Raw genomic sequence first — 54,911 nt, forward strand, 5'->3', positions numbered from 1 at the left:
GGCAGTTCGCGCAGACCAGTTCTTCGGTGACCACTCTGCGGTGGGTGGCCCACCAGGCTCGTCGACAGGCCTTGGAGCAGAACTTCGATCCTTGCCGGAGCTCGATTGGCTTGCAGCAGTGCAAGCACCACACTCCAACTGGGTCCGTGACCTGCTCAACGGCAGGATCGACGGTGATGCCGTGTCGCAGACAATAGGTCTTGACACTGTTGGCGTTGAGATCCAGGTGCGCGGCGATACGAGAGTAGGCAACTCCTGCAGCGCGCATCATCTGGATGTGATGGCGATCAGTCTGGTTCAGAGCCATGAGCAGGCCCTCCTGGCAACGAGGCGAAAGGTGGTCGCCTATACGCCGGTTGCACCAGACGAAACCGGACAGCAGAAACAATGCTCCCTGCCGCGTTCGCACCCGTGGCTGGGTTTGCGCCTCTATTCGGATAAGGCGGCTATTCTTTGCTCAATTCACAATGTGGAGCGATCGACGTGTGAACCGTGACCAGAGCAAGGGCGGGTGAAGATGACTAACGACGACTTTGAACTCCCGGTGTTTCTCGACGACCAGTCGTACTGAACCTGTTCAGAATGCGGCTCAGATTGTGTCCCTGACCCGTTTATTGCGGGCGAAGGTGAAGGCATCCGTATCGCGTTCATCTGCCCGAGCTGTGGAGTGCAGTCCGTCATCGACCCGTTCGAAGACACGCGGTAAACACCAGCTGCGCAAACGCAGAAAAGGCCCCGCCACCACCTCGATGAAGGTGATGACGGGGCCAGAGAGTGTTCTCGTGTGGGTTAGCCGATGCCGAGCTTCTCGTTGACGCGCTTCTGCACAGCGGCGTAGTTGCCGCCGAGGCGGCGCTTCCGTTCCTCACCGTTGCCGTAGTCTCCACGGATCACCGCATCAGCCAGGGCATCGATGTTGACGGAGGGCTTGGCGGGGCTTCCTCCGGCGAGCTTCTCGTTGACGCGTTTCTGCACGGCGGCGTATTTGCTTCCCAGTCGGCGCTTGCGCTCGTCCCCGTTGCCGTACTCGCCTCGGATCACCGCATCAGCCAGAGCGTCGATGTTGACGGAGGGCTTGGGTGCGGGCGGTGTGGGCTTTGCCGGTGGTGTCGGGGCGGGCTTGGTGCCGCTCATGCGGTCGTACCAGTACTGGGCGCGTGCCATGTAGGCCGCATGCTGGCTTCCTGCCAGCGAGGCCGGGCATTCGGTGGAAGAGAAATGCTTGTGGCCGAACACGTTCTTACCCCACACGGGTCGTCCGAGCTTGTAGTAGTGGCAGATGGCCGCGACGAGGTGGGCACCGTTGTCAAGGCAGGCCTCGGAGATACGCCAGGGCTTGGAGGAGATGTCGGCGTGCTCGATACCGATGGAGGTGGTGTTGGCATCCCAGTTGCCTGCATGCCAAGCGGTGTCGCGATCCCACACGAGCTGGCCGATCCGGCCGCCTGAGTCGACCTGGTAGTGGGCGGATGCTTGGCGGGTCTGCCACACGTCCCAGATGGACTTGATGGTGAGGTTGCCTGCGTTGTGGTGGATGATGACCTTGTTCATCTTCCGTCCGCTTCGCCCGGCACTGTAGTGCTTGTTCATCAGCCGGTTTTCGTCGGCTTCGAGGGTGGCCCAGTTCTTCATCAGAGGTTCTCCTTTTCTGCTGAGGTGGTGGTTTGGTTGGAGTGGTGTTCGAGGTCGGGTTTGCCGGTCACGTCACGGGTGACCAGGTCCAGGGCGCGGCGGATGTGGGCTGGTACGGGCAGCCCGAGCCGGGTGGCGTTTTCGATCAGGGAGATGCCTTCGTTGGACAGGTAGAACACGACGGTGGCGGTGCGTAGTGCTCCGGGTGTTCCGATGACGTGCACGTCGAGCAGGTGGGCAAGTCCGATCAGGGTAAAGATGAGGATCTTGCGGGAGATGCCCCGAAACCCGATGGCTGAGGAGACGCGGCGTTCGGCGATCGCGGCGAGTACGCCGGTGATGTAGTCGAATACGACGAAGGCGATGAGCGCGTACACCAGGCCGTCGAGGCCTCCGAGGAACGCGCCGATGACGGCCCCGACCCCGGCCAGGCCGGTTTGGATCGTGGCCCAGATAGCTTTGAGCGACATAGAAAGTGGGTTCCTTCCCATTTGTGGGCACACGACAAAGGCCCGCACCGAAGTGGTGTGGGCCTGTTGGGAGTGCGGTTTGGGGTTAGAGTTCCGGGCTGGTGAGGATGTCCAGGATCGGCTCGTACAGGTCGATCGTCCCGGTGTGTTCGGTGGGCGCGGCAGGCGGTTGATCAGTGGCCGGGGTGGCCGAGACAGTGTGGAGGGCTTTCGGGCCGCTGCCGATGACCTCAACGATCCCTTCCTCGTCGTCCTCACCGGTCACGGGTGTATCGATTGGGGTGCTCATGGGTGCTTCTCACCCCCGGCGAGGGATTCGGTGATGGCGTCGTAGAGCGCGTCGTAGGCAGCTGCCGCGCTGCCGGAGAGTTCCATCTCCAGCGCGTCGAGGAAGCCGACGACGTCGTGGCCGTGATGTTCATAGGTGGGGCCTTCGACTTCGACGCGCTGGGCCAACAGCGCCTGGTGCTGGGTGTGGAACCCGGTGGCGTGATCCGGGTTGGCCAGGGTGAGGGTCCCGTCGGCATCGATGACGGGTTGACCGTCCTCATCGCACACAGCGTGGGCGCGCACGAGCTCGTATTCGTCTTCGGCGAAGCTGGCATAGGCCTGCTCGAGGAGCCGGATGAGTTTGCTGCGTGCCCGAGACGCGCTACCTGTCAACGGCATGTCATTAAGCAGTGCGATCGAGGGACGGATCTGGTGTGCCGGTAGGAGGAAACGCATGTGTGGTCCTTTCTGTTCGGTTAGCTCAACGTGGTCGACATGGACGACAGCCCGGTGTTGCTGAAGTAATTCCAGGTGATGTTGCCGTTTGCGCCACTGTTGATGTTTTTCACCCAGCCTTGGTTCAGCAGCGAGATCAGTGAGTTCATCCGTGACATGAGGTCTTTGACTCGGTTGAACACGCTGGTCATGTTGTAGAAGGTGTTGCCGCTGATCACGTACAGGTCGTTGGTGTGGAACACGACCTTGGATTTGCCGCTACTTCCTGCCCAGCCGGGGTAGGTGCCGACCCCGTTGAGGGTGCAGTCTTGCGGGATGATGATGCGGTTGCCTTGGGTGTAGAAGTCGTGTCCGTGGGTGCGTAGCGCGGCACCGAGGTGGATACCCGACTGGCCGTAGAACTTGCCCCTGGGGTCCAGGGTGAGCATGGTCGTGTAGGTGGTGCTCGTCGACGTCGTTTTGTACGACCAGCTGATGTAGTCGCCGGTGTATTCCAACGAGTTCGAGATACCACGTATGTCCGCTGCACCGGCTTTCGATTGCTGCCCGGTCCACCCGATGAAGCGAGAGCCGTAGTAGAACCGCATCCCCGACGAGGTGATGGTCCCTTCCAGCGTGGACCCGTTGTACCAGGCGATCTGCGTGGGGCTGATGCGGATGGAGTTCGTCCACCCCGCCAGCCCCACCTGGATGGCGTTGGTTGCGAGCTTGTCCGCCGTAATCGACCGCGCCCCGATACGCGAAGCACTAAGCACACCGGTGGTGATCTTGCCCGCGTCGAGCGCACCGATCTTCGCCGAGGTTATCGCTGCATCCGCGATCATTCCGGTTTGGATGAACCCGGTGGCGATCCTGAGCTTGTCGCTGGTGATCGACCCGGCCGCGATCCGGGCAGCCGACAGGGTGCCGGTGGTGATCTTCGAGGCTGACAACGAACCGATCTTCGCGTCGGTGATCGCCGCGTTAGCGATCATCGCCGTCTTAATAAACCCATCAGCGATCGTGAGTTTGTCACTGGTGATCGACCCGGCCGCGATCCGTGCAGCCGCGAGCGTGCCGGTGGTGATCTTCGACGCTGACAGGTTGGCGATTTTCGCGTCGGTGATCGCGGCGTTTGCGATCATGGCCGATGTGATGAACCCGTTGGCGATGGTGAGTTTGTCACTGGTGACGGCCCCTGCCTTGATGGTGGCAGCGGTAATCGCACCGGCGGCGATCTTGTCGGTCGTGATCGCCCCATCCTCGATCAGGGTCGCCCCGCTCATGGCACGCACACGGATTCCGCCGATACGGATCACCGCGCTATGCTCAGTGCCGTTGGGGTGATTGAAGAAGGCAGCACCGAGCCGGATCTGTGTCGTGTCTTTGGCCATGGTGTAGCGGCACGAGAACCTCGTCCACGTGGTGGGAACGAGCTGGTTGGCGATCGCGTGTACGCCGCCACCGGTGGCGTGGTCGCCGTCGTTGACCACTTCTCCAGCGGTTCCTGCGTGTGCGCCCTTCTGGTTACGCAGATCCAGATAGAACCGCGAGTCTGGTTTATCTGCGTGCAGCCACACTTCCACGGCATACACGGCACCTGGGGTCACGGGCACGAGCCGACTCGCATCTGAGGTTAAGTGAACGGTGCCTTGTCCTGCGCTGGTTTCCAGGCATGCTTCGTAGCCCGGTGGCGGGTCAGTTGTGACCCGTTGCAGGCTGGCTGGCCACCACACGGGCTCGGGTGCGATATCGCCTCCCGGGATGATGTTGTCCGGGCTCGACACCAACAGTCTGTTGGTGGTGAGCTGCTTGAAGAACGCCGCATCACCGATGATCTTCTTGACCACCGCTTCGTTCATCCGTGCGGTGCCGGTGACCAGCAGTGCGTTGACATCAACTGAGGCGATCACCTCGTGGCGGAGCTGGGTTGCCAGCCACGTGGTGCCATCCCACGACCATTGACCGATGATCACTCCACCAGAGCGCCGCCACCACGTATCCCCAACCCGTTTGCCCGACCCGGACGGGCTGGCCGTGGACAGGGTGATGGTGTTTTTCCCGTTCGCCGAGTTCTGGATCTCGGTGGTGATTTCTGCTCGGGCTGCGGCCAGTGCCGCGTTAAGGGCTGCTTTCGCATCAGCGAGAGCCTTGTTCGCTTTGGCTGCCGCGTCCTGGCTGGCTGCAGCGATGGCTTGGGCTTTCGCGGCATCAGCTTTCGTGGACGCATCACTGGCAGCAGCTTTGAGCGCGTCGGCTTTGGCCTGGTCGGCTTTCGCTTTCGCGTCCGCTTTCGCTGCCGTAATCGCTGCCTGCTGCGCCTGATCTGCCAGTTGGCGCACCTGGGCGTCGGAGGGTTTGGTTTCGGCAAGACTGTAGGCCGCATCGGCGCGTTGTTGTGCCGTGGTCGCTGCACTGGATGCTTGGGTGGCGCGGGTTGCCGCATCGCGGGCGGTCTTATCGGTCACGGCCACCCACGCAGTTCCGTTCCACCGTTTCGGGGTGTTCGCCCCACTGGTGGTGTCGATCCACAAGGTGGTGGCTTTCTGGAACTGTTGCGCTGGCGCGCCAGTTTGGATGAGCACATCTGCTTTGCCGTCCGCGATGCCTGCCGCGCGGGCGGCCTGGGTTGAGGCCTGCTGAGCCTGGTTGGCAGCGGCGGCAGCAGCGTTGTGTGCTTCTTGCGCATCAGCCGCGAGATCACCGACCTGCTGGTCGATACCGTCAAGGCGTGCATCCAGGGTGACGAGTTCACGAGCAGTCTGGGAGGCGATCTGATGGGTGGTCGCCAACTGGGAATCCAGTCCCGCTACCGCTGTGACAGCCTGGTCGAGTTCATCTTCGGCCTGGCCGAGCCGCTCATCAATACCGGCGGCGGCTTGTTGCACCTGCTGCGCGGTGGCTTCGGCCTGGCTGGCTGCCTCGCGTGCCTGGCCGATCTCGGTTTCGGCTTCGGTGAGGCGAGCACCGACTGCGGCAGCGGCGGCTTGGGCCTCTTCAGCTGCGGTTTTCGCTGCCTCCACCTCGGCGCGAGCTTCGGCAAGTTCAGCACTGACCTGGGCATGGTTGAGGTCCGTGGCAAGGGCAACCCAGCCGGGTTCGCCGGTGTCGGTGAGCTGGTAGATCCAGATCTCGATGTTCTCGCCATTGTCCTTGAACCACGTGTCGCCCAGGCGGGCGGCAGCGGGTTGTTTCGGGCCGTAGTGGTTGGTGGATTTCCCGTCCGCTGATGCCAGCGCTACGCCAGCGAGATCAGCGGCCATCTGGGCGGCTGTCTGCGCGGTGGTGATGGTGCGGGTGATCGAGGTGAACTTCCCTGCAACCGACCCCAATTCTACCGACACGTACGCCTGTCGTAACGGGTCGTATTCGTAGCCGACGACCCGGGCGGATAGGGACACGCCCAGGTCGGCGTGCTGCACCGTCACTGTGTCTCCCAGTAGGACGGTTTCGAGTTCAGCAAGGTCGGCGTACTCGGCAGTCGAGGCGAGGTCAACGAAGGAGATGGTGTAGCTCGCGGCAGGGGTATCGATGTGGTTGGTGGCGTACTCGGCCTTGGCGGCTTGACGCAGAAGGGCGTGTGCCTGCGGCAGAGGTACTTCGTCCTCGCGGGGGTTGTCGGCGTCGGCGATCGCTTTGATGTCTGGGTAGCGAATGACCTTGATGTGCGGGATCGCGTAGTGATCCACGTGTGGTGAGTCGACGTAGAGCTCGGGCAGGGTGATCCCGTCAAACCCGACCGGCACGATCCGGGTGACCACGCTCGTCAGATCGATGGTCGAGGTGTAGCCGGTGAGGTTCTTGCGATCGCGGATCACGACACCACGATCTGCGCCGCGTGTGGCGGCGTGGTGGATGTGCCAGTTATCGCGCGTGAGCTCTCCGGCCCACCGGGAGGCGAACGTGTTGTCCGAGCCCTGGTCCATGATCGCTGCGGCGAGATTCATTCGCACCACACGCGCAGAGGCCCTGGTAGTCGTATCGGAGCTGGTCGCGGTGAACCGGTGCTTCGTGGTCGCAGCACCAAGGAGCTGGTCGAGGGCCGCCTTCGGGGTCTTGTTGACCACGAACGTGTCGGCGATGAAGTTGCCTGCCAGGTCGTAGAACAGGTGGAAGGCCGTGACCTCCAACAGCCTGTCCAGGCTCGTGGTGACCTCGTGGATACGAAACCCTTGCCGGATGGTGGTGCCGGGCACAGGGGCTGCGATGATCGCCTCGACTGCAAGCTTCGAGGCCAGCGGCCCGTCGGCTGGGTAGGTGACGGTCAGCTGGTAGGCCCCGCCGAGCTCCTCAATGACACGGGCGTCGATGAGTTCAGGGTCGAGGACACCCTCGCCGGTGGCGGTGAACGTGGTGGCAGTCGGGGCATGCACGGTGAGCATCGGTGGGTTCCTTTCACAGACGTTTTGCCCGCAGCCGAGAGCAAAACGGCTACGGGCGCATTGAGGAGCAAAGAAATGGGCCGGGTTAGGGGTTTCGCCAGTTCCCGGTGATCTCGACTCTGGAGATGCCACTACCGAGGGTGACCCGGTTGACCCCTGGGGTGAGGATCGGGAACGTGCCGGTCAGAGCGTCGGTTTGCACCCTGCCTGCCATGTGTGCGACAAGCCGGGCCGAGTCCAGGGTGATCTGCCCTGCCGGTGACTGGACGCGGTAGGTGGCCCCGTTGATCGTCAGCGTCAACGCCCCGGTGCCCTTGATCGTGATGATCGGTGCCGCATCCACCAGGCCGGGGTTGGTGATCTGTCCGGAGACGGTGAGCGTGTGGGTGGTCAGCCCCGAGTCGAGGTAGCTAAACGGCTCGCACACCAGGTGCGCCTCGAAGAATCCCCATGCTGACATGTCCGTGCGCAGCGGGCTGATGGAGGCGTGTTTGATCTTGTGGAACGCCCCTGGCTGGGTGGACAGGTGAATGGTTGCCGCCCGGGTCAGCGCCAGTGTGGCCTTGTGGTAGGCCGCCAGTCCGCCTTTGATGGCGAGCGGCAACGTGATCGACGTGTCGTGCCAGCCGCCGAGGCGGGTCAGCGTCCCGGCTCTGCCCGCCACCTCAATATCGTCGGTGACCCGCTCGGCCACCGGTAGGTCGACCGGGCCTGTGAGCCGCAGGCCCAGCGACGTTGAGGACACTGACTTGTCGAGAGTGAAACCGTGCATTAGACACCTCCTCCAGTGGCGAGCACCGTGTGGTGGGAGTTGATACGAGCCAGCTGGCGGTTGATGCCGGGGGCGAGTTTGCCGACCAGCGTGCCGTCGTTGAGCACGACCTTGATGTCCATGGCCTCCAGCAGTGCCCGGGCGGTCTGGTCGACGATGCCCGCCACCTCTCCTGCGCGCCCTGCCTCTTGGCCGACAGCGCTGCTGCTGGCGGTTGCAGGCGGTGGTTCCAGGCGGGTCGGGGTCAGATCGACCGGGTCCAGGCTGGCAGTGATGGGCACGTCGATACCGCTGGTGAGCCCGCTCATGGCCGCCAGGGTGTCGGCGGCAACATCTTGAGCTGCGTCAATGGCGCGGTCGCCGGTGTCTTCGATACCTCCGGCCAGGCCTCGGGTGAGCATGTCACCGACCCACGCCATTTCCTTGGACGGCGAGTTGATGCCGAAGAAGCCGGTGATGCCGTCCCAGATGTCAGAACACCAGCTCGATACCCTGTCCCAGAGCCAGCCTGCCAGCGACTGGATGCCGTTCCACAAGCCTCGCACCAGGTCCGCGCCTGCAGAGGCCATCTGGCCGACCCCTTGACCGACCGCGCCCACGATCCCGGTGATGATCTGCGGGATGGCCGCCACGATGGTCGAGATGATCTGCGGCAGGTTCGTGATCAACGCGGTCAGCAGCTCAACGCCTGCCATGACCAGTTGCGGGATTGCCCCACCGATCGCCGAGACGATCGCTGCGATGATCTGCGGCAGCGCGGCCACGATCGTGGTGATGATCTGCGGCAGCGCCCCGATCAGCGCGGTGAGTAGTTTGACGCCTGCCTCGATGAGCTGTGGCAGGGCCGCAAGCAGCGTGGTGATGATGCCGGTGATGATTTGTGGCAGCACCGTCACGATCGCGGTGATGATCTCCGGGAGCGCGTCGACCAGGGAGGTCAACAACGCGATACCGGTCTCGATGATCTGCGGGATCGCGCCGATGAGGAACTCCACGATCGAGGTGATGATCTGCGGCAGCGCCTCGATGAGCACCGGGATCGCTTCCAGCAGGCCCTGTGCGAGCCCGAGGATGAGCTGCAACGCCGCCTGAAGGATCATTGGCAGCGCATCGACCAGCCCTTGGACCAGGGCGACGATCATCTCCACGGCCGCCGGGATGAGCTCCGGGAGTGCCTCACCGATACCGGTGACCAAGGTGGTGATGATCTGCAGGGCTGCTTCCAACAGTGACGGCAGCGCCTCGATGATTGCCTCCACTAGTGCGACGATGAGCATCACCGCTGTCTCGGCAACCGACGGCAACACCTCGATGATGCCTTCGAGCAGCGCGGTCAGGATCGACATGCCGGTCTCGACCACCATTGGCAGCTGCTCTGCGATGAACGCGAGTGCTTCTTGCAGGATCTCGCCGAGCTTGCCGATCAGTGCCGGGGCTCCGCCTTGCTCGAAGGCTGCCGTGAGCTCATCGATCCACCCGTTGACCATCGGCATGACCGTGCCAGCCAGCGCATCGGTCAGCCCTTGGGCGAGCAGGCCCTTGAGGTTGTTGATCCCGTCGCTCATGGTGGAGAGCTGGCCGGTGAAGGTTTTCGACTGGGCTTCCATCGCCCCATGGAAACGGCCGCCTTCCTCGGTTGCCGAAGCGAACGCGTCAGCGACCATGTCGGCACTGATTGCACCCTTGGCCATCTCCTCTTTCAGCTCGGCGATGGACTTGCCCGTCTTGCGGGAGATCTCCTCCAGCGGGTTGAACCCGGCGTTGATCATCTGGTTGAGGTCTTGGCCGGTTAGCTTGCCCGTCGAGGACATCTGGGCGAACGCCAAGGTCAGTGACTCCATCTTCTGCGCGTCACCTTGGGAGATATCACCGAGCTGGCCTAGCCTGAGGGTAGCTTCGTCAGCGCTGATACCGAACGCCATCAGGGTTTGGGTGTTCTTCGCCAAATCCTCCATGCCGAACGGGGTCTTCGCGGCCTGGGTTTTCAGGTCGTTGACCAGCTGTTGGGCTTTTGCCTGATCGCCGAGCATCGTGGTGAAGCTGGTGGTGTACTGCTCCATGCGGGCGTTGTACTCCACCCCGTCCTTCAACGCATCGGCCATACCCCGGCCGATACTCGCGATCGCCTTGCCGATGCCCTTGACACCAGCGACGATCGCCGCGGCGGCCAGGTTCGCTTTGAGCACGTCCCCGAAGATCCGGGTCTTATCCCCGGTGTCGTCCATCTCGTCGCCGAGATCATCGACCGCGTCCTCCAAATGCCCGGCATCCTTGGCGGCGTCTTTCGCATCATCGCCTGCCCCGTCGGCCTCGTACCCGAACTCGCTGAGCACATCATTGTTGGCCTTGAGCTCTTTTTCCAGCTCGTTGAGCTCGGCACCGGCGTTGTTGAGCTGGATCTGCCAGTTCTTCGTGCGCGAATCGTTCTCCCCGAACGACGCGGCCGAGTTCTCGAGTGCGGCCTTGAGTGTCTCGATCTTGGACTTTTGGGTCTCGATCTCTTTGGTCAGCACCTGGTTGCGGGAGGCCAGTGCCTGGGTGGACTTGTCGTTCTTGTCGAACTGGGAGGCCACCAGTTTCATCTCCGAGCCCAGCACCCGCATCACACGGTTGATGTCGGTGATGGCCCGCTTGAACTCGCGTTCACCTTCCAGACCGATCTTGAGACCGAACGATGAGTCAGCCATGAGGATTCACCTGCCTGTCAGTGGGGTTAGATGCCGGTCGGGATGATGTCGTCGATGAACCACACCCGTACTGGTTTCGCTCGTCCTGTCTCGATCCGCCAGCAGTCCACCAGGTCAAGTAGCTCGCCAAAGACCATCAGGCCCACCTCGTCTTGTCTCAGGCCGAGGTGGGCTAAACCGATGTAGGTCAGGCGGGTGAACACTGCCTGGTCGGATTCGACTATCCGTCCGCTGCCGGGCTGGCTTTTGGGGCTGGCTCGGTGAGGATGTCACGGCGGGTGCCTCGTTGCAGTGCCTCGGCGATCGCGCCCCGGTAGTCGGCGATATCGGCAGGAACCGTCAGCAGCTCCACCTCGTCCTCCGTCAACTGCGGGCGCGGGTTGTCGCGGTGGGTGAGGTTGTGGATCTGCACTGACTGGTTGGCCAGTAGCGTGATCAGCCAGATCACCTCGGTCAGTGTCTGGCCGAGGTCCTCGGAGGTCTCCAACGCGGCTCCGAGGTTGTCCAGCCCGCCGTAGCGCTCGGCGATCAGCCGGGTGGCCTTGGTGGTGAGCACCAGCTCGTACTCGCTCCCACCAATCGTCACTCTCGCACTGCGCGAGGCAGTGTCACGCGGTGTTGTGTCAGTCATGGGGGTGCTCCTTTACTTGCCGGGGCTGGTGGCGGCGGGCTCGTAGACGGACTGGTACCAGCCGGTGATGATCTCGGCCTTGACCTTGGGGTCGCCTTCGGTGGCTTCGGCTTTCCACGGGTGGCGGCCCTTGGCGTCTGGCTTGTTGCGACGCAGGATGGTGCCCTCGATGCTCGGGGTGGAGAACGTGATCGAGTCGGCCTTGGTGGCAAGCGTGGTGCTTGGCAGGGCGAACTTGACGCGGTAGAGCCAGAAGTACTGGAAGGTGCCGTTGGAGCGGGCGGCTCGGAACCCGATCGCTACCGGTGTGCCGCCGTCTTCGGAGGATGAGATGAGTACCCCGTTGGCATCCAGGGTGGCACCGGTCAGTGCTGCTGCGGCTTCTGCTCCCAGGTCGTCCACGCCGAGGGTGAGCGTGCCGGATTTGAATTCCTTGACGATCTCGCTGGGCCCGTCGTCGGCATAGAGGATTGCCTCGGCGACTTCGACGGACAACTCCGCTGAGATCGCTTTGGCCAGTGGTTTCGGGCTGGCGTAGGTTTCCTCGCCGGTGGTGGGGTTTTCGGTGATCGTGGCGTAGTAGAGCTTGTCAAGACCAATCGTGGCCATGGGTGATTCGTCCTTTCGTTAAAACGGGTGGTGGCAGCTGATATCGAAGCTGTAGTGGTGGTAGCCGGTGTCGTCCTCGACGCCGATGTAGCGCCTGGCGGTGACCACAAGCCCCGCATCAACGAGTGCGTGGGTCAGCCGGTCACGCCAGGGCAGGTAGTTACCTGCTGTGAACAGGGAGAGGCGGACTTCTTCGACTTCGACGCTCGGGGTGTTGTCGGCGAACACCTCCAGCGTGTCGGCGATCGGGGTGGCAACCAGATAGGTGTCCGGTGCGGGAGCGGCGCTAAACAGGCTCACCGCGATCGGCAGATCAAGCCGGTCAGCGATCTCGGTGAGGGTTTCCAACAGCGGGGCGTTCATGGTTGGATCCCGTCGAGTTTGGCTTTAAGCACGGTTTTCATCGCCTCCACTGCGCCGCGCCTGGTCTGGGAGCGTGTCGGTGCCAGAAACGAGCGTGCGGGCTGGTTGCTCCTGCCGTGCTCTAACACGTTGGCGATCAGCGCGTTCGACCTGCCATCGCGGCGGTTCTCGGCGAAACCGACCTTGACGTTGTGGGCACCTTTGCTGCTGACCTTTACGCTGGTGACACCCAGGGCCCCGAGGAGCTGGCCGGTTGAGCGGGACGGCAGCGTGGTTGCCCGCCCGATCGCGGCAGTTAGGTTGGCTCTCATGCGTGGTTCGACCACGTTCGCGCCAGCGCTCAAGACTTCGTCGGCTGTAGAGTCCAGCAGGCGTGAGGTGGCCTCGAGTGCGTCAATGTACTTATGGGGAAGCCGGATCTGGACGCGCGCCATCACGTCTCCTTATGTCGAAAGAATTTGTAGACTTAAAGCCTGCACCGCAGCAATCGAACCGAAGCCGCAGATAGGAAGGAATCTATGTCGATTGAGCAAATTGCCTTTGTAATTCCCCCAAAGATCGAGGCTGGACTGGCTGCGGGCGAGCTGTTTAGGTACGGAGGTGTTGTACGAAATGGTGCAGGACACATCGTCACGCACTTGAAGGAAGTTCCTAGCCCAAAGTTGAACAAAGCACTCGCAGTGACCCGTGAGTTCGCCAGAGCGAATAAGGCAACGTTGATTATCGGTACTGCGGCGACAGTCGTTGTCGGAGGAGCAGCGATTGCCGTTACTGCAGTAAAGCGCAAGGAGATCAACAGGCTCGAAAAGCAGCTTCAGACTGCGCTGTCAGCATATTTCAACGCGATCGTTACACAAGACATGAACGCTGAGGTCATCGACGAGCTTGACTATTCCCTCCGAGCGCTACGAGCCAAGACTGGAAAGCCAGCATCCGACCTGATCGACGGCGATGCCCTCGATTCACTGATCAACTACAGCCGCGCCTTCATTCTCCGAAATGCACCGAACCAGCTCGAGCAAGCTGAACCAGCACAATTGGTGAGCCTGGAGGATTACCTTGCCGAGCAGAAGAAGATTTTCGTCCAAGCGAGCTAGGCGAAGCCTTCCGGAGTGTCGTGGTGTGCGAGGATTTCGACATAGCGGCCGATCACTTCAACCGCGTCAATCACGAAACGACCGTCACGGGTGGAGATTTCCATCGCCTCAGTGACCTCGAGGCCGGGTATCGCGCGGATACGGAACAAGACGGTGGCTTGCGTGTAGGCAGCACGGTTGACCCACGCACCCGAGGCGTGCCGGACTTCCCGGTAGGCACGCACGGTGGCCACGACTTGGTCGGTACTGGTGGTGAACCCGGCCTTGTCGCGCACCGTGATTGGGGTGATGAGGTCGATGATTTCTCGCATACTGCCGATACCTGGCATGGGTTAGACCTTCCATTCGCGCTCAAGACGCAGCAACGTATTCACCGCAGCCCACATGGCCTTGGCGGCATCGGGCTTGTCGGCCCAAAACCCGGCCGTGGACCCGTCACGCGACTCGTAGAAGTGACTGGCGAGCATCACGATCGCCTGCCTGGTGGTCCCTGGCATCTCGTGGGCCTCGTAGTAGTTCTCGGGTAGGTGCTGGAAGCTGCAAGCATAGGAGGTGGCAGCGGCCACCAGGTGGGCGATCAGCTCATCGTCGGCGTCGTGGACGAGAATGAGATTGGCTTTGACCTGGCCAACTAGCTCCTGGTTCATGGCTGCCACCTCCTAGTCGTTGCGTGCGGGGGTTTTAGGCTCCGGCCTTCTGTGTGAGGATCTTGACGGCCTCGGGCAGGACGAGCTTTCCGTCCAGGCGCTGGGAGGCGAGGAAACCCACCTGGCCGGAGGTGGCGAACAGTTCGTTCAGCCGCTTGAAGGAGCGGCCCTGCCGGTCAGCGATCCAGTAATAGGACAGGTCACCGAACGCCACGGTCTTCGCGCCCGCCTTGATCTCGGGTGCGAACGTGGAGGTGTGCACCGGCTTGCCCAGGATCATGTCCGGGGCACCGGCCGTCAGTGCTGGCTGCCACAGGTACTGGCCCTGGTTGTCCTTGAGCTTGCGCACGGTTTTCACGGTGGCATCGTTCATCAGCCACACCGCCCGAGCCCGATAGGGTGCGCGCAGGCTGTAGTGCAGGTCGATGAGCTCATCGGCGGTGATGTCTGTGGCCTTTTGGGTGGTCACATCCGAGATACCGCCACCGGTGGCGTCGAAGATGCCGGTCGGCTTGCCCTTGCCGTCACCGACCAGGAAAGCCTCCTCTTCGGCAGCGCCGATGCGGCGGGCGAACTCGGCGGCGAGGTAGGCCTCGACGTCGAAGACCGAATCGCCGAGCAGTTCCTCGCTGATCTTCAAAAACGTGCCGAGCTTGAACGCCGAGAGCGTGATCTGGGAGAAGGTCTCGTCGGATTCGGTGTAGGGCTTAGCCTCATCGAGCCACCCAGCACTGCCGTGGGTGGAGACGACCGGGATCTTGCGATCCCCGCTGGTGGTCTGGATGACGTTGGCAAGACCGCGCATGATGTTCTGCTCAGCCAGGGACTGCACGAGGGTGTGCTCGAACTCGTCCGGCACCAGGTAGCCGCCCTCAGAATCAACCCCTTCCGACAAGGCATTACGCACCTCCATGGGAGAGGCATTCAGCCGCATCGCGTCCCAGAAGGCCCGCTTGTAGGACGCGGAAGCGCGACCCATCTTGGACGGTTCGCTCTCATCTCCGGTCTGGCCGGGCATCGAGAACAGCGGCGAATGGGTGGCCCGGGCAAGATCAGCGTCCAGACGCTGGGCGCGCTCAGCCCGGGCAATCTCGTTGGTGAGCTTGTCGATATCGGCTTCCATGCGGGCGTAGGTCTGGTCGTCCTCGGCGGACAGGCAGCCGGTGGTGGTGTCGCGGCGCTCGTCGAGGAAGGCCTTGGCCTTCTCCCAGGTGTCGGCGCGGCGGGTACGCAGATCAGAAATCGTCATCGTAGACATGGGTTCTCCTTCAGTGTTGGTGAGTGTGATTGATCAAGGCGGCATACAGGTCCACCACACGTCGCCCCACAGGTGGTGCAAGTGCTGGGACCGGTAGCTGGGTAGCTCGTGGCGTGTCGGTCAGGTGCGCGACAAGGCGCTGCTCGGCAGGTTTGCGGGCAAAACACACCCCGCTGGCGGTATCGGCCAGCGGGGCGGGGCTCTGTGACTTCGGCGGCCACGGTACCTTCGTGTCCGGCTCCTCATCATCGTCCTCATCCTCATCGGGGTCGGTGACCTTAGGGGCGTTGCCGGTGAGGTAGTCGTCGGCAAACCCCATCGCGATCGCGGCTCGTGCGTCCATCCAGGTCTCTTGATCCATCAGCCGTGCGAGCTTGGCCCGGCTCATCCCGGTTTTCAGCTCGTAGGCGTTGATGATGGACTCTTTGACCGCTGCGAGCATGTCGATGGCCCGGCCCAGCTCGTCGGCGTCACCGACGGCGAGGGTGGCCGGGTTGTGGATCATGAGCATCGACACCGGGCTCATCGACACGACCTCACCTGCCATCGCGATCACGCTGGCGGCGCTGGCTGCGATCCCGTCGATGCACACCTTCACGTGTCCGGGATAGTCGAGGAGCATGTTGTAGATCTGGGCTGCCGCGACGACGTCGCCTCCTGGGCTGTTGATCCACACCGTCACATCACCGGAACCTGCCGCCAGTTCGGAGGCGAACAGGGCCGGGGTGATGTCGTCGTCAAACCATGATTCCTCAGCGATCACCCCGTTGATACGCAAAACCCGGCTGGTATCACTACCTGCCGGGTTAGATGTGTCGGGAGCGGGTGGCTCCCAGTTCCAGAACCGTCTCACCGGCTCCTCCTTTCAACTCTGTGTTCAGTTGGTGGCCCGCCAGGAGGCAAACCGCCTTCTGACGGCTCCAACCCCGCTGGTTCCTCCTGCCTCGCGGTGGCGTAGGCCCCGGCCATGGACAGCGGCAGCATGTTGCCGTTGACCAGGTACACGTCGCCACCATCAGCAGGGTTGATGCGGTCGAGGTTTTCGAGGGCGCGGATGTCGTTGGCACTCATCCACCCGTTCTGGCGTGCTACCGCGTAGCCGTTCATGCGCGAGACGTAGTCGCCACGCAGCAGGCCCTCGAGGTTGAACTTCACGAACACGCTCGGCTTCTCGCGTGGGCTAAGCAGTGTCTTGGTCAGGGCTTGTTCCCAGCGGATGACCCACGGGTCGAGCGTGTATTTCACGAACTCCAAGGACTGCTGCTCAATGTTGGAGAAGCTCGATTTTTCGAGGTCGCCGACCATGTGCGGTGGGATGCGGAAGATCCGGGCGATCTCGTTGATCTGGAACTTCCTGGTCTCCAAGAACTGCGCCTGCTCCGGGCTAACGGAGATGGGCGTGTACTTCATGCCCTCTTCGAGTACCGCGACCTTGTTGGCGTTGCGGGCCCCACCGAAGGTTTGCTGCCAGGACTCGCGCACCCGAGACGGGTCTTTGATCGTGCCCGGATGCTCCAGCACCCCGCCAGGGGCGGCCCCGTTGGCGAAGAACGACGCCCCGTAGTCTTCGGTGGCCATGGCCATGCCGATCGCGTTTTTCGCCATCGCAATCGGGCTATAGCCCACCAGCCCATCAAACCCGAGCCCGGGGATGTGCAGCACGTCAGCAGGTGAAAGCCGGATGCGTGACCACTCACCGGCGGGTTCGTCGCTGGTGGTTTGGTACTCGTAGTAGAGCCTGCCTGCATCGTCCCTGCCTACGCTCATCCGGTTGGGCATGAGCGGATACAGGCCGATGACCTCATCGAGGCCGTTGCGGATGACCTGTGCGTAGGCGTTGCCCCACAGTAGCAGATGCGTCATGAGGGCCTCTCGGAAGACGAAGCTGGTCATCTCCGGGTTGGGCTCATCGTGCAGCAGCCGGTAGAGCGTGTGGTCGGTGGCTTTGACCTTCGACCCGTCTTTCTCGGTGCGGTAGACGTGCAGGGGCAGGCCCGCGATTGCTTCTGCCAGGATCCGCACGCACGAATACACCGCAGTCATCTGCATCGCTGAGCGTTCGGTGACCGTGCGTCCGGAGCTGGTGGGACCGAACAGGAAGCTGTAGCTCGAAGACAGCTGGTGGTTCGACACCTGCCGGGCATTGGTGCCGCGTAGCCAGTCGAAAAGTCCCACAGGGGCCTCCTTTTGCGTTGTCGTGAGCGTTAGAGGACGAGCAACCCGCGCGAGTCGTACACCGACGCGCCCGTCTGAGCGCTGCCGCCTCGGATCGCGCGGTCAAGGGCCATGATGGTGGCGACGACCCCGTCGATCTTCTCGGTGGACTTCTGCTTGTCGGGTTTGATGTTTCCTGCCGGGTCGGTGCGTACGTGGATGTTGTCGACCATCCAGGCCAGCACCGGGTGCCCTCCGTGAGCCAAGCGTCCTTCAAGTGCGAGCTTCATCAGCTCCTTGCTCGGTGGGCTCATGTCTTTGAAGCCCTGCCCGAACGGCACGACGGTGAAACCGGCATCGTCGAGGTTTTGGCTCATCTGGACTGCGCCCCACCGGTCGAAGGCGATCTCGCGGATATCGAACCTCTCGCCGAGCTGCTCGATGAGGTGCTCGATGTGGGCGTAGTGGACCACGTTGCCCTCCGTGGTCTCCAGAAAGCCTTGGGCGTGCCACAGGTCGTAGGGCACGTGATCACGCGCCACCCTCAGCGAAAGGTTGTCCTCCGGTATCCAGAACCACGGGGCGATCCGGTACTGCTCGTCATCCCCGTAGGGCGGGAAGACGAGCACGAACGCGGTGATATCCGTCGTGGAGGCCAAGTCCAGCCCGCCGTAGCAGGGCCTGCCCTCCAGCTCGTCTAGGTCTACCGGGTCCGCGCAGGCGTCCCAGATGTGCATGGGCATCCACCGCACGGACTGTTTCACCCACTGGTTAAGCCGCAGCTGGCGAAACGAGTTCTCCTCGGCGGGGTTTTGGCGCGCCGAGTTGCACGCGGCGCGTACCTTATCCACCGGCACCGTGACCCCAAGCGAGGGGTTGGCCTTGTGCCAGACCTTTTCATCCGTCCAGTCATCGTCCAGGTCTGCGCCGTAGATCACCGGGTAGAAGGTGGGGTCGTGTTTCTTGCCCGCCAGAATGTCGCGTGCTTTTTGGTGCTGCTCGTAGCAGATGCTGTGGGTGTCGGTGCCTGCGGTGGTGATGAGGAAGTACAGCGGCTGGGTGCGCGCATCACCCGAGCCCTTGGTCATCACGTCGAACAGGGCCCGGTTGGGTTGGGTGTGCAGCTCGTCGAAGACGACACCGGAGATGTTGAACCCGTGCTTGGAGTACGCCTCAGCCGAGAGCACCTGGTAGAAGCTGTTGGTCGGCTTGTAGATGATCCGCTTCTGACTGCTGAGGATTTTCACCCGCTTCGATAGGGCTGGTGATTGGCGGATCATGTCGGCGGCGACCTCGAAGACGATGCTGGCTTGCTGTCGGTCTGCCGCGCACCCGTAGACCTCGGCGGCTTGCTCACCGTCCCCGCAGGTCAGCAGCAGCGCGATCGCGGCGGCCAGCTCGGACTTGCCCTGCTTCTTGGGGATTTCCACATAGGCGGTGGTGAACTGGCGGTAGCCGTCGGGCTTGATGGTGCCGAACAGGTCGCGCACGATCTGTTCCTGCCAGCCCAAGAGCTTAAACGGTTGTCCTGCCCAGCGGCCTTTGGTGTGGCGCAGCGCCTGAATGAACGCCACGGCGAAGTCGGCTTTGCGTTGGTTGTAGGTGGAGCCGTCTGCCATGAACCGGGTTGGTTGATACGTGCTCGTCATCGTGGCGGCAGCTCCTTCCTCGGGGCAAAAAGAAAAGCCCCAACCGTGTGGGGCGAAACGGATCGTGCAGTGCCCAGCCCGTTGGGGTGGTCGGGGCGGCAGGCGGGTTAGCAGTAGGTGGCGCGGAAGTCGGCGACCACCTGGCCGGTGTCGAAGCCGCCGTAGCGCCAATCGGACAGGCCGCGCTGCCTGGCCAGGGCGATGATCTGGTCGGCTTTGGTGTAGTGCCAGCCGATGCGGCTGAGCGTGTGGACCGGGATCTTCTCGGCCCCGACCTCCTCGGCGAGCTCGTCGAGGACGCTGAAGGGGATCTCGGCGGCAGCCTGAATGTCACCGTGGGCCACCGCGTCGGCGGGAATCTCCAGGTGGTTGGTGACCAGCTCCCGGGTGGCGTCCATCGCGTGTCCTCCTTGGCCTTGGTGGGGTGTGGGTTAGATCTGGGTCAGGGCCCAGGCGATGGCGTGCCCGGCGTCTGCGAAAAGGTGGTCGGCCTCGGCGATGAGCTCCAGGGCGCATTCGCTGCGGCCGCGTGCGTTCGGGCCGAAGCCATCGATTGGGGCTTCGGTGAGGCGGTAGACATGGGCGCTGTTGCCGTATCCGTCTTTCTTGGTCCAGGTCGCGAAAGAAGCCAGCGTGTAGTCGCCGTGGGCGAGGATCGCCCCGTAGGAGTCGACGCGCATCTGCAGGGCTTCGGTGGTGAGCTTCTCGGTGGTGTTCATGGCTGTTGTCCTTATCCTGAGGGGCTGTTCTTTTGTCATGTACATACAGCCATAGGTGCGGGCACTTATCCAGTCATATTTGCCCAGATCAGGCACTATTTTTGGGATCTACAGCACTTAAGAAAACCGTGAAGAAACAAGGCTTGTGACGAGCGAAAACCCCGCTCGTGGCAGGGTTTCCGGGTGCCAGCAGGTCAGGCGTCGCGATTGATGCGTCAGTTCTCCTTCCTGCTCGCCGGGGTGCGCCAAGCGGCGTCCCCTTCCAGGCCTGCCAGCAGGATGCGGCGTGCCTGCTTGTATTCGGGGCCGATGAAGTCCAGGGAAAGCAGGAAGCAGCGCATCGTGTACTTGTCATTACCCGGCGCAGGCGGCGTGGCCCGGATTCGGGTTGCCTCCTGGGCGCGCTGGCAGAGCCTGGCCACAAGCGGGATCACCGCCTCGCGTGCCGTCTCCGGCGTAATCGACTCACACCACGGGAACGAGACGGTCTCGTCATCGTTGAACTCGACGGGTGTGGCCGGGATGCCCAGGGCCTTGGCGATCAGTGGCCCTTTAGCTGCCAGGAGCGCTTCGAGGTTGGCGCGCGTGCACTCACTCCACCCGGTGGTGGGCATCGTGACCGTCAACGCCACCTCGCCCGGGTCGGCGGTTTCAAAGCCCGCCTTGTAGGCGGCCTCGAGCACGGCCTGCGCCTCGATGCCATCTGGAAGATAGAGGGTCCACTCCCGATCCAGCGTGGCGTCTCCTATCTGGTAGGCAAACGAGGGCGTGCCCAGATAGGTGGCCTCGGTGCCAAGGTGATCGGCGAGAAGCTGGGCGAGCTTTTTCCTGCCCGTTTTGTGCGGGGTGAAGGCGAGGATGCTCATGCCACGACCTCCTGCTCGAACCAGGCGGCCACCATGGTGAGGAAACGCTTCGGGTCGTGCTCGATCACGCGCACCACCAGCTGGTAGCCGCGTGCTGTGGCAACCCGCAGGGTTTCCTCGGGGTCGTAGACGTTGACTCCGGCTGCGATGAGCTCGCTGATTTCGATGTGTAATTCACTCATGACCAGTCCTTTTCGCTCGGTTCCCCCAGGTCTAGGGGTGCTTGGTCATGTACATACAGCCATACGTTTTTCCGCTTATCCAGTCGTTTTTGCCCTCATCAACGGCTCAGTTTCACGCCCCTGTTTTCCCTGCATATTGCGGGGTTTTATTCGCGGTCGCGGTCGACCTGTTTGACCAGATCCAGGTAGGCGTACTGGGTGCCGTCGCGCTGGCAGGTGATCCCGGCCGCATCCCCGGTCGCCTCGGCGTAGCGGCGCAGGATCACCGAGGCGTACTTCTCGTCCAACTCCATGAGGTAGGCGATGCGGTCGGTCTGCTCGGCGGCCATCAGGGTCGAACCGCTGCCAGCGAAGGTGTCGAGGATGATCGCGTTGGCCTGGGTGGAGTTGCGGATCGGATAGGCCAGCAGGTCCAGCGGCTTGCTCGTCGGGTGGTCGGAGTTCTTTCGCGGCTTGGCGAAGTTCCAGATCGTGGTCTGTTTCCGGTCAGCGAACCACTTGTGCTTGGCTCCCTGCTTCCACCCGTAGAGGACCGGTTCGTGCTGCCACTGGTACGGCGAGCGTCCCAGCACGAGGGAGTCTTTGACCCAGATGCAGCAGCCGGAGAGCTTGAACCCGGCATCGATGAACGCTTTGCGGAAGTTCAGCCCTTCGGTGTCGGCGTGAAACACATACGCCGACCCGCCCTTGTCGAGAACACCCGCCATGTTGGTAAACGCCGCGAGTAGGAACTCGTAGAACGAGTCGGCCTTCATCGCGTCGTTTTTGATCGTGAGCCCGTCGGAGGACTCGAAGGCGACGTTGTAGGGCGGGTCGGTAAGCACCAGGTTCGCGCTCTTGCCATCCATGAGCACCGCGACATCGTCTGCGTTGGTAGCGTCCCCGCAGACCAGCCGGTGCCTGCCGATGGTCCAGATGTCCCCGCGCTGGACGAAGGAGGCGGCCTCGAGCGCGGCGGTGAGATCGAAGCCGTCATCGGTGACCTCGTCATCGTCGAGGGAACCAATCATCGCCTGGATTTCGTCATCGTCGAAGCCGGTGAGCTCAGCATCAAAGTCGGCCGCGTCCAGGTCGGCGATGAGCAGGGCCAGCTTGGATTCATCCCAGTCGCCGCTGATCTTGTTCAATGCGACGTTCAGGGCCTTCTCGCGGGTCTCGTCCAGTTCGACGACCACGCAGTCAACATCGGTATGGCCGAGGTCAGCGAGCACTTTCAGGCGCTGGTGGCCGCCGACGACGTGACCGGTGGTGCGGTTGTAGATCACCGGCTCGACGTAACCGAACTCGGTCAGCGACCGCTTGAGTTTCTCGTAGTCCGCATCGCCGGGCTTCAGGTCCTTACGCGGGTTGTAGTCGGCGGGCTCGAGCTCACTGATGGGTAGCTGCTTGATGAGCACGGTCCTTCACCTCCGTCTTGAGCTTGTCGGTAAACGGCAGCGTCCATTCCCACTCGCTCAGACCATGTCCCATGTGCCCGTAGGTGGACAGCTTCGCGTAGATCGGAGAACGCAGGTGCAGGTGTTCGATCATCGCGGCCGGTCGCAGCGGGAAGACCGCCTGGGCGGCGTCGGTGAGCAGCCAATCCGGGTGCTGACCGGTGCCGAAGGTGTCGATGCGGAACGCGACCGGGTCAGCCTTACCAATCGCATAGGAGATAGCGACGTGGCATTCTTCGGCCAGGCGCGCATCCACCACGGTTTTCGCGATGAGCCGCGCCATGTACGCGCCCGTTCGGTCGACCTTGGAGGGGTCCTTACCCGAGAACGCGCCACCGCCGTGCGGGCCGAGCCCACCGTAGGTGTCGACCATGAGCTTGCGTCCGGTCAGCCCGGTGTCAGCGGTGGGCCCACCGGTGACAAACCGACCGGACGGGTTGACCAACACGCGCTCAGCCGTGGCACCGGGCAGGTGCGCCTCGATGGCCGGGGCGACGACCAGCGTGCGCACCTCCCGTTCAAGCGTCTTTGTCTGCATTGTGCTGGATTGAGACGATCACGGTGTCGATGCCGACCGGAGTGCCCAGCTCGTCGTAGACCACACTGACTTGGGATTTGCCGTCGGGGCCGATCCCACGGATCGTGCCGTCGGTGCGGGCTGTATCGAGGCGGCGGCAGATCTCGTGGGCGAGCACGAGCGGCAGCGGCAGGCGCTGGGGCGTCTCGCTCGTGGCGTACCCGTAGACGGTGCCCTGGTCACCCGCCCCCAGGCTCGCATACGCCGACTCATCACCTGCACGCGCCTCGATGGAGGTTGTAACACCTGCGCCGATGTCGGCGGATTGGCGGCGCACCCACACGTAGATGACAAACCGGTTCGGGTTGTACCCGGCCCGGCGCAGCGCCTCCCGCGCGCAGGCGCGCAGCTGCGGCCGGATGGTGGTGGTGATCTCGCCGGTGACGATGATGCGCCTGCCACTCGCCATGACCTCAACGGCCACGCGTGCCGCCGGGTCGCGGGTAAGGATGTCATCGAGGATGTGATCTGCGATCAGGTCGCACAGCTTGTCGGGGTGGCCGATACACACAGATTCAGCACTTCGCACTACAGACACGCGAGGGCTCCTTTCACAAATGCGAACAACAAGAAAGCCCGCCCGGGTGCCGGGCAGGCCAGAAACGAAACAAGCGGGATGAGGGGCCTTAGGAGGAGGCTTTGAGCAGCTGCTCCATGACCTCATCGCCTGGCGTGGTGCCGGAGTAGTCGGTGGTGCAGGTGGCACGCACGATGTCGAAGATCTCGTACCAGTACACGTTGGCCTGCTTGCCGAACGACTGCGACATGGCCACGAACGGGCTGGCGATCGCAGCGCCCGTGGTGGGGTGTTTGCCGAGCAGACCGAACTTGGAGATTGCCTGCTCGCACTGGATGTATCGGGCGAACGCCTGCGCGTACTGCTCAATTAAGCGTTTGGAGACGAACTCGGTGCAGCCGCGTTCATCCAGCCAGTTCCAGGTCTCCCGGTAGACCAGGTCCGCACCGAGCGGTTGGCCGTCGCGCTGCTCGGCCGACAGGTATTCGCTAGGTTCAGGCATCGTCTCGCCTGCGAGCAGCGCACCATCGCCGATGTCGGTGCCGTCCAGGTCGAACACATCGAGCTCGGCCGGTGTGGTGAGCCTGGTGGCAGGTCGACCTGAGGCGAGCTTGTCGTTCAGCGCCTCGGGTTTCGCCCCGGCACGGACTCTGCGTCCGCCTCGGTTGGTGCCGTCTTTGGCCACGACGTAAACCTCCTCTAGGGCGTGTTGCTAAATCCATTGGAGGGTGGCGGAGAGGTAGATTCCGGCCGCGTAGGAGCGGGCGGTCTTGTCGAACCGGGAAGCGAGCCCTCGCCACTGCTTCACTGCGTTGAAGCATCGTTCGATGACGTTGCGCCCTTTGTAGCGTTCCCGCTGCTCGTTGCCGAAGTCGATCGGTCGGCCCGGCCTCTTTTGACGCTTCTCGATCTGGTCAGCGCGCTCGGGGATCGTGGCCTTGATACCGCGCTCGCGCAGCCAGGCACGGTTCTTCTTCGACGGGTACCCCTTGTCCGCGAGCACCCGGTCCGGCCTCGTGCGCGCCTGGCCTCGCCCGGGGACGCGGATCTCGTCGAGCACGCAGGTGAACACGCTCGTGTCCGCGACCTGTCCACCGGTCAGCACGAACGCCAGCGGGCGAGCTCGCCCATCGCAGACCAGGTGGATCTTCGTCGTCAAACCACCTCGTGACCGGCCGATCGCGTGGTCACACGGCTCCGGCCCGGATCTCTTGTAGTTCGATGGAGCCCCCTGTGCCCCGGGGCAGGGTCGCACCGTGCTGATGCACACGCGCGATCGATGAATCCACCGACACGACCCAGTCGACCTCGCCCGCGAGCGAGGCCCGCCGCTGGACATGGGTGAGCAGGTCCTCCCAGACACCCTCGGTCGCCCATCGGCGGAAGTTCTTGTAGATCGTGTTCCAGTTCCCGAAACGCTCGGGCAGGTCCCTCCATGCTGACCCCGTCCGGAACCGCCACGCGGTCGCCTCAACCACCGTGCGCCGGCCCACCGGCGGGCGGCCCCTCGTGTTCACCGCAGGGAACACGTCCCCGATCAGCTCCCAGACCTCGTCGGTGATGACACCTCTCGACATGACTCCAGCATCACCCACGCACCCCGGAACACCATTTAGCAACACGCCCTAGTGCTTCCTCGCCGTCCTGTGTTCTAATTGGGTATGGCCCGAGCGAAAACGAAAACGGAACTGCTGACAGCAACCACCTCCCAATGGGACGTGCTGCAATCATTGATTGACTCCATGCGGCCAGAGATAGAAAGCGTCGGCTTGTTTTTCGGCGCTGACTTCGACCGTCCTGAACCCCACTGGGGCAGGGACAAGAATCTGCGCGATGTCCTTGCCCATCTCTATGCGTGGCAAAAAATGCTGTTCGACTTCGTTGACGCCAATCAAAACGGGACTGCCCGGCCATTCCTGCCCGCACCTCACACGTGGCGGACCACGCCATCCCTAAACATGGAAATCTGGGAGCACTACCAAGACACGTCACTGGGCGACATACAGGACATGCTGGGCTCGAGCCATTCCCAGATCATCGAGCTCATCGAAAGCTTCACCGATGAGGAGCTGTTCACTAAAAAGTACTTCCCGTGGACAGGAACCACCTCGTTGGGCTCCTACCTGGTCTCAGCAGCACCCAGCCACTACGACTGGGCCATCAAGAAACTGCGCACCCATCAGAAAGCCAACAAGGCAAGCCCGAAAGCCCCAAACCAGACACCGTAAAACGCACCAGCTCAAGACGGCGGGTCAATACCCGGTTTGATTCGTGGATTTTGTGCGCGGTTGGCCCCGCCCGCTGAGGAGCAGCCCAGCTGTGGAGATCCGCTCGCCCCCACCCCCTCGGCAAGCGCGCCACGTCGCCTCGTGCCGGGCGAACGGGGTCGAGGTTGGCACAGGTGAGGGTCGGCAGGGAGGCCGCGACAGGCGGGCACACAGCGCTTTTTAGTAGCTGTAGACCCGAGGGGCTTGCCGCCACCGGTCGCCATCGAGCGCGGACTGGCGCGAGTGGCACGGCTTGCACAGACTGCGCAGGTTCGACTCGTCGTGGGTGCCGCCGTGGTCGAGCGGGATCACGTGGTGGACCTCAGCCACGGGCGTGTACCGGCCACGGGCCAGGCAGTCCTCGCACAACGGGTGGGCTTCGACGTAGGCCGCGCGGATCTTTCGCCACCGGTGGTCGTAGCGTCGGTTGATCTTCGGGTCGCGCTGGTAGTTGCGGTAACGGGCGTCCTCTTCCTTAGCGTGGGCCGGGCAGAACCGGGTGCCGGTCAGCTCGGGGCAGCCGGGCTGGGAGCACGGGCGCTTGGGTTTGAAAGGCATCCGTCTCACCACCCTTGTCGTTCATGGCAACGACCCCCAGACGAACCGTGATGATTCGTCTGGGGGTCGGGACCTACTTTTCAACCACTTACAGCATGCGACAGGCACACCCTGAGAGTCATCCCCTCTTTGCGACACTCATGCGCGCCAATGCTTCAGTCTCTGCCGAACAAGAGACGCGCGAAGCGGGCAAGGGCGCGCTGCTTCTTGGCGAAGGCAGTCTTGCGTTCGACGTAGAAGTGTTCGGCGACTTTGACGGCGGCGTCCTCGGCGGAGAGGTCGTCGAGGAAGAAGACCTCGAGGACCAGCCGGTCATCGTCGCTGAGGCTTTCCCAGGCCGGGTTGAACCAATCCATGTAGGCCTGCGCTTTTTGGTTGCGGGCTTTGAGCGCGTCGAGGTTGTCGAGGATTGAGCAGACTCGCGCTTCACCGGCGTGCGGGTTGTTGCCCCGTGGCAGGCCGTCGAATCGGGGTGAGCCGATTGAGGTCAGTGAGGCTTTGAGCTCGTTGGCGTACCCGTCGCCTTGCTGGAGAATGACAGCTTGGGTTGCGTAGTCCTGGAGGACGCCGATGGCGGCTTTGCGGTAGTCGAAGTAGTCCCAGATGGGGTGGTCGTTCATGAGTGTGCCTGCTTTCCCAGAGTGTCGGCGACCGCATTGATCAACGCAGCCTGTGTCGTGTCTTTGTTGTCCAGCGCGGCCAGTACCGCCTCATCGAGGGTGTGGTTTGCGGCGAGGTGGGTGATCGTCACCGGCTGGTCTTGTCCCTGGCGGTAGAGCCTTGCGTTGGTTTGCTGGTAGAGCTCCAGGGACCAGGTCAGGGAGAACCAGACCAGGAGGTTGCCGCCTTGCTGGAGGTTGAGCCCGTGTCCGGCTGAGGCCGGGTGGATGAGCGCCAGCGGGATCTCGCGGGCGTTCCACGCCGCGATGTCGGTACTGGTTGTAAGCTCCCGGGCCTGCGGGAACCGTTCGGTGATCCGCTGCAGGTCGTGTTTGAACCAGTAGGCCACGAGCAGCGGCTGGCCATTGGCTGCCTCCACGAGGTCTTCGAGCGCGTCGAGCTTGCGGTCGTGCACCACTACGGTGTTGCCGTCCTCGTCGTAGATTGCACCGGAGGCCAGCTGCAGCAGCTTGCCTGACAGTGCTGCGGCGTTCGCCGCGTCGATGACCTGCCCGTCGAAGTCAAGCACCATCTCATCTCGCAACCGCTCGTAGGCTTTACGCTCTTTGGATTCGAGGTCGACGAGCGTCGTGGTGACCGTCAGCTCGGGCAGGCGCAGGTAGTCGGTGGTGCGCATCGACAAGGTGATGTCGCTGATCGCCTCGTAGATCTCGTCCTCGGCACCGGGTGCGGGCTTGTAGGTGAAGATCTGCTGGCCGTTTCGCCGATCGGGTACGAACCAGCGGTTGCGGTAGTGGGTGATGAACCGTCCGAGGCGCTGGCCTTCGTCGAGGAGTCGGAACTGCGCCCACAGATCCATCAGTCCGTTAGCTGCTGGCGTGCCGGTGAGCCCCACGATCCGGGTAACCCGTGGCCGCACGGCGGCGAGTGCTTTGAACCGCTGCGCCCGGTGGTTCTTAAACGAGCTCAGCTCGTCGATGACGACCATGTCGAACGGCCACGTGTTGCCGAGGTGGCGCACCAGCCAGGGCACGTTCTCGCGGTTGATGACGGTCACCATCGCCTCGGCGGCAAGCGCATCCAGCCGCTGGGCTTTCGACCCCACGGCCACGGCAATGGTGAGTCCTGCCAAGTGGTCCCACTTGGCGGCCTCGGTAGACCAGGTGTCGCGGGCGACCCGCAGGGGTGCGACGATGAGGACTCGGCGGGCCTGGAAGGAGTCCAGTAGCAGATTCCAGATGGCCGTCAAGGTGATCACCGTCTTGCCCAGGCCCATCCCGAGGAGGATCGCGGCGTGCGGGTGGTCTTCAACGAAGGCGGTGGCTTGTCGTTGGTAGTCATGCGGCTCGTAGCGCATCAGCCACCTCCTTTGTGCCTTCGATGCTGTCGACGACGACTACGTCCATGCCGTGGTCTGTGAGTTGGTGGATGCGGCGGCGTTGGATGGGGCGTGGGAGGCGTCCGGGGGCTTTGAGTTCGACGAAGATGACGCGTCCACGGTGGATGCAGATGCGGTCTGGAACCCCTGCGGTGCCGGGGCTGGTGAATTTCCAGCACAGGCCACCGATCGCCTTAACGGCTTTCTTCAAGTGTTGTTCGATTGCTTGCTCGTTCATGGGTTACACGTCCTTGGTGTTTTGCCGAGGGTGCAACCTGGTGCAGGGTCGTTTTGGACTTTTCTATAGGGCTAGTTTTTATGCCCTATAGGAAACTCACATATGGGTCTGCACCAGGCTGCACCCAGCGCTATTACTGCTGGTCAAACTCGTTTTTCAGTTGGAGGCCAAAAACCCTGATCCCGGATTTCATCTTTTTGCGGACAAAGCCGTGGTGTTCTACGGTGGCGTTGAAATCGACCATGGGACGCGCCCACCCGGAGGTGGACATCGCCCACGCCCGGTAGGTCTGGTACAAGTCCCCGGCCCGTTCCGACAGCCCAGGGTCGAGGTCGCAGTGGGCGTCGAGGAACTGGGCGAACCAGTTGTTCTCTTCCCGATACGCCGCTGATGCCTCCACCACTCGGGCCGGGGCCTTGAGGTGGTAGTTCTCGGCGTGGATGAGGTGCGCGCCCTCCATAACCCAGGCCAGGATCGCCCCGCCTGCCTGCGTATAGAGGTAGTCGGCATAGTTCTTGATGTCGGACGTGCCTTCGATCTTGGCTTCGAAGGGGATGACGATGAGCCTGCGCCAAATACCAGCATCCATCGCCCCCACCCTGGGCAGATGGTTGGTGTAGAGAATCAAGGTGTGCGAGGGGGTGAAGGCAAACGGTGCCTTGTATTTCTTCTCCGCGTAGATCTGGTCGGTGGAGGCGAGCTGTTTGACCACGGAGGTGGACATGCGCACGCCTTCTTCGGACTCGGCGGAGATGATGAGGCGTTTGCCTTTGGCCTCAGCCAGCTCCGGTTTGACGTTGCGCATCCCACCGATCGTGAGCACATCAGCGCTCATGTTGCCTGCGTAGGTGCCCAGCACCCGGGCGATCGTGTTCCAGAACGTCGATTTGCCATTGCGACCATCCCCGTAAGCGATGACGAGCGCTTCGACGAACACTTGCCCGATCGCAGCCAAGCCAACGATGCGCTGCACATAGGCGATGAGCTCGGCATCGCCCTGGAAGAACACCTCGAGGGCTTCCTGCCACAGGTGCGCCCCGTCGATGCCAGGGTCGAGGCTGGTCTGCTTGGTCACCAGGTCCGCCGGGTCATGGTCGCGGCGCGATGCGGCTCCGTGGCGCAGATCGTAGGTGCCTGATGGGGTGTTGAGCAGATACGGGTCGGCATCGAGCTGCTCAGGTGTGGTCAGCAGCATGGGGCGGGCTTCTTTCAGGCAGTTGGTAATCCCGCGCGATTCGCGACGCTTGAGCGCGTAGGCCGCATAGGTTTTCGCGTCCTCGAATGCGGCGAACGCCTCTTGTTGGGCGGTGTTGAACATGGCCTGGGCTTTCGCCTTCGACATCGACGCCAACAACATGGCAGCCCCCGTGGCAGCGAGCTGGTCTTTGGCGTCTTCGAGCAGCTTGTGAGCCTCGGCCAGTTGGCGTTCGGTGAGCTCCTGGGCGACGGCTTGGGCTGCGGGAGCGGATTCGTACCAGACACCGTCGTAATAGACGAGCCAGTCGGTGGCCTCCGAGTAGCGCAGCGAGTCCGGATAGGCCTTGGTTAGGGCGTGGGCTTGGCCGACGTCGCTGTAATCGGCGGGGCGTACCGAATCCAGGCTCGCCTCAAAATCCTCTGGTGGCACATACCCGGGCTGGTTCTCGACCGTCTTGGCGAACCGGGTGGCCGACCTCCAGATCGACTCCACCTCTGCCTCGGGCAGCGGCGGGTTGCAGCGTGCGGCCTTGCGGTCAAACAAGTCGCGTGCCTCATCGGTCGTGCCGAGGCGAATCAGCAGCCTGCCAGCAAACCTCGACAAGGTGGCGTTACGCGAACCCTCCTCGATCGCCTGGGTGCCCTCATCCCACTGGGCGAACACGTCCTCCTCCACCGTGTCGGCAAGCCAAGCGTCGATGGTGCGTTCACCCTCGACCACGGTGATCTGCGGATCATTGTGGCCGTAGATGAAGCGGCCAGCGTCGATCGCGTTCGGGTCGAAAAACACGAACCGGGCGGCGAGCTGCTTCTTCAGCCCCGCGTAGGCCTCAGCATCAGTTACGGGGTTAATTGGGAAGTAGACGTGGAAGCGGGGTCTGGGCGACTGGGCACCTTTGGTCCTCTGGTGGTTGCGGGAGGTGGCGGTCATCAACGCCACACCCGCCAGCCGCTCCGCCAGCGATGCCGGGGTGACCCATTCGGCAGCATCCTCGGTGTGGGAGTTGTCCACGTCCATCACCAAGCAGTTCGAGGTCACGAAACTGCCAGCCGAGCGCCTGCCACCCACGTACTCGGCAACCACATGATCCAACCGCGTAACCGCCTCCAGGTCGGCTGCCGTGGTCACGGTGTGCGGGTTCGGGTAGTGGGCGTTGTTCTGCTGACCTGCCACTTGCGCGGTGAACATCGTCATCGCCTTCATAGGGTGACCTCCTCAAAGTCGGCGTCGAAATAGGTAATGGGCAGCTCGAGGTGGTGGGCCCATTCGATCTCGGCGCGCATCCCTGCCGAGACGCGGGCCGTGTAGACCCAGATCGCCTCGCACTTGCTCAGAAGAATTCGGTTGAAAAACATCGCCAGCTCGCGGTCGCTCGCGTCGGTGTCGTCCATGAACTGCGGGAACAGCAGGTGCGGGGCTAGTGGGATTTTGTTCTGGGCCACCGCGTGAGCACACAACGCGCGAGCCAGCCCCACGTTGTTCTCTGTGTCACCGGAGTACGGCGAGCAGATGTAGACCAAGGGCCGGTAGCCGTACTCGGCGCGCTGGAGATTCTTCAGCGCCTTGTACGCGGTGGGGTCTGGGTAGCCCTCCGTGTTGTGGGGCGAGAAACCCAGGTCGATGCCGGGAGCAGTCGTCGTCATGCCGCACCGCCGTCCTGCTCGATGACCGGCAGCAGGCCGAACTGGTTCTTCAGCAGGTCGTAGACGAACAAGCGGCCCTTTTGGGTCCAGTACATGTGAGTGCGGGTCTTGCCTTCGTCGTACTCGTGGGTCTTGGACTGCGTGTAGCCCTGCTCGGCGAACCGGGCGTAGAGGAACCAGCGGCCGGACTGCCTGAACTGCACCCCGGCGTCGTGCAGCAGCAAGTTCAGCTTCTTGGCTGACAGGCCGTAGTCCTTGGCGATCTCGGTGATGGTCAGTAGCGAGTCCGACTGGAGCACGACGTCGTAGTAGGAGACCTTCGGGGCGGCCTCGAGCAGGGCTTGCTCGGCGGCCAGCCGCTTGGCCCGCTCGGAGCGAAGCTGGATGATGGCGTGCTCGAGGAACTCGTCGTTGTCCAAGAGCTCGTCGATGGCGTAGACGCCGTGGCGGCGGATGGTGGGCAGGACCTCGTCGACAACCCAGGCTTCGAAGTCTTGGGCTGCGGGGAGCTTGGAGGAGAAGATGAGCCGGTACAGGTCACCTTCGGTGATGAACCTGGCTTCTTGAGTGCGACCGAGCGCATCGACGATGGGGTAACGAAACGGAACCCCACGGCAATGATCCTGAATCGCCTTGCTGGTATTGGTGTATCCAAGCGCCGTGACCACATCACGGCCACAGAAATACACCTTGTCCTCATGCTCGACAGTTCGGATCGTTCCAAAGGCATCGTTGGTGAATACCTGAAGATCTCTCGTAGCCATGACTGGCTCCTTCTAAGAGCCAGGATTGACGTGAATTCCAGCAAGCCACGGGTGCGGCCGCGTCGGGCTCTCACGCATACGCCCCTGAGCGCGCAAGAATCCGGACACCCGGGTCTTGCTGAAATACTCAGGCCACTCGCTCACATGAGAAGCTGGAGCGGTGATGCAGTCCGATTCTTTCTCCCAACGCTCGACTATCCGCAGTATTGCGAATGTCCTGGCAAGTACCGATTTGCCGGGCCTAAGCGGAAGCCAAATCGACGAGCTTCTCCTCGACATTGGTGCGCCACCGCGTGTTGCCGGGAGTAAGCGAGAAGGACTGTTTGGCGCGCTTACGGAAGGAATGTCCGCAGCGCAAGCAGGTCAACTCACTCGTGAGTTCATAACGACTGCGATGAGCCCGGCACGGCATACCACCGATCGTCAGCGTTGGAATGATTTGCGCCGCTTGCTCAACAAGGTGCTGGCGACCGAAGGATGGCATATCGACGATGCTGGCGAGTTGACCCAACTCGCTGAGGCGGCACGCACATTCGATGATATCGAGCGTCTCACCAGCTCTCTCGTGGAGGAACTTCAGCGGCGCGGTACCCACGAACGCCTAATGGAGTATTGCAGCCAAGAACTGATCGCGGAGTCTCTGTTCCACGCGATATCCGAGGCAGCCAAGTCGATCCCTGACCGCATCCGCATCCTTACTAGCTTGACAGACGATGGTCAGGAGTTGTTCGACGCAGCTTTGGGAACAAACAATTCTGCCCCTAAGCTCGTGATTAATAGCTTTTCCACGGAGTCGGAAAAATCAGAGCACAAGGGTTTTAAGAACCTGCTTATAGGGATCCACGGGCACTATCGCAATCCCCGCGCTCACAAAACCCGACTAGGTAGTGAGGAAGGTAAACATGACTTCCTCGATGCCTTCAGCTTGTTCTCCTATGTCCATCGTCGCCTCGATTCCGCCCAGCAATATCAGTCCTTCATGTAGAAATCACACGCGTACCCGTCTGCCTCTAGCGGCAACCCTGCTGCCCAGTCGGGCGCGGTGGACATCAGCTTGCAGATCTCGTCCACGGTGGCCGTGGCGGTCTCCACGACGATCTCGTCATGGACGTGCATGACGATCCTGTGCCCAGCCTCAGCGACCTGGTGCATGGCGTACGTGAGCAGGTCTCGGGCGACGGCTTGGACGATGTTCTCGGTGAGTTTCCCACCGTAGGTTTCCAACTGGCCCCACTTGCGTCCCGTTGTGATGCCCTCGTGGGTGATGCTGGTGCCACCGAACCTGTTCTCACCCAGCTTGGGTTTCACGTAGGCCAGGCGACGTCCGGAGGGCAGGCGGATGAACATGATCCCGGACTCCACGGTGAAGGTCAGCGCACCAACACTGGTCGGCTGGCGGGTGCTGATCGTCTCGATGGCGGCGGCGTTGATGTCGGCCCACAGTTGCACAACGCTGGGGTTGGCTGCCCGCCACGCATCGACCAGCGGCTGGAGCTCGGACTCGGCGAGCCCCATCCGCAGCGCCCCCATGGATTTCAGAGCTCCGACGCCGCCTTGATAGCCACAGGCGAGCACAGCGATCTTGCCCTTCTGACGCAGCTCGGCGTTGGCTCCGTGCTTGTCGACGGGGACACCGAACATGCGGCTCGCGGTCTCGCAGTACAAATCCTTCCCGTCACGGAAGGCCTCAAGCGTGGTGGTCTCGCCTGCAAGCCACGCGATGACCCGCGCCTCGATCGCGGAGAAGTCGGCCACCACGAACCGGTGCCCGTCGGCGGGGATGAAAGCAGTGCGGATGAGCTGCGAGAGGGTGTCGGGTACGGAGTCGTAGAGCAGCTCCACGGCTTCAAAGTCTCCGGTCCGCACGAGGTCTCGGGCTTCACAGAGGTCTGGCAGGTAGTTGCGGGGCAGGTTCTGGACTTGGACGAGGCGGCCAGCGAAACGTCCGGTGCGTCCTGCCCCGTAGAACTGGAGGAACCCTCGTCCGCGCCCATCACGACCTGTCACGTGCTGCATCGCCTCGTACTTCTTCACCGACGACTTCGCAAGCTCACCGCGCAGCAAGAGGACCTCACGCACCTGGCCGGTAGCGGTGTCGAGCGCGGCGGCGACTTCGTCTTTCGTCAGTGACTGCAAGGGCGCGCCGTGAGCGGCGAGCCAGTCCTTGAGCTGGATCGGTGAGTTCGGATTCTCCAGTCCCGTGAGCTCTTGTGCCCGGGCAAGCGTGGTGGCGCGGTGCTGCCGGTCGCATGCCACCGCGTGATCCACGAGTACCCGGTCGAGCCGGATGCCGGTGTCGTTGACGTTCTGGTCGAGGGCGTAGGTGTCCCACTCGGACGCTGGGAGCGGGAAGTCAGCCAGCCTGTCGTGGATCGCGAGCTCCACCTCGACGTCGCGCCGGTTGTAGGAGATGAACTGCTCCCACCCGTCCGGGTCGGACGCAGGCGGGTTGCGCATCCCGCCCAGGTTGAAGACGCTGGGTGTGCCCGGGGTGCAGAACTGGCTGATGAGTCTCTTACCTGCACTGTCTTTGCGTACCGGCAGGTGAAGGACGGTGGCGACCTGGTCCAGGCTCATCGGCAGGCCGAGGTATGCGCTCCAGACCATGGTGCAGCGCCACTGCGCAGGATTGAGAAATCTGCGGCCCGCCATGAGCTCCGGGTACTGTCGGGCGAGCCAGCTTGAAAGGCAGATGCGCTCGAACGTGGCGTTGAACGCCCACTTCACTACGAGCGGGTCAACCAGTGCGGACAGCACCTTCTCGGGCAGCTGGTGTCCGTTGGCGAGATCGACGACCTCGACCGGGCCGCCGTCGATCGAGTAACCGAACAGCAGGAGCTCGAAGCCGTCGTGGTCGGCGTAGGGGTACACCCCGGAATTCGCCAGGTTCACCGGTGAGAAGGTCTCGATGTCAATGAAGAGTTCACGCATGCGCGACAGCTCCTAGAAAACAATGGGTGCTGGGAGGAGACCACCTCCCGGAAGTGGGCGTGGTGTCCTCCCAGCACGGGTGAAGGGTTAGCGGTCGTGGTCAGCGCGGTACTTCTCGAGCTCAGCCTCGGTATCAGCCATGAGCTTGTCGATGCGCTTGCGATCCTGGCGGATTGCCCGCCGTTCGGCAATCACAGAGGAGACCTTGATGACGATGAGACCGAGGACAGCGCCAACGAGCAGTGCCACGACTGTGGTGGTGTTTGCGGACAGCGCTGCTGAATAACACTCGTTCATGATGCTTCTCCGCTCTTCTAGTTGAGGAAGTCGTCCGAGGCTGCTGCGAAGCCTCCGAAGTCGGCCTCTGCGCTGATCCGGTTGCCGCCGAGCGGTTCGCCATCACGCAGCTTCTGGATGTTGCCCAGCCCGCAGGCGATACCCCGGTTGCCGTTCGTGTTGAACGCGTAGAAGCTGATGCTCACTCGCGCGTAGCAGCCCGAGTAGACCTCGTTGGCGTCCAGGATCGGCTGCAGGTCCGTACCCACGACCTGGGGTGGGGTGGTCGAGTTGGCGTTGACGAACATCGCGTTCGCATAAGCCTCATCATCGCGCTCGATATCACCATCACGCAGCGGGAGCTTCAAGGCGGCCTTGTTCGGGCGCTTGCCACCGAACTTGCCAATCCCAGCGTCGATCGCCGCGTCGATGGCGCGCTCGATCTTGGCCAGGGTCTCGGTGTCAGACTTCGGGATGATCAGGGACACGGAGTACTTGGGCTTGCCGCCCTGGATGGACTTTGCCTCGAAAATGTTGGCGTAGGACAGGCGAACTTCGCCGGTGACCACACGGGTCGGATTTGTTGCAGACATCTTGTCTTACCTACTTTCTTGTTCGTTACTTGATTGCAGTGAATTCATCTGTTGCCGACTGGATCTCCAGTGCGGGCCTCTTATCGGACTCGGGCACCAGCGTGGGCTTACCAGCGGGTTTGACCACGAGGTCCCCGAGGAGATCGGAAAAGCGCTTCTTGCCCAGCTGCTTCTCCAGCGCGGTGATGGTCTTGAGCTTGCGATCCCACACGTCGACACCGGCTGCCTCAGCTGTCTGGGCGACAGCGGCCTCGTCGGAGTATTTGCGGATCGAGCGGCCCTCGACGAGCTTGAACCCCGGCCAGGTCTTGCCCTGGTTCACCGCCAGCGACAGCGCGTGCGCTTCCACATCGGCAGCCCACGCCTTCAGGTCCGGAAGCTGGGCCAACACCTGTGCGATCTCGGCATCGCTGAACTCGGCAGGGGGTGCGAACTCGTACTTGGCAAGCGCAAGGTTCGCCTCGGCGCGCGTCCGGCAAGTGGGTGCGAGCTTGCAGAACCGGCACCACTCACCAGGAGCGAACTCGCCATCCCCGCTGGCAGCCAGCGCGGCACGAGGCTTGACGACCTGTTCCGCCCACGCCTCTAGCTCGGCCACCGGAGCCCTCCAGGTTGAGACGTTCGAGCGTCTCGGCTGGAAGATCGTCACCGCCACTTCGTTGATGTCGTACAGCGACCCGAACGCGTTCAACGCTCCGAGGGCATAGAGCATGAGCTGCGGATTGTGCTCGGCCTCGACCATGACACCCTGGCCGTACTTCAAATCGATGATCTGAAGCGTGGGCTCGGCGATGATCACGCAGTCGCCGGTACCGAACCCACCCGGCACCACATGGGAGAAATCCAGGCGCTGCTCGATGAGCACCTGCGGATCAGCACACACCTGCCGCACATCACGCAGCCGTTCCTGAACGAAGGCCACGTAGTCATCCGTCAGGGCATCCATCTCCTCGTCATGCCAGCTCGAGACCGGCTTCGTGGTCGGAGCGTCATGGAGTGCTCGGCGCAGCTTCCACTCCGCGAGCTCGTGAGCTGCGGTTCCTTGCTCGGCAGCCTGCGAGGTGGACTCCGGTAGCCCGGCCTCCAGCGTTGCCGACGGCGGGCAGGCAAGCCATCGGTGTGCTCCCGAGGCGCTGAGCAGTGCGTGCTGGTCAGGCATCAGCAATCGCCTCCGCCTGCTCCAGCAGCTGCCCGAACTTGGAGGGGTCAACCTCGGAGAGCTTGTTCGCGCCAGCGGCCTGGATGAGCTCACGAACCTGCGCGGTGTGGCCTGCCTGTGACAGGCGCGCTAGCACCGTGCGGACCTGCTCCAACGTCACCCGCACAACCTCCGGGACCGGGGCCGGGGCAGGTTCCGGGGCTGGCGGCTGGTGAGCCGCTACGTACTCTTCGGCTGCAGCTTCCAGTGCTGGCTGGGCGAGCTGGGCTGCGGCGATCGGGCGAGCCCCCGACATACCAGGGTGATCCTCGAACGATTCCCACGCGGCCTCTTCGATCGCAGAGGCCAGCATCGTGACCCCCTCCGCGATCCGGTTCAGCGCCGGGATGTAGCGGTTCGCTTCGGTGACGTTCACGCGGCATCACCACCACTCTGGGTAACGCCGACGGCACGGGCCAGCGCCATGAGATCGTCGTCTGGGCGGATGATTTCTACTGAGCGGACCTGGTTGCCCGGCACGAGAACGGTGAGCTGCTGTGGGTTGCCGAGCAGCTTGCGGGCGATCCTGCTTCGGATGCTGACCTTGCGGGCAGAGACCGCAGCGTCAGGTTCGGGCTGGTCAGTCAACGTGACCTTGAGACGATGATTGGACATCGTTTCCTCCTTTATGAATCAGATGAGCGTCGGTTTGTGCTGGCCTTCATGTGGGCCGGGCACTCATACGCCCCCGACGGGAGCTAGATCCGGACATTCCTGCTCGATGAATTCGCGAAGCTTTTTCAGAGCCCGCTTGACCGAGCGCCCGATGCTGTTCGCTCGCTTGGCCACGTCGGCTTCGCCTGCACCGGGCAGCTCCTCACGCGCGATCTCGACGAAGGAGAGCCCTTCAAACACGTGCAGGCGGATGTGCTCGGCTTGCTTGGTGCTGACCTGAGACAGCAGCCAATCGACAACCAGCTCACTGTCGATCTGGTCTTCATGAACCAAGACGTTCAGATACTGGGGTCCGTCGTGGACCTCGACTTCCCAGTCGCTATAGGAGAGGTCGCCACGGTTTCGAGCGTTCTCAACGGCACGAAAACTGCGGTAGGCAGTGCGCAGATATGCGACTTTCCACTCCGGCACGTACGTCGGGTCGTAGAGCAAGGAGAGAACCTCATCGGCACTCAGGCCAAGTTTCTCGTCGCCAACGGGTGGGTCGACGAGCTCGATCCACGCATAGTTCTGGGTGCCGTCCTTCGAGATGGTCGAAGGCACGTAGATCTGGGTGTAGACCTTGCCGCTGACCTTCTTGGTCCGCACGGAGTACGGCTCGCTAGTCCTTCTATTTGGTTGTGTTGTCAAGGGAATCCCTCCTGAGGAGGGAGACCCGCTTAAGTAAGCAAGCTCGGTGTCGAAGGTTCAGAAGAGATGGGCAGAGAAACGAGAAGGCAGGTACCCGTAGGTCGGGTACCTGCCACTTGCTTCTCTTACGCGTCTCCCTGGTGGTCGACGGCCTTGTGTGATCAGCACGCGGCACTTGTAGGTCACGGAACCGTCGTGGCCACTCAGGTCCCGCAGCCGTCTAGATCACTCACAGAGCGTCCTAGACTCCTTCGAAGGACATCAGCGGTAGACTTAAGATCACGATCTCTAGGTACTCAGCGGACGCCTCCGGAAGTACTTCGAGACTAAAAATCGGGCGAGAAAAAGTCCTTGCCCCGGTTTTGGTGCTGTTTTGGTCCTCTTTTCCCGAGGGAGGTTTTTGATGAGCCAGCTGTGCTTCGCGACCTTTGCGCGCGCCCTGCAAAAGGTGCTCATCCAGCCAGCAGCGAGTTACACCACTCCGACCAGGCAGGGAGCCAAGAAGCCGTCGACGGCGCGACCAAAGATGACCTCAACCGACGCCTACGTCGTAGAGGTGCTCTTGCGCTGGATTCAGGACTTCGCTCCAGTTGCCGACAGGGATGGATTCGACGTGTGGCGCACGCCCAAGACTGTAAGTGGGCTACTCAAGCAGGACGTCGAGCTGCACACCGGCTTCGGGCCCGTTCTGAAGCAACCGGGACTACGTGGGGCTGCACGTGAAGCGTTCGGCAAGATCGCCCAAGATATTGCGCCCATGCGCGAGAGCGACTTCAAAGCCGAGCTGATCGAACTGATCAAAGATGATCCCGAAGTCAGTGCCGACGCCGCAGAAGACCTGCTGTACACCGCAGACCAGGATGACGTGTCTTTTTATGCCGACACGTTCCTATCTGCCATTTCGAGAACGAACAAGAAGCGAGCCAACAATGGCGTAACCGAAGCGGATGTCGTGCTTGCAGCCCGCAATGGAGACTTGTGTCCTGTCTGCCGCAAAGAGCGACTAGTCAAAACTGTCAAAGGCGAACGGCGACCATTCTTCGAGATTGTCTCTTTCACCATTGGCGACGGCAGCGCTGAGACCGACCGGGAAGCGGTGTGTGTCAAGTGCGCCAAACAGGTCTCCACCAATGACACGTTGCTTGAAGTGTCTGATGTCGTAAACAAGCTCCGAGACATTCGAAATCGTAGGATTGCTGCAACAGCACTTCAGGACACCGCGCTCGATTCGCAACTCCACCCAGCGATCGCCTCTGTCATCGAAACGCTTGGGGAACGCATCGTCACCGGAGTCATCCCGGAGCTAACGTTGGACGCGGTGCGAGTCGCTGAAAAGGTCAGGCCCGAGTATTTTGAGCTCGCCGAGCGGATCAAGATTCATGTCTTGAAGTGGTATCGCATCATCGAGCAAGAGTTCCGCTCTCTCGAGGGCGTCAGAGGTCGCAGCAGATTCGACGCGATCGCCGGGCAAGTCGCCGACTTTTACGACCAGGCGTCCCAGCACACTGACGACCAGCAGGCGATATTCGATCAAGTTGCTGATTGGATCCACACCAACTCCGACTCTGTGAACCTCAGCGCGTCGGTCATCGTGACGTGCTTCTTCGTTCAAAACTGTGAGGTGTTCGATGCGATTGCCTAGCAAGGTCACCCCCTACTCGCAGTCCACACTGAGCCAGTTTCCACCGATCCTGACGCATCTGTCCGATCAGGATCTCAGTCCCGCTGCCTTATACAAGAAGGTCAAATCAAAGTTTGCCGACGTGGACGAGTTCGTCGACACGTTGGACTGTTTATTCGCACTCGGCCAGATCGAGCTGCTCTACCCGGAGGAGGTGCTCCACTATGTTGGTCGAGTTTGACAGTGACGCGTTCTTTCACGACAAACAACGCCCCGGCCCGCTGCGCTTAAAAGAAGGACTCAACACGGTTCTCGGCACGGAAAACACTGAAAACTCAATCGGAAAGTCCACCACGCTGCTGGCCATCGACTTCTGCTTCGGCGGTTCTGACTACATCGACAAAGCCAAGGATGTCGTCAAGAACATTGGGCATCACGAGATTCGCTTCGCGTTCCTTCTCGGAGGCGAGACGCACTACTTCCGGCGAGCCACTGACACCCCCAACGCGGTTACCTTGTGCGACAAGGAATACCGAGCACTGCGCACCATGACGCTTGAGGACTTCAAGGGCTTTGTCGGCACCCAGTATGGACTTCAAGAAACTGGCATCACGCTCCGTCAAGCAGTCAGCAACTTCTTCCGCATCTGGCAACGGAAGAACTCCGATGTCGACCACCCGCTTCTTGCGTACCCGCGAGACACCCAGGCTGACGGCGTCAAGCGTCTCCTGAAGCTGTTTGATGAGTACACCAAGCTTCAAGGCTTCATGGCTGCTAAGGAAGAGGCTGTTCGAGAGCTTGATCTGTTCAATGCCGCCGGGCGCTACTACGACTTCCCCCGAGCAAGGAACGTCACCGAGGTCAAAAACAACACCCAGCGAATCGAAGACCTCGAGACCGAACGCGACCAAGCAGGACTCCGCGCAGGATTGACTGCAAAGGATTACACCTCAGCTCAACAGGCAGCCATCAACGAGGTGCAGGCAGAACGCGAGCCCTTGCTGCGGCGCTTCAACCAGATCGGTCGACAGATCAACTCCATGCGACAGGCAAAGGGGATCTCATCTGAGGTCAACCTGACCAAGAAGTTCGATTCCTTGCGCGAGTTCTTCCCAGGGGCAAATATCGAACACATCGAGAGCATCGAGCATTTCCACCGCAGTATCCGTCAGGTTCTGGACTCCGAATTCAAAGCAGAAACCAAGCAGTTGGAAGAAGAACGTGGGCGAATTCAGCAGCGTCTTGACCAACTCAGCGCCCGCCTCGAGGATCTCTCCGTCGCGCCCACGGCAACGCAGGCCGATATCCGTGCCTACAGTGAACTCGATCGCCAGATCAGATCACTGCGCAACGCCAACAAGGCTTTCCATGACGAGCAGCGACTCAGGGAAGCCAAGAAGCAAGCTTCCGAAGCGCTCGACGAAGCATCCGAATCGATCCTGAAAGACATCGAATACAAGCTCAACGGAGCGATGCAGCGCCTAGATGGGGAAATCACCCGCGAGGAACGAACCCCACCAAGCATCCAGATCCCAGCGATCGACAAATACTCCTACGAGATCGAGAACGACTCAGGAACGGGCTCTACCCAACGCGGCCTGATTTCATTCGATCTAGCAATGCTGGAAACCACGCTTCTCCCTGCAGTCGCCCACGATTCGATGCTCGTCCAACCAATCGAAGACCAAGCCTTCGACGGAATCGCGCAGGTGTATGCACGTCAGAGAAAACAGGTTTTCCTCGCGATCGACAAAATCAGCCGCTACTCGGAGGAAACCCGACAGATCTTGACTAAGTCAGCATTCATCCATCTTGAACCCGGACGAGAGCTGTTTGGCCGGTCGTGGAGCAAAAAGAAAAAGAGGAAGGCTAACGACAGTGAGTAAACGAATAGAGTTCGACCTCCAAGTCAAAGCCTCCTACAAACCCTTGTGGAAGCTGCTGGTAGACAAGGAGAAGCTCAAGCAAGACCTGCGCGAGGAAGCCAAACTGTCGTCCACCACGATGGCCAGGCTCAACAACGGCGACAACGTCACCACCGACGTGCTCCTACGCATCTGCCAGGTCCTCAACTGCCAGATCGGCGACATTGTCACAATCATCCCTAAAGAAGAAGCTTAAAGGAACCTGCCCCATGTCTCAGATTGACGTCAAGAAGCAAGTTGATCACGTATTCAGCATCGCCAACTCGCTACGCGGGACATACCAAGCCGACAAATACAAAGACGTCATCATTCCGATGACCATCATTCGAAGGCTCGAATGCGCCCTAGAAGAAACGAAAGATGCTGTCTGCACGGTCTACGAGCAAGACGACTCCACACCCGACGCGATCCTAAAGCAGGTCAGCGGATACCCGTTCTACAACACGAGCCGCTACACCCTAGAGAAACTACTAGCAGAACCTGCACAACTACACCGCAACCTGAAGACCTATCTTGAAGCGTTTTCCCCGAACATCCGCATGATCCTCGACAAGAATGAGGGCCTCGATTTCTTCACTCAAATCGACAAGATGCACAAGGGCTCACGCCTCACGGGTGTTGTCCGCAAGTTTTCTGAGCTCGACTTGGCCCCTGAGCGCATCAACAACGTTGCCATGGGCTACATGTTCGAAGAACTCATCCGCAGGTTTTCTGAGAACGCGGAGGCTGGTGACCACTACACGCCGCGAGAAGTAGTTCGCCTCCTTGTGCGCCTAGGGCTAGCAGAAGGAAGCGAGGATCTATTCGAGCCGGGGAAGAACATTAACGTCGCGGATCAGATGGGGGATTGTTCCTCGGCTTTGAGCGGCTGGCTGGTGGAGCACGATCCGTGCGTGCGGCAGCGCGGCACGTTTGCCTGGCGCGCCAGCTGTCAGTAGTACCGCTCCGACCGATACCGCCTGAGCGACGCATGTTGTTGCGATGCTGGGCTTGATGAACTTCATCGTGTCGTAGATGGCGAGCATGGCACTAGGGCCACCACCTTCGCAGTTGATGTAGAGCTGGATGTCGCGATCCGGGCTGTCTGCTTCGAGATACAGCAGTTGCGCGATCAGGGCATTGGCGACGCCTGCGTCGATCCCAGTTTCCAAATAGACCACGCGTTCGGTGAGTAGGCGGGAATATACGTCCATAATGCGTTCACCGCGTGGGTGCTGCGCGATGACATTGGGAATGGTGTAGCTGCTCATCCCGTTCCACCCGTCTGGCGGTTTTCACCTTTGGCTCCCGATGGTTCGGGGACAAGCCGAGGAAATCGCACATTCCGTCGCGCGCGAAGGCGCCCTCGTCACGCCTCCAGCGGCTATGAGCACTGACCCCTTGAATGAGGCCTCAGGTCTCCGTATCTGCATCGGACGCCCTGATCCCCGTCAACTCGAACGTGGGCTTGCTCGGCTCCGGAAAGTCATTCAGAAGACGCTCTTAGCGCGAAGAACGCGGAGAAGGCCAAGGGGCTCCTGAATGGTCAATGACGGAAACAGCGTCGGAGGGGAGTTGAGTCTATGAACGATTCTCGAGCCGCACGACTCGGTGAGGCATCCTATGCGATCACAGCTGAGACGGCTCATTGTGCGTCAACTCCCGAGGGATACTGCAATCTCCTCGCGCCAGGGCCTTCGGAAGAAAGCTGGTCGTCAGGGTTGAGCACGCGGCATGTATTGAGTGAGAGACACCCACAACCGATGCACCCCACTAGTTCTTCTTCAAGACGTTCAAGTTCCCTCCGTCGCACCTCAAGTCGTTCATGCCAACGTTTGGAGATTCTGCGCCAGTCGGTCTTTCCTGGCATCCGATTCTCAGGAAGTGAGTCGAATACTTGGGCGACTTCGGCCAGTGGAATGCCGAAACGGCGGGCGGCGGTGATGATTCCGATCCGGCGAAGCACATAACGCGGATACCTGCGCTGGTTCCCAGCTGTACGAACAGAAGAAATCAGCCCCTGATCCTCATAGAACCTAACCGCACTCGTGGCGATCCCGGCACGACGAGCAACCTCGCCAACAGTGAGGAGATCGGTCGGTGCATAACTCATACTCGCGACTCCTTGACTTCAAGTTGACTTGAAGTTCTAGTGTAGCCGGTGTGACCTCATCGACACCAGAACATCAGCCACAGCCCACATCCAGCACTCCTCTAACACCCAAATCGGGATGGGGCGCTCTCTTCTCGAAGCCGCACCTAACGGCAGTCATCGTCATGGCCAGCGGGGTCGGCCTGTACGCGATGAACCTATACTTCACCGCAGCCCTCATGCCAACTGTGGTCGCTGAGATCGGTGGCCAGCAATACTATGCCTGGGCGTCAACCGGGTATCTGATCACCGCAGTGATCGCGACGATGTTCGTGAGCCGCATGCTCACCACTCAGGGCGCTGCACACACCTACGTCACCGCGTACCTGCTTTTCGCTGCCGGGACTCTCATCAGCGCAGCAAGCCCGACGATGGAACTGTTCGTGACCGGGCGAGCAGTACAAGGCTTTGGCGCAGGCCTACTCACCGGTCTTGGGTACGCCGTGATCCGAAGCGTGCTGCCGCAGACGCTGTGGACTCGTGGTACCGGAGTGGTGTCCGCGATGTTCGGCATCGGCACCCTCGTGGGGCCTGCACTTGGCGGCGTGTTCGCCGAACTCAACGCATGGCGAGCAGCATTCGGAGTGCTCGCCGCACTTGCGGTGATCCTGTCGGTCGTGACGCTACGTGCCCTGCCGCGACGGAAACCTGCGAAGTCGATCCGGTTGCGCGTCCCGATTCCGTCGATCATTGCACTGGCCCTGACCTCAGCAACGCTCAGCCTCAGCTCGACCCTCTCAACCTTCTGGGTGCCGGTCATGGTCGGCGCAGGGTTGCTCCTTCTCATTGTGTTTCTTGCCGTCGATGCACGCGACGCCAACGGCGTGCTTCCTAGGCTCACCTATGCCCGTTGCAACCAACTCAAATGGGTATATCTCACGGTAGCGGCGCTATGCGCGGGCGTGATGGTCGAGAACTTCATCCCCCTGTTCGGCCAGCAACTCGCGAACCTCTCCCCACTGTTGGCGGGACTGCTCGGCGCGGTTCTGTCGTTGGGGTGGGTTGTTGCCCAGCTCTTCAGCGCGAACGCCACGGGGAAGATCGCTCGCAGACTTACTCGTACCGGTCCAGTGCTCCTCACCGTGGGCCTGGCAAGCTACGGAGTACTGCAAGCTGTGCACGCCACGGCGTTCATCGTTGTGTTATGGGTGGTCATGCTGTTGATCGCTGGTATCGGAATCGGGCTCGCCTTCCCGCATCTCTCAGTCGCAGCAATGAGCAGTAGCGACGACGAAACCGAGGGTGCGAAAGCGGCAGCTGCCGTCAGCACGACCCAATTGATCGCGTTTACCCTTACCTCCGCGATCGCAGGAAACCTTCTCGCCCTCGGGAGCGCAAGCCAACTCGCCGCCGCCCGCTGGCTCGTACTAGGAATCGCCGCGCTTACCGTCATCGGCACCGTGACCGTGCTCTTCGTCACTGGAAAAGCTCGAACAGCACGCTAGGGGGAGGGAACCTCTCGACCCATTTCGTCCGCGAGCATTTCTGTGTCGGCGCGCGTGTCCGGGTCGGTAAGGTCGGCGTCTTTTGCCACCGCTTCCACATAGGCGCGTCGGATACGTTCATCGCGTGCGGTGCTGCCGCAACCGTGCTTCCAGTATGCCGCGGCGAACATATGGTCGCGGTCGTGCCCGTGCTTTGTGAGGCATCGTCGCCCCTCGGCGACAGTCGAGGCTTCGGCGGCGAGCCAAGCTTGCACTCCATTGTTCCTGGGAATTGAGGGGAGTACTTTGTTGAGTTCGTCGCGGAGTTGCATCGGTGTCCAGGCGTTGCCGACGTGGGGATGCAGCTGGAGGTTGAGGCGCTCGGGGATGAGCACGCCATCGTCGGCTTCTGGGACGTGGAGCCAGGCGTGAACCTGGTGCTCTTCTGGAATGGCGTGGAGGATCGTGGCTGCTGCGGGGAGCGCGCTAGCGTCAGCTACGAGGATGTGTTCGGTGATGTCGTCACCGAGTGCCCATTCGCGTCGGACCGCGTGCACGTCGATTCGGTCGCCCGTGCGAGCGTGGGTGAGCCAGGGGGCGAGGATACCGCCCGTGTGTGTGAGGACGTCGATCTCGATCGTGTCGGGTGTGGGCCGGCGGGAGACGGTCATTGCTCGGATCTCGGGTGCGCCGTCCTTTCCGGGAACGGCGATTTTGATGCCGTCTGCGGGCAGCGTGGGCTCGTAGCGGGCCAGGTCGGAGGAGGTGAGGGTGACGCGGGTGTAGCTGGGGGCGATGCTGCGGATACTGGTGATTTCGGCGTTGGTGGAGACCGGGCGCATGTTCTGTTGGGTGAGTTCGCGGATGCGGTGGCGGATGGTGGTCATGCCTGCTGTGGTCCTTCAAGGGTGATGGTGCGGTTGGGGTGCCAGATGGTGGGGTCGCGGTGTGTGACGAAGATGAGAGTCCCGTCGTAGGTGGCGAGGGTGTCAGCGATCCGTTGTTCTGTGGCCGTGTCGAGAGCGGAGGTGGCTTCGTCCAGCACGAGCACCGGCGCGTTCTTGAGGAGGGCGCGTGCGATCGCGACTCGTTGACGTTCTCCCCCGGAGAGCGCCTGCCCGTGAATGCCGAGGTGCTGGTGGATACCCAGCGGGTCACGAGTGATCACCTCCCGGAGTTGGGCGCGCTCGGCTGCCTGAAGGATCTCCTTGTCGGAAGCTTCGGGGCGGCCGAGTTTGATGTTCTCGGCGAGAGTGCCGGTGAGCACGATGGGGTCCTGGGGGACATAGGCGATTCTTGCGGTGATCTCTGTCTCCTCAAGTGCGGCGAGTGAGACCCCGCCGAGAGTGACAGTTCCATCGGCGGGATCGTCGAAGCGCTGCAACAGTCCCAGAAGGGTACTCTTGCCGGCACCGCTGGGGCCTGCGATGTGGACGCGTGCGCCTGGGGGAATGTTCGCGGTGATCGTGCGGAGCGCGGGTGGATGCGCGACGTCGCGGAGCTCGATCTCCGAACCTGCCGGAGGGACGGGGTCAGCGGGAGCGGGTAGGCGCGGCGCCATCGCGGCTGTATGGTAGGCCGAGCTGTGTGAACGTACCTCGTTGAGGCTGACCCCGGCGAGGGCGAGTTCATCGATCGGGGCGGACGCCCGGATGGTGAGCACCAGCAACGCGAGGGCTGCCTCAGGTATCGCGAACTCTCCAGAAGCAGCGAGCATGATCAGCATCCCGGCAACGGGCATGACCGACGCGAGAAAGGACACAAGGGTCGCGGGCGCTGCGGCCTGGTTGGTGCGCGCCATCGCCTGTTCCTGTCGCCTCCAAGCCTCATCCGCGCGGACGAGACCTCGGGGGCCGGCTGCGGTGCGGATCAGTTCGAGGTGGTCGACGAATTCCATCGTCGCGCGCACCGTCTCCTGCTCGATGCGATGACGCTCGGCGTCGGCGCGTTGCAGGTGGCGTTGCGTGAGCATCTGCGTGGCGAAGGCGGCCAGCAGCAGGAGGGCGAGCACGCAGGCCTCGCCAGCCCCTGACACGAACCCGACCGCGACAACCATGAGCACGGGTACAAGCGGTGCGCAGATCACTGTCTGCAACTGATGGGCGGGCACGCCCATGAGCGCGGGTATGCCGCGTCCGGCAACGGTGGTCACGAGTGCACGGTTCTCTGCCGTGAACCAGGACAACTTCGTGGCGGAAAGAGATCGGCCGAGCTGGGCATAGAGGTCGCCGGCCAATCGTGCGCCGCTCAGGTAGCCGCTGCGGGAGACCAGCACGGTGGCGACCAGTGACACGGCCGCTGCGGCGAGCACAGGCAGCACCCCTCCCCGGTCGCGGATCGCGAAGGCAAGGACCGTGTAGGCAGTGGCTTCGGCGAGGGCTGCGAGCACCCAGCCGGCGCCGATCCATGCCATCCGCCGTTTTGCCACCGTCGGAAAGCCTGGCCGCACCTGCTTGGGTGCCGGAGTGTTGCGGTTCATTGGTCGTCTCCTTCTTCGGGAGTGGCTGGCGGGGCGAGCCTGTGGACATGGTCGGCTCGGAGTGCGAGACGTGGATCGTGAGTGACCGCCACGACGGTCTTCCCCTCAGCCCGGGCGAGCTCTTCGAGTTCGCCCCAGAAGCGGGTGGCTGTCGCGTCGTCGAGGGCGCTCGTGGGCTCGTCGAGCAGGATAGCGCCCGCCTGCGCGAGGAACGCTCGGGCAAGCGAGACGCGCTGGCGCTCGCCGCCGGACAGCAGCGCGGCGTCCGTATCGAGCGGGAGATCGAGCTGGGCGCGAGCGAGGGCGGCCGTCAGCGCCTGGTCGTCTGCATCGGGGGCGGTCAGGCGAAGGTTCTCGCCGATGCTTGCAGGGAGCACGTCCCCGCCCTGCGGGATCAGCAGCACCGCCTCCGGCCGTGCCGCTTCGGGAAACGCCGATATGTCGGTGCCAGCGACCCTGACGATGCCACTCAGGGGCGGCTGCAGGCCCGCGAGCACGCGAAGGAGGGTACTCTTTCCTGCACCACTCGGCCCCGTGACCGCCGTCACCGCGGATGCTGGCGCGGTCAGGGAGAGTCCGTCGAGGGTCCTTCGGCCACCCGCCGAGACCACGATACTGTCCACCAGAATGCCCGGCCCGCTGACCGCGTTCGCGTTGCCGTGAGGCAGAACAGGCTCGGCGAGGAGTTCTCCGATGCGTGTGGACGCGACTCGCCCCGCGGCGACGTAGTCGAGGCCATGTTCAAGCCTCAGTGCGGGTGTGACGAGCGCCAGCCCCATCAGCAGGATCGCTGCGAGCACGGCAGGCTCCCGAGCGAAGCCGACCGCGTAGGCGATGGCGTAGCTGGAGGCCGCCTGAAGCAGGCCGACGGCTACCGCGGCAGGAGTGGCGACACGTCGCACCCAGTCGAGCATGCCGGTGGTGAAGCGCCGGGCGGCGTCCATGTAGTCCGCGAGAGCGCTGTTCGCTGCACCGTAGCTGCGGAAGACATGGATCCCACGAGCGTAGTCGTCGACCGCCGTTGTGATCTCGGCCATCACCCGGCCCAGCTCGGCGCCGTGTCTTGCCGAGAGGCGCGGGATCACCGTGAGGTAGGCCGTCCCGGCGAGCACGCCCGGGATGAGGGTGAGCAGGGACACGGGCCCGGCGAGCGTCAGCATCAGCAGGACGGCGCACACAGGCACCGCGACGAGCGTGGCTGCTTCCGCGGGAAGGTGGGCGATCATGTGATGCAGCGCGGCGACATCCTCAGTGACGAGCCGACGCAACCGATCCGTCGGGTAGGCGGCCAACCGGTCGGCCGGCAGCCGGAGCAGGCTACCGGCCACCGCTCGCCGCACACGCGCCTCGAGCCGCCCCTCGACGGCGTGCGCGAGCCACGAAGCGCCCGCAGCCAGGAGCGCCGCGCACAGCCAGGCGCCACTGGCCCAGCCCACCCGTGCGGGGGCCGGGGCTTCGATCAGGCGCACGATCTGCCACATCGCGGCCAGGCCGAATAGGCCCGAGAGTGTCGTGCCAGCCGTTGCAACGGCCAGTGCCGGGAGAGAGGGGCGCAGCAGTCGCAGGACGGCCGGGTCGAGGAGAGATGTCTTGGTTGCCATGTCTAAGACTATATGCGTATAGTTGGGGTAACCTAAAACTGAAAGGACGGCATCGTGAGCAAACTGGATCCTGCGCAGATCGTGGACGAGGCTCTCGCCTTCGTGCGCTCCGATGGCGAAGCCGCGCTCTCGATGCGGCTCCTCGCCACGAAGCTAGGCGTGACCCCGATGGCGCTGTACCACCACTTCGCAGATCGCGACGCGCTGCTGCTCGCGCTGGTGGAGCGGGTATCCGAGAAGATCGTCTTCCCTGCGACCTCGCACGATCCCGTACGGGACTCCGTCGATCTCGCTTTGTGTATGCACGGCTTCCTTGTCGAGCACCCCTGGATGATTCGCTTGATCTCCACTGGTAGGCTCGCGAGCCCGGCCGGCCTCCGGTTCCCGGAAGGATTCCTCTCCTGTGCACGGAACGCCGGGCTCTCCGACGAGGCAGCTTTCATGTTCTACCGCACCATGTTCGCGACCATCCTCGGACAGGCCACCATCACCTGCGCCCGGCTGAACCGTCCGAGCGTGCTCCCCGAACATGACGGTGTCCGCCCGTTGCTCCCCGTCGTCACGGAACTGGCGGCGCGCTGGCAGGAACTAGACACAGCGCAGACCCCGGCCCGTGTGTTCGAAGCCGTAGCAGGAATCCTGCCCGCGGCCTGAGGCCCTACCCACCAGAGAAACGAGAAAAGCCCATGCTCAGATCCGTTCATACCCGTATCGCCTCCGCGATGGCAGCAGTGCTGGCCGGCGCGCTGTTGCTCGCCGGTTGCGCCTTCGGGCCTATGACGCCTTCCACAGACGAACCCCCGCCCGGCGACGGTGCGTTCCCGGTGACGCTGCACAACGCCTACGGCGATGTCACGATCAAGGAGAGGCCCAAGCGGATTGCCGCACTCGGCTACGCCGATGTTGCGCTGGCGTCGGCGATGGGTGCGGAGGTGGTGCTGGCGCCCGAATCGTTCACGTCGGTCGCTGGAGCGGGCGATGAGAAGAACCTGCCGTATATCGACCCGCTCCCCGACGACACGACCTGGGTGAACCCGATGAGCATCAGTGTTGAGCAGGTCGCTTCTGCCAAGCCCGACCTGATCCTCGCCACCGCCGCGTTCACGCTGGATGAGGCCATGTACCAGCAGCTCAGCGACATTGCGCCGGTCGTCACCTACGAGGAGGGCCTCTACCGGGCCACGAGTGAGGAATCCGCCGCACGCGTCGGCCAGGCGCTCGGTGATCCCGAAGCGGCTGAGCGGCTGATCCAGCAGGCCGATGACGCCATCGCCAAGACGAAGGAAGAACTGCCGAACCTCGACGGGGGTACTTTCCTGTATGGGCAGGCTCGCGATGGCGTGGTCGTGTTCCTGGTCGATCAAGAGAATGTCACCGCCCGGTTCATGCAGCAGCTCGGGCTCGTCTCCCTTCCCGCGATCACGGAACTCGGCGGGCAGGGTTCTGTGCCCGGCTCGATCGACGTGAGCTTCGAACAGGCCCCACTGTTCAACGACGCGGGGGTACTGTTCATGACCTATCAGTCTGATGCCCTGCAGCAGAAGTTCGAGTCCGATCCGATCGTGTCCCAGCAGCCGATTATGCAGCAGCGGTACGTCCCCGTCGGTCTCGAGGCCGCGACCGCACTGCAGGATCCCAACGTCGCGGCCGTGCCGTGGCTACTCGACGAGCTATGCGCTGGCCTCGAACTCATTCCCGCGTCGTGACACGCCCGCGCGAGGAGGCGTCGCCTGTCCGCTTGCCGCGCCTCCTCGTTGTGGCGCTCATCGCAGCCATCCTGGTGATTCTGCTCACGTTCGCGAGCATACTGATCGGTTCCAAGCCTCTCGGCCTTACCGAGATCATGGCGCTCGTCAGCGGCAGTGGATCCGAGGAGGTGCGCACGCTCGTCGGTGAGGTGCGTCTGCCGCGCACTCTCGCCGGGATGCTCGTCGGCGCTGCACTGGCTTGGTCCGGGGCGCTCATGCAGGCGATGACCCGGAACCCCCTCGCAGACCCGGGACTGCTCGGCGTCGGGTCAGGGGCCGCATTCGCGGTGACGATCGGTATGAGCTGGCTCGGACTCCGCTCCGCCTTCGGGATCGCCGCCTCCGCGATCATCGGTGCCGCCGCAGTCACGACGGTCGTGCTCATCCTCGGCCTGCGAGGGCGTGCGGACGGTTCTCGGCTGATCCTCGCCGGAGTCGCTTTCAGCATGACGGTCTCTGGCATCCAGTCGGCTATCACCCTGCTGAACCCGCGCGCGCTCGACGCGATGCGCGCGTGGTCAGCCGGATCGCTGGCGAGCCCGGATAGCAAGGTCATCGCCTTCTCGCTCCCGATACTGGCCGTCGGCGCGCTAATCGCCTTTCTGCTGGTCCGCCCGATGGATGCGCTCGCCCTCGGTGACGACCTCGCCCGCGGCCTCGGCTCACACCCCCTGGCCACCCGGATCGGCACCGGGCTGGCGACGGTGTGCCTCGTCGGTGCCGCCACCGCGATCGCCGGGCCCATCGGGTTTATCGGGCTCATGGTGCCGCACATCGTCCGCCCCTTCACGGGGCCCCGCACCGCACCCCTCCTATTGATATCCACGTTCACGGGCGCCGGCTTAGTCCTCACCGCCGACATCCTGTCCCGCATCGTCCTTTGGCCGGGAGAGATCCCCGTCGGGATCGTCAGTGCAGCCCTCGGAGCGCTGGTCATGATCGTTCTCCTTCGGAGACGCCGATGAACCGACCCCCGACCGGTCACAGACCCGGCGATCGGATCGCATGGCGATGGGCCGTTGCACTGCTCACGCTCGCCGGCCTGATCCTCGCCTCACTCGCTTCCGGGGACCTGCCGCTGACCCCATGGGAAGTGCTCGAAGCGATCCTCGGGCGTGCCGATGACTTCACGACGATTGTCGTCCTGTCTTGGCGGTTACCGCGTGCGCTCACCGCCATCGCCTTCGGAGCAGCCCTCGGTGCTGCCGGCGCGATCTTCCAATCCCTCACCCGCAACCCGCTCGGCAGCCCCGATGTGATCGGCTTCAACACCGGCGCCTACACCGGTGTTCTCCTCACCCTGCTTCTCCTACCGGCAAGCGGGTTCCTCGCGCTCGCGGTTGCCTCCATCGTCGGCGGCCTCGTGACAGCTCTCCTCGTGCTAACCCTCGCACGCGGCCCGAGAAACGGCGGCCGCGGGCTCATTCTCAACGGGATCGCCATCAGCGCCCTCCTCACCGCGGTCAACACTTGGCTGCTTTACCGCACCGATACCGCCACCGCCGCCACCGGCTCCATCTGGGCCGCAGGCACCCTGGACAACATGCGTTGGGCGCAGGCCTGGCCCGCCCTCGCAGCCCTCGCCGCTATCGGAATAGCCACCTCCGCGGTGCTCCCGACACTCCGAATCCTCGCCCTCGGCGACGACCTCGCAACCGCACTCGGCCTAAGAGTGCCCCGCACGAGAACAACACTTGCCATCGCCGCGGTGCTCCTCACCGCCACCACCACCGCAGTCGCCGGACCGGTCATGTTCATCGCCCTCGCCGCACCACACATCGCGAACACCCTGCTCCCACGCGACCGCCCAATCCTCGCCGCCACCTTCTCCGGCGCGATCCTGCTTGCCGCCGCGGACTGGACCGCCGCCCACGCCTTCGCACCAACCCAGCTCCCCGTCGGCGCGATCACCGTCAGCCTCGGCGGCCTCTACCTCACACTCTCGGTTTTGCTGCGACGTCACTGACCAGCCACAAGCCCGCCGGTTCGACCATTGCGGCTCGCTCACATCACGTTTCACGAGCCTTTTCCGTTCGTCTCCCATCCTGTGCGCTGCGTCTTCCCGAACATTTCCGGAGCTTTCCTCCCGTCCCCTGCCTCAGTGAGAGAGAACAACAACATGTCTGAGATGTCCTGATAGGGACTATCCACTGTGTCCTGAGATATTGGGCTGACCCCGTTTCGTAGGTCCGGTGGTTCTGAGAGTCGTCCTGCCGCCCGAGGGTTCGGGCAGGGAGACTGGTCAGATCATGTCGAACAGCAGGAAGCGTCACACCCCGGAACAGGTCGTCCGCAAGCTCGGGTAGGCCGACAGGATACTCGCCGACGGCGCGGATGTCGCGGCGGTGTGCCGGGAGCTCGGGGTGTCCGAGCAGACGTACTACCGGTGGCGTAACCAGTACGGCGGGTTGAAGGCCGACGACGCGAAGCGCCTGAAGGAGCTCGAGAAGCAGAACGCGACGCTCAAGGGCGACACGACCGCAGGCCCGGACCGGGCGTTGCGGGACTGGCTGCGTGCCTGGGCGAAGAAACGCCCCCGTTACGGGTACCGACGCGCGTATCACGATGCGCGCGCCGAGGGCTGAGTCGTGAACCACAAGAAGATCCAACGCCTCTGGCGTGACGAGGGCCTCCGCGTCCGGCAGCAGCGGCGTCGCAAACGCGTCGGGTCCTCGACCGTCGACCCCGCAACAGCGGACGCGCCGAACGTGGTGCGGGCGGTGGACTTCCAGTTCGACGCCGACGAACAGGGCCGGCCGATCAAGATCTGTTCGATAGTCGATGAGCACACCCGGGAATGCATCGGCGGGCTGGTCGAGCGGTCGATCACCGCCGACCGGCTCACCGCGTATCTCGAGGATCTCGTCGCCGTCCGCGGCGCTCCCGTTGTGCTCAGGTCCGACAACGGGCCGGAGTTCATCAGCGAAGCGATGGCCGACTGGGCAGGTACCCGCACCGGCCTGTCCTACATCCCACCGGGCTCGCCGTGGCGGAACGGGTACGTTGAGTCGTTCAACAGCCGGCTCCGCGACGAGTGCCTCAACATCAACAGCTTCTACTCGCTGCTGCACGCGCAGGTCGTGATCGGCGACTGGAAAGACGAGTACAACCATCACCGCCGGCACTCCTCGCTCGGCTACCTACCCCCAATCGAGTACGCTCAGCAATGCACCCATCAAATCGAAACCGACGGCTCACAGAGCGTCCGGACCGAATGAGGGGGGCGGCCCATAAACGCGTCACTCTGATCGTTACCACGTCCTCGCGCTGTTCCCTTCTCCCGAGCTCCTCCGGGAAGGAACAGCGCGACGTCTATGCTGGTTGTTTCCGTTGCTACGATCACCTGCTCAGCAATTGCTGCGCGCGAAATCCTGACTGGTTCACTCCGGTTCAGGGGCGAACCTGAACCTTGCGAGGAGTCCTCTCGCTAGCATGGTAACCCAGTTCTCGATCCGCTTCTTCGGCGCAAAATTGCTGGTCATAGCGGGTATCGGCGCCATCCGATAGCACCGCTCCGCACTGGGGTCTTGCATCCAGCGTGAATGGTTGTGCGACCCTGCAATGGGTACAGGTACTTACCCATTGAGCGTTATCCAACACGTTGCCGAGAAGGCTGTGCCCTACGGGAAGGGGGCGGTGGCGGACGCAGTGTCCTCCGT

General features: G+C 62.6%; 57 protein-coding genes and 4 pseudogenes (1 of these 61 running past the window's edge). 15 read left to right on the forward strand and 46 right to left on the reverse strand.

Features of this window, described 5'->3' with window-relative positions:
- From HMPREF2656_RS13335 to HMPREF2656_RS08980, 13 genes are all read right to left on the reverse strand, one after another.
- On the reverse strand, positions 1–307 hold a 307-nt coding region (locus HMPREF2656_RS13335), incomplete at its 3' end, for a hypothetical protein (RefSeq protein ID WP_070816418.1).
- Between the two features lie 482 nt (positions 308–789).
- On the reverse strand, positions 790–1,632 hold the full coding sequence (locus HMPREF2656_RS08925; RefSeq protein WP_070816420.1) for an N-acetylmuramoyl-L-alanine amidase: 843 nt from the start codon (positions 1,630–1,632) through the stop codon (positions 790–792).
- A complete protein-coding gene (locus tag HMPREF2656_RS08930; protein WP_070816422.1) occupies positions 1,632–2,102 on the reverse strand; it encodes a phage holin family protein in 471 nt (156 codons plus the stop codon). Before HMPREF2656_RS08930 ends, HMPREF2656_RS08925 begins: the two co-directional genes overlap by 1 nt.
- Before the next feature lie 85 nt (positions 2,103–2,187).
- On the reverse strand, positions 2,188–2,391 hold the full coding sequence (locus HMPREF2656_RS08935) for a hypothetical protein (RefSeq protein ID WP_005295616.1): 204 nt from the start codon (positions 2,389–2,391) through the stop codon (positions 2,188–2,190).
- A complete protein-coding gene (locus HMPREF2656_RS08940) occupies positions 2,388–2,828 on the reverse strand; it encodes a DUF1617 family protein (RefSeq protein ID WP_070816423.1) in 441 nt (146 codons plus the stop codon). The genes HMPREF2656_RS08935 and HMPREF2656_RS08940 overlap by 4 nt, the downstream gene beginning before the upstream one ends.
- Before the next feature lie 20 nt (positions 2,829–2,848).
- Positions 2,849–7,189 carry a phage tail spike protein gene (locus HMPREF2656_RS13470; protein ID WP_246825146.1) on the reverse strand — a complete coding sequence of 1,447 codons (4,341 nt, stop codon included), beginning with the start codon at positions 7,187–7,189 and terminating at the stop codon, positions 2,849–2,851.
- A gap of 85 nt (positions 7,190–7,274) precedes the next feature.
- A complete protein-coding gene (locus HMPREF2656_RS08955; RefSeq protein ID WP_070816425.1) occupies positions 7,275–7,961 on the reverse strand; it encodes a hypothetical protein in 687 nt (228 codons plus the stop codon).
- A complete protein-coding gene (locus HMPREF2656_RS08960; RefSeq protein WP_070816427.1) occupies positions 7,961–10,648 on the reverse strand; it encodes a phage tail protein in 2,688 nt (895 codons plus the stop codon). The genes HMPREF2656_RS08955 and HMPREF2656_RS08960 overlap by 1 nt, the downstream gene beginning before the upstream one ends.
- 26 nt (positions 10,649–10,674) lie before the next feature.
- Positions 10,675–10,851: a hypothetical protein gene (locus tag HMPREF2656_RS13115; protein ID WP_168167555.1), complete on the reverse strand. Its 177-nt coding sequence runs from the start codon at positions 10,849–10,851 to the stop codon at positions 10,675–10,677.
- 17 nt (positions 10,852–10,868) lie between these two features.
- On the reverse strand, positions 10,869–11,279 hold the full coding sequence (locus HMPREF2656_RS08965) for a hypothetical protein (protein WP_070816428.1): 411 nt from the start codon (positions 11,277–11,279) through the stop codon (positions 10,869–10,871).
- A 12-nt stretch (positions 11,280–11,291) separates the two neighbouring features.
- A complete protein-coding gene (locus tag HMPREF2656_RS08970; protein WP_005295596.1) occupies positions 11,292–11,888 on the reverse strand; it encodes a major tail protein in 597 nt (198 codons plus the stop codon).
- 18 nt (positions 11,889–11,906) lie between these two features.
- Positions 11,907–12,251, reverse strand: a complete 345-nt coding sequence (locus HMPREF2656_RS08975) for a hypothetical protein (RefSeq protein ID WP_070816430.1) — start codon at positions 12,249–12,251, stop codon at positions 11,907–11,909.
- On the reverse strand, positions 12,248–12,685 hold the full coding sequence (locus HMPREF2656_RS08980; RefSeq protein ID WP_070816431.1) for an HK97-gp10 family putative phage morphogenesis protein: 438 nt from the start codon (positions 12,683–12,685) through the stop codon (positions 12,248–12,250). Before HMPREF2656_RS08980 ends, HMPREF2656_RS08975 begins: the two co-directional genes overlap by 4 nt.
- Positions 12,686–12,769: 84 nt before the next feature.
- Here HMPREF2656_RS08980 and HMPREF2656_RS08985 point away from each other — a divergent pair, with 84 nt between their 5' ends.
- Positions 12,770–13,348: a hypothetical protein gene (locus HMPREF2656_RS08985; RefSeq protein ID WP_070816433.1), complete on the forward strand. Its 579-nt coding sequence runs from the start codon at positions 12,770–12,772 to the stop codon at positions 13,346–13,348.
- Here the strand turns inward: HMPREF2656_RS08985 and HMPREF2656_RS08990 are convergent.
- From HMPREF2656_RS08990 to HMPREF2656_RS12555, 14 genes and pseudogenes are all read right to left on the reverse strand, one after another.
- Positions 13,345–13,677 carry a head-tail adaptor protein gene (locus HMPREF2656_RS08990; protein ID WP_070816435.1) on the reverse strand — a complete coding sequence of 111 codons (333 nt, stop codon included), beginning with the start codon at positions 13,675–13,677 and terminating at the stop codon, positions 13,345–13,347. The genes HMPREF2656_RS08985 and HMPREF2656_RS08990 overlap by 4 nt on opposite strands.
- A gap of 3 nt (positions 13,678–13,680) precedes the next feature.
- Positions 13,681–13,995, reverse strand: coding sequence for a head-tail connector protein (locus HMPREF2656_RS08995; protein ID WP_070816437.1), 315 nt, complete (start codon positions 13,993–13,995; stop codon positions 13,681–13,683).
- Between the two features lie 34 nt (positions 13,996–14,029).
- On the reverse strand, positions 14,030–15,253 hold the full coding sequence (locus tag HMPREF2656_RS09000; RefSeq protein ID WP_070816439.1) for a phage major capsid protein: 1,224 nt from the start codon (positions 15,251–15,253) through the stop codon (positions 14,030–14,032).
- A gap of 10 nt (positions 15,254–15,263) precedes the next feature.
- Entirely contained in the window at positions 15,264–16,106 is an 843-nt protein-coding gene (locus tag HMPREF2656_RS09005; RefSeq protein WP_034965036.1) for a head maturation protease, ClpP-related, read from the reverse strand.
- Positions 16,103–17,428: a phage portal protein gene (locus HMPREF2656_RS09010; protein ID WP_070816441.1), complete on the reverse strand. Its 1,326-nt coding sequence runs from the start codon at positions 17,426–17,428 to the stop codon at positions 16,103–16,105. Before HMPREF2656_RS09010 ends, HMPREF2656_RS09005 begins: the two co-directional genes overlap by 4 nt.
- Before the next feature lie 29 nt (positions 17,429–17,457).
- On the reverse strand, positions 17,458–19,056 hold the full coding sequence (locus tag HMPREF2656_RS09015; RefSeq protein WP_005295571.1) for a terminase large subunit: 1,599 nt from the start codon (positions 19,054–19,056) through the stop codon (positions 17,458–17,460).
- Positions 19,057–19,163: 107 nt separating this feature from the next.
- Positions 19,164–19,454: a hypothetical protein gene (locus tag HMPREF2656_RS09020; RefSeq protein ID WP_005295569.1), complete on the reverse strand. Its 291-nt coding sequence runs from the start codon at positions 19,452–19,454 to the stop codon at positions 19,164–19,166.
- A gap of 33 nt (positions 19,455–19,487) precedes the next feature.
- Positions 19,488–19,775 carry an Nmad4 family putative nucleotide modification protein gene (locus HMPREF2656_RS09025; protein WP_005295567.1) on the reverse strand — a complete coding sequence of 96 codons (288 nt, stop codon included), beginning with the start codon at positions 19,773–19,775 and terminating at the stop codon, positions 19,488–19,490.
- Between the two features lie 215 nt (positions 19,776–19,990).
- Positions 19,991–20,641 (reverse strand): hypothetical protein, encoded by a 651-nt coding sequence (locus HMPREF2656_RS09030; RefSeq protein ID WP_070816442.1) that lies wholly within the window; start codon positions 20,639–20,641, stop codon positions 19,991–19,993.
- Positions 20,638–20,823, reverse strand: coding sequence for a hypothetical protein (locus tag HMPREF2656_RS09035; RefSeq protein WP_005295559.1), 186 nt, complete (start codon positions 20,821–20,823; stop codon positions 20,638–20,640). The genes HMPREF2656_RS09030 and HMPREF2656_RS09035 overlap by 4 nt, the downstream gene beginning before the upstream one ends.
- Before the next feature lie 146 nt (positions 20,824–20,969).
- Positions 20,970–22,220, reverse strand: coding sequence for a site-specific DNA-methyltransferase (locus HMPREF2656_RS09040; RefSeq protein WP_005295556.1), 1,251 nt, complete (start codon positions 22,218–22,220; stop codon positions 20,970–20,972).
- Positions 22,192–23,374, reverse strand: a pseudogene (gene metK / locus HMPREF2656_RS13630) (methionine adenosyltransferase). The gene HMPREF2656_RS09040 and the pseudogene metK overlap by 29 nt, the downstream one beginning before the upstream one ends.
- Before the next feature lie 88 nt (positions 23,375–23,462).
- Complete coding sequence (locus tag HMPREF2656_RS09050; protein ID WP_005295551.1) at positions 23,463–24,038, reverse strand: P27 family phage terminase small subunit; 576 nt, start codon at positions 24,036–24,038, stop codon at positions 23,463–23,465.
- Between the two features lie 27 nt (positions 24,039–24,065).
- Positions 24,066–24,930, reverse strand: a protein-coding gene (locus tag HMPREF2656_RS12555; RefSeq protein ID WP_370510479.1) for an IS5 family transposase whose coding sequence is annotated in 2 segments (ribosomal slippage) — positions 24,066–24,591 and positions 24,590–24,930 — 867 coding nt in all. Because the reading frame shifts where the segments join, the coding sequence is not laid out codon by codon here.
- A gap of 84 nt (positions 24,931–25,014) precedes the next feature.
- Between HMPREF2656_RS12555 and HMPREF2656_RS09065 the strand changes: the two genes are divergently transcribed.
- Positions 25,015–25,581 carry a ClbS/DfsB family four-helix bundle protein gene (locus HMPREF2656_RS09065; protein ID WP_005295544.1) on the forward strand — a complete coding sequence of 189 codons (567 nt, stop codon included), beginning with the start codon at positions 25,015–25,017 and terminating at the stop codon, positions 25,579–25,581.
- A gap of 219 nt (positions 25,582–25,800) precedes the next feature.
- On the opposite strand, the gene HMPREF2656_RS09070 is transcribed toward HMPREF2656_RS09065, so the two are convergent.
- From HMPREF2656_RS09070 to HMPREF2656_RS09100, 7 genes are all read right to left on the reverse strand, one after another.
- Complete coding sequence (locus HMPREF2656_RS09070; RefSeq protein WP_005295540.1) at positions 25,801–26,178, reverse strand: HNH endonuclease; 378 nt, start codon at positions 26,176–26,178, stop codon at positions 25,801–25,803.
- Between the two features lie 155 nt (positions 26,179–26,333).
- Positions 26,334–26,798, reverse strand: coding sequence for a hypothetical protein (locus tag HMPREF2656_RS09075; protein WP_005295537.1), 465 nt, complete (start codon positions 26,796–26,798; stop codon positions 26,334–26,336).
- Positions 26,795–28,156: a DEAD/DEAH box helicase gene (locus HMPREF2656_RS09080; protein ID WP_070816444.1), complete on the reverse strand. Its 1,362-nt coding sequence runs from the start codon at positions 28,154–28,156 to the stop codon at positions 26,795–26,797. The genes HMPREF2656_RS09075 and HMPREF2656_RS09080 overlap by 4 nt, the downstream gene beginning before the upstream one ends.
- Entirely contained in the window at positions 28,137–28,415 is a 279-nt protein-coding gene (locus HMPREF2656_RS09085; protein ID WP_070816446.1) for a VRR-NUC domain-containing protein, read from the reverse strand. The genes HMPREF2656_RS09080 and HMPREF2656_RS09085 overlap by 20 nt, the downstream gene beginning before the upstream one ends.
- A 133-nt stretch (positions 28,416–28,548) precedes the next feature.
- Positions 28,549–30,816: a phage/plasmid primase, P4 family gene (locus tag HMPREF2656_RS09090; RefSeq protein ID WP_007000794.1), complete on the reverse strand. Its 2,268-nt coding sequence runs from the start codon at positions 30,814–30,816 to the stop codon at positions 28,549–28,551.
- Positions 30,813–31,256, reverse strand: a complete 444-nt coding sequence (locus HMPREF2656_RS09095) for a DUF7768 domain-containing protein (protein WP_070816447.1) — start codon at positions 31,254–31,256, stop codon at positions 30,813–30,815. The genes HMPREF2656_RS09090 and HMPREF2656_RS09095 overlap by 4 nt, the downstream gene beginning before the upstream one ends.
- Positions 31,253–32,020, reverse strand: coding sequence for a phage antirepressor (locus tag HMPREF2656_RS09100; protein ID WP_070816449.1), 768 nt, complete (start codon positions 32,018–32,020; stop codon positions 31,253–31,255). The genes HMPREF2656_RS09095 and HMPREF2656_RS09100 overlap by 4 nt, the downstream gene beginning before the upstream one ends.
- 163 nt (positions 32,021–32,183) lie before the next feature.
- Here HMPREF2656_RS09100 and HMPREF2656_RS09105 point away from each other — a divergent pair, with 163 nt between their 5' ends.
- Entirely contained in the window at positions 32,184–33,005 is an 822-nt protein-coding gene (locus HMPREF2656_RS09105) for a TIGR02391 family protein (protein WP_005295521.1), read from the forward strand.
- Here HMPREF2656_RS09105 and HMPREF2656_RS09110 read toward each other — a convergent pair.
- From HMPREF2656_RS09110 to HMPREF2656_RS09140, 7 genes are all read right to left on the reverse strand, one after another.
- Positions 32,990–34,951 carry a DNA polymerase gene (locus HMPREF2656_RS09110; RefSeq protein WP_070816451.1) on the reverse strand — a complete coding sequence of 654 codons (1,962 nt, stop codon included), beginning with the start codon at positions 34,949–34,951 and terminating at the stop codon, positions 32,990–32,992. The two genes, HMPREF2656_RS09105 and HMPREF2656_RS09110, sit on opposite strands and share 16 nt — an antisense overlap.
- A gap of 87 nt (positions 34,952–35,038) precedes the next feature.
- Entirely contained in the window at positions 35,039–35,248 is a 210-nt protein-coding gene (locus HMPREF2656_RS09115; RefSeq protein ID WP_005295518.1) for a LapA family protein, read from the reverse strand.
- Positions 35,249–35,265: 17 nt separating this feature from the next.
- Entirely contained in the window at positions 35,266–35,820 is a 555-nt protein-coding gene (locus HMPREF2656_RS09120) for a DUF2815 family protein (RefSeq protein WP_013888887.1), read from the reverse strand.
- A gap of 25 nt (positions 35,821–35,845) precedes the next feature.
- The gene (locus tag HMPREF2656_RS09125) at positions 35,846–36,979 is read right to left on the reverse strand and encodes a DUF2800 domain-containing protein (RefSeq protein ID WP_005295513.1); all 1,134 of its coding nucleotides are present in this window, start codon (positions 36,977–36,979) and stop codon (positions 35,846–35,848) included.
- Positions 36,972–37,394 carry a hypothetical protein gene (locus HMPREF2656_RS09130; RefSeq protein WP_005295510.1) on the reverse strand — a complete coding sequence of 141 codons (423 nt, stop codon included), beginning with the start codon at positions 37,392–37,394 and terminating at the stop codon, positions 36,972–36,974. Before HMPREF2656_RS09130 ends, HMPREF2656_RS09125 begins: the two co-directional genes overlap by 8 nt.
- Positions 37,391–37,633, reverse strand: coding sequence for a hypothetical protein (locus HMPREF2656_RS09135; RefSeq protein ID WP_070816453.1), 243 nt, complete (start codon positions 37,631–37,633; stop codon positions 37,391–37,393). The genes HMPREF2656_RS09130 and HMPREF2656_RS09135 overlap by 4 nt, the downstream gene beginning before the upstream one ends.
- 63 nt (positions 37,634–37,696) lie before the next feature.
- Complete coding sequence (locus tag HMPREF2656_RS09140) at positions 37,697–38,281, reverse strand: sigma-70 RNA polymerase sigma factor region 4 domain-containing protein (protein ID WP_005295504.1); 585 nt, start codon at positions 38,279–38,281, stop codon at positions 37,697–37,699.
- Positions 38,282–38,726: 445 nt separating this feature from the next.
- On the opposite strand from HMPREF2656_RS09140, the gene HMPREF2656_RS09145 reads away from it, so the two are divergent.
- The 5 genes and pseudogenes from HMPREF2656_RS09145 to HMPREF2656_RS13635 form a co-directional block, all read left to right on the forward strand.
- On the forward strand, positions 38,727–39,965 hold the full coding sequence (locus HMPREF2656_RS09145) for an ABC-three component system protein (RefSeq protein WP_005295500.1): 1,239 nt from the start codon (positions 38,727–38,729) through the stop codon (positions 39,963–39,965).
- Complete coding sequence (locus HMPREF2656_RS09150; protein ID WP_005295497.1) at positions 39,952–40,185, forward strand: ABC-three component system middle component 7; 234 nt, start codon at positions 39,952–39,954, stop codon at positions 40,183–40,185. The genes HMPREF2656_RS09145 and HMPREF2656_RS09150 overlap by 14 nt, the downstream gene beginning before the upstream one ends.
- Positions 40,169–41,830, forward strand: a complete 1,662-nt coding sequence (locus HMPREF2656_RS09155) for a DUF2326 domain-containing protein (protein WP_005295496.1) — start codon at positions 40,169–40,171, stop codon at positions 41,828–41,830. The genes HMPREF2656_RS09150 and HMPREF2656_RS09155 overlap by 17 nt, the downstream gene beginning before the upstream one ends.
- A complete protein-coding gene (locus tag HMPREF2656_RS09160) occupies positions 41,823–42,065 on the forward strand; it encodes a helix-turn-helix domain-containing protein (RefSeq protein ID WP_005295494.1) in 243 nt (80 codons plus the stop codon). Before HMPREF2656_RS09155 ends, HMPREF2656_RS09160 begins: the two co-directional genes overlap by 8 nt.
- 13 nt (positions 42,066–42,078) lie before the next feature.
- A pseudogene (locus HMPREF2656_RS13635) lies at positions 42,079–42,489 on the forward strand (type I restriction-modification system subunit M N-terminal domain-containing protein); the annotation flags it as partial.
- A gap of 186 nt (positions 42,490–42,675) precedes the next feature.
- Here the strand turns inward: HMPREF2656_RS13635 and HMPREF2656_RS12560 are convergent.
- Positions 42,676–43,119 (reverse strand): annotated as a pseudogene (locus HMPREF2656_RS12560) (ClpP family protease); the annotation flags it as partial.
- Positions 43,120–43,493: 374 nt separating this feature from the next.
- Positions 43,494–43,961: a redox-sensitive transcriptional activator SoxR gene (gene soxR / locus HMPREF2656_RS12565; RefSeq protein ID WP_005295490.1), complete on the reverse strand. Its 468-nt coding sequence runs from the start codon at positions 43,959–43,961 to the stop codon at positions 43,494–43,496.
- A gap of 50 nt (positions 43,962–44,011) precedes the next feature.
- Here soxR and HMPREF2656_RS09170 point away from each other — a divergent pair, with 50 nt between their 5' ends.
- On the forward strand, positions 44,012–45,445 hold the full coding sequence (locus HMPREF2656_RS09170) for an MFS transporter (RefSeq protein WP_236609289.1): 1,434 nt from the start codon (positions 44,012–44,014) through the stop codon (positions 45,443–45,445).
- Here the strand turns inward: HMPREF2656_RS09170 and HMPREF2656_RS09175 are convergent.
- From HMPREF2656_RS09175 to HMPREF2656_RS09185, 3 genes are read right to left on the reverse strand one after another with little or no spacing between them, the layout of a single operon-like run.
- Positions 45,442–46,311: a siderophore-interacting protein gene (locus tag HMPREF2656_RS09175; protein WP_005295486.1), complete on the reverse strand. Its 870-nt coding sequence runs from the start codon at positions 46,309–46,311 to the stop codon at positions 45,442–45,444. The genes HMPREF2656_RS09170 and HMPREF2656_RS09175 overlap by 4 nt on opposite strands.
- Positions 46,308–47,903 carry an ATP-binding cassette domain-containing protein gene (locus HMPREF2656_RS09180; RefSeq protein WP_034965027.1) on the reverse strand — a complete coding sequence of 532 codons (1,596 nt, stop codon included), beginning with the start codon at positions 47,901–47,903 and terminating at the stop codon, positions 46,308–46,310. The genes HMPREF2656_RS09175 and HMPREF2656_RS09180 overlap by 4 nt, the downstream gene beginning before the upstream one ends.
- Positions 47,900–49,504 (reverse strand): ATP-binding cassette domain-containing protein, encoded by a 1,605-nt coding sequence (locus tag HMPREF2656_RS09185; RefSeq protein WP_070816455.1) that lies wholly within the window; start codon positions 49,502–49,504, stop codon positions 47,900–47,902. Before HMPREF2656_RS09185 ends, HMPREF2656_RS09180 begins: the two co-directional genes overlap by 4 nt.
- 54 nt (positions 49,505–49,558) lie before the next feature.
- On the opposite strand from HMPREF2656_RS09185, the gene HMPREF2656_RS09190 reads away from it, so the two are divergent.
- From HMPREF2656_RS09190 to HMPREF2656_RS09220, 6 genes and pseudogenes are all read left to right on the forward strand, one after another.
- Complete coding sequence (locus tag HMPREF2656_RS09190) at positions 49,559–50,158, forward strand: TetR/AcrR family transcriptional regulator (protein WP_070816457.1); 600 nt, start codon at positions 49,559–49,561, stop codon at positions 50,156–50,158.
- Positions 50,159–50,190: 32 nt separating this feature from the next.
- Positions 50,191–51,210, forward strand: a complete 1,020-nt coding sequence (locus tag HMPREF2656_RS09195; protein WP_070816459.1) for an ABC transporter substrate-binding protein — start codon at positions 50,191–50,193, stop codon at positions 51,208–51,210.
- Positions 51,177–52,217: a FecCD family ABC transporter permease gene (locus tag HMPREF2656_RS09200; protein WP_246825149.1), complete on the forward strand. Its 1,041-nt coding sequence runs from the start codon at positions 51,177–51,179 to the stop codon at positions 52,215–52,217. Before HMPREF2656_RS09195 ends, HMPREF2656_RS09200 begins: the two co-directional genes overlap by 34 nt.
- Positions 52,214–53,218, forward strand: coding sequence for a FecCD family ABC transporter permease (locus HMPREF2656_RS09205; RefSeq protein ID WP_070816461.1), 1,005 nt, complete (start codon positions 52,214–52,216; stop codon positions 53,216–53,218). Before HMPREF2656_RS09200 ends, HMPREF2656_RS09205 begins: the two co-directional genes overlap by 4 nt.
- Before the next feature lie 283 nt (positions 53,219–53,501).
- Positions 53,502–54,470 (forward strand): annotated as a pseudogene (locus HMPREF2656_RS09215) (IS3 family transposase).
- A 430-nt stretch (positions 54,471–54,900) separates the two neighbouring features.
- Positions 54,901–54,911, forward strand: the 5' portion of a protein-coding gene (locus tag HMPREF2656_RS09220; RefSeq protein ID WP_141761058.1) for a type ISP restriction/modification enzyme. It continues 2,074 nt past the right edge of the window; 11 of the gene's 2,085 nt are visible here — the first part of the coding sequence; it begins with the start codon at positions 54,901–54,903; its stop codon lies beyond the right edge, outside the window.

Origin of the sequence: Corynebacterium sp. HMSC034B08, assembly GCF_001835805.1 — a bacterium.
GTDB classification, from domain to species: domain Bacteria; phylum Actinomycetota; class Actinomycetes; order Mycobacteriales; family Mycobacteriaceae; genus Corynebacterium; species Corynebacterium coyleae.

What these genes read in the sequence shown, in the direction of transcription:
- HMPREF2656_RS08925 (WP_070816420.1), bottom strand. Translation starts at nt 1,632, where the DNA reads ATGAAGAACTGGGCCACCCTCGAAGCCGACGAAAACCGGCTGATGAAC.
- HMPREF2656_RS08930 (WP_070816422.1), bottom strand. Translation starts at nt 2,102, where the DNA reads ATGTCGCTCAAAGCTATCTGGGCCACGATCCAAACCGGCCTGGCCGGG.
- HMPREF2656_RS08935 (WP_005295616.1), bottom strand. Translation starts at nt 2,391, where the DNA reads ATGAGCACCCCAATCGATACACCCGTGACCGGTGAGGACGACGAGGAA.
- HMPREF2656_RS08940 (WP_070816423.1), bottom strand. Translation starts at nt 2,828, where the DNA reads ATGCGTTTCCTCCTACCGGCACACCAGATCCGTCCCTCGATCGCACTG.
- HMPREF2656_RS13470 (WP_246825146.1), bottom strand. Translation starts at nt 7,189, where the DNA reads ATGCTCACCGTGCATGCCCCGACTGCCACCACGTTCACCGCCACCGGC.
- HMPREF2656_RS08955 (WP_070816425.1), bottom strand. Translation starts at nt 7,961, where the DNA reads ATGCACGGTTTCACTCTCGACAAGTCAGTGTCCTCAACGTCGCTGGGC.
- HMPREF2656_RS08960 (WP_070816427.1), bottom strand. Translation starts at nt 10,648, where the DNA reads ATGGCTGACTCATCGTTCGGTCTCAAGATCGGTCTGGAAGGTGAACGC.
- HMPREF2656_RS08965 (WP_070816428.1), bottom strand. Translation starts at nt 11,279, where the DNA reads ATGACTGACACAACACCGCGTGACACTGCCTCGCGCAGTGCGAGAGTG.
- HMPREF2656_RS08970 (WP_005295596.1), bottom strand. Translation starts at nt 11,888, where the DNA reads ATGGCCACGATTGGTCTTGACAAGCTCTACTACGCCACGATCACCGAA.
- HMPREF2656_RS08975 (WP_070816430.1), bottom strand. Translation starts at nt 12,251, where the DNA reads ATGAACGCCCCGCTGTTGGAAACCCTCACCGAGATCGCTGACCGGCTT.
- HMPREF2656_RS08980 (WP_070816431.1), bottom strand. Translation starts at nt 12,685, where the DNA reads ATGGCGCGCGTCCAGATCCGGCTTCCCCATAAGTACATTGACGCACTC.
- HMPREF2656_RS08985 (WP_070816433.1), top strand. Translation starts at nt 12,770, where the DNA reads ATGTCGATTGAGCAAATTGCCTTTGTAATTCCCCCAAAGATCGAGGCT.
- HMPREF2656_RS08990 (WP_070816435.1), bottom strand. Translation starts at nt 13,677, where the DNA reads ATGCCAGGTATCGGCAGTATGCGAGAAATCATCGACCTCATCACCCCA.
- HMPREF2656_RS08995 (WP_070816437.1), bottom strand. Translation starts at nt 13,995, where the DNA reads ATGAACCAGGAGCTAGTTGGCCAGGTCAAAGCCAATCTCATTCTCGTC.
- HMPREF2656_RS09000 (WP_070816439.1), bottom strand. Translation starts at nt 15,253, where the DNA reads ATGTCTACGATGACGATTTCTGATCTGCGTACCCGCCGCGCCGACACC.
- HMPREF2656_RS09015 (WP_005295571.1), bottom strand. Translation starts at nt 19,056, where the DNA reads ATGACGAGCACGTATCAACCAACCCGGTTCATGGCAGACGGCTCCACC.
- HMPREF2656_RS09020 (WP_005295569.1), bottom strand. Translation starts at nt 19,454, where the DNA reads ATGGACGCCACCCGGGAGCTGGTCACCAACCACCTGGAGATTCCCGCC.
- HMPREF2656_RS09025 (WP_005295567.1), bottom strand. Translation starts at nt 19,775, where the DNA reads ATGAACACCACCGAGAAGCTCACCACCGAAGCCCTGCAGATGCGCGTC.
- HMPREF2656_RS09030 (WP_070816442.1), bottom strand. Translation starts at nt 20,641, where the DNA reads ATGAGCATCCTCGCCTTCACCCCGCACAAAACGGGCAGGAAAAAGCTC.
- HMPREF2656_RS09035 (WP_005295559.1), bottom strand. Translation starts at nt 20,823, where the DNA reads ATGAGTGAATTACACATCGAAATCAGCGAGCTCATCGCAGCCGGAGTC.
- HMPREF2656_RS09065 (WP_005295544.1), top strand. Translation starts at nt 25,015, where the DNA reads ATGGCCCGAGCGAAAACGAAAACGGAACTGCTGACAGCAACCACCTCC.
- HMPREF2656_RS09070 (WP_005295540.1), bottom strand. Translation starts at nt 26,178, where the DNA reads ATGCCTTTCAAACCCAAGCGCCCGTGCTCCCAGCCCGGCTGCCCCGAG.
- HMPREF2656_RS09075 (WP_005295537.1), bottom strand. Translation starts at nt 26,798, where the DNA reads ATGAACGACCACCCCATCTGGGACTACTTCGACTACCGCAAAGCCGCC.
- HMPREF2656_RS09080 (WP_070816444.1), bottom strand. Translation starts at nt 28,156, where the DNA reads ATGCGCTACGAGCCGCATGACTACCAACGACAAGCCACCGCCTTCGTT.
- HMPREF2656_RS09085 (WP_070816446.1), bottom strand. Translation starts at nt 28,415, where the DNA reads ATGAACGAGCAAGCAATCGAACAACACTTGAAGAAAGCCGTTAAGGCG.
- HMPREF2656_RS09090 (WP_007000794.1), bottom strand. Translation starts at nt 30,816, where the DNA reads ATGAAGGCGATGACGATGTTCACCGCGCAAGTGGCAGGTCAGCAGAAC.
- HMPREF2656_RS09095 (WP_070816447.1), bottom strand. Translation starts at nt 31,256, where the DNA reads ATGACGACGACTGCTCCCGGCATCGACCTGGGTTTCTCGCCCCACAAC.
- HMPREF2656_RS09100 (WP_070816449.1), bottom strand. Translation starts at nt 32,020, where the DNA reads ATGGCTACGAGAGATCTTCAGGTATTCACCAACGATGCCTTTGGAACG.
- HMPREF2656_RS09105 (WP_005295521.1), top strand. Translation starts at nt 32,184, where the DNA reads ATGCAGTCCGATTCTTTCTCCCAACGCTCGACTATCCGCAGTATTGCG.
- HMPREF2656_RS09110 (WP_070816451.1), bottom strand. Translation starts at nt 34,951, where the DNA reads ATGCGTGAACTCTTCATTGACATCGAGACCTTCTCACCGGTGAACCTG.
- HMPREF2656_RS09115 (WP_005295518.1), bottom strand. Translation starts at nt 35,248, where the DNA reads ATGAACGAGTGTTATTCAGCAGCGCTGTCCGCAAACACCACCACAGTC.
- HMPREF2656_RS09120 (WP_013888887.1), bottom strand. Translation starts at nt 35,820, where the DNA reads ATGTCTGCAACAAATCCGACCCGTGTGGTCACCGGCGAAGTTCGCCTG.
- HMPREF2656_RS09125 (WP_005295513.1), bottom strand. Translation starts at nt 36,979, where the DNA reads ATGCCTGACCAGCACGCACTGCTCAGCGCCTCGGGAGCACACCGATGG.
- HMPREF2656_RS09135 (WP_070816453.1), bottom strand. Translation starts at nt 37,633, where the DNA reads ATGTCCAATCATCGTCTCAAGGTCACGTTGACTGACCAGCCCGAACCT.
- HMPREF2656_RS09145 (WP_005295500.1), top strand. Translation starts at nt 38,727, where the DNA reads ATGAGCCAGCTGTGCTTCGCGACCTTTGCGCGCGCCCTGCAAAAGGTG.
- HMPREF2656_RS09150 (WP_005295497.1), top strand. Translation starts at nt 39,952, where the DNA reads ATGCGATTGCCTAGCAAGGTCACCCCCTACTCGCAGTCCACACTGAGC.
- HMPREF2656_RS09155 (WP_005295496.1), top strand. Translation starts at nt 40,169, where the DNA reads ATGTTGGTCGAGTTTGACAGTGACGCGTTCTTTCACGACAAACAACGC.
- soxR (WP_005295490.1), bottom strand. Translation starts at nt 43,961, where the DNA reads ATGAGTTATGCACCGACCGATCTCCTCACTGTTGGCGAGGTTGCTCGT.
- HMPREF2656_RS09175 (WP_005295486.1), bottom strand. Translation starts at nt 46,311, where the DNA reads ATGACCACCATCCGCCACCGCATCCGCGAACTCACCCAACAGAACATG.
- HMPREF2656_RS09180 (WP_034965027.1), bottom strand. Translation starts at nt 47,903, where the DNA reads ATGAACCGCAACACTCCGGCACCCAAGCAGGTGCGGCCAGGCTTTCCG.
- HMPREF2656_RS09185 (WP_070816455.1), bottom strand. Translation starts at nt 49,504, where the DNA reads ATGGCAACCAAGACATCTCTCCTCGACCCGGCCGTCCTGCGACTGCTG.
- HMPREF2656_RS09195 (WP_070816459.1), top strand. Translation starts at nt 50,191, where the DNA reads ATGCTCAGATCCGTTCATACCCGTATCGCCTCCGCGATGGCAGCAGTG.
- HMPREF2656_RS09200 (WP_246825149.1), top strand. Translation starts at nt 51,177, where the DNA reads ATGCGCTGGCCTCGAACTCATTCCCGCGTCGTGACACGCCCGCGCGAG.
- HMPREF2656_RS09205 (WP_070816461.1), top strand. Translation starts at nt 52,214, where the DNA reads ATGAACCGACCCCCGACCGGTCACAGACCCGGCGATCGGATCGCATGG.